The following is a 56,110-nucleotide window of genomic DNA, read 5'->3' on the forward strand; positions in this document are numbered from 1 at the left end:
CATGGCGCGCAGATCTTTGAAGTCCAGCAGCAACAAGCCTTGATCGTCGGCGATGCGGAAGATGATCTGCAGTACGCCGGATTGCACGTCGTTGAGATTGAGCAGACGTGCCAGCAGCAGCGGGCCGAGATCGGACACTGTCGCACGCACCGGATGCCCCTGCTGGCCAAAAATATCCCACACCATCACCGGATTTTTCTGCGCCTGCCAGTCGGTAACGCCGATCTTCGTCAGACGCGCCAGCAGTTTTTCAGAGCCTTCGCCTGCAGCGGAAATACCGGTGAGATCGCCTTTAACATCCGCCATAAACACCGGCACGCCGATGTCGGAGAAGGATTCCGCCAGCTTTTGCAGCGTCACGGTTTTGCCGGTGCCGGTGGCACCAGTGATCAAGCCGTGGCGGTTCGCCATGTTGGAGAGGAGATGCAATTGAACGTCGGGCGTTTGGGCAATCAGCAACGGAGTGGTCATGATTATTTCGCTCTCAGGCAATAGGTTATGCCAGAAAGGATAGCAAGCGGCGCGCGAGGAGGGAGGAGGATTGTGCCGAAAAAAGTCGGGGAGGTGCGCGCTGTCCCTCATCCCAACCTTCTCCCGCCAGCGGGAGAAGGAGCCGATCCAGCCGATTTGTGGCTAACGTTATCTGCTTAGCTATAAACTGCAGCAGACTGTTCCCCCAAACTGCAGCAGACCGTTCCCTCTCCCGCTTGCGGGAGAGGGCTAGGGTGAGGGCCCACGCGCACCGCATCTAACAACTACTTCTGCACCGTATCAAAAAACAGCAAACTCACGCCAATCCCTTGCTGCACATGATTAACGTTATTGCGCACCGCGACCTGCTGCGCGCCCTGCAGCGTTACCACAAACGGGGAATTCTGCTGCACGGTTTTTTGCAAATCGGTATATAACGCACGACGTTTAGCCGCATCGCTTTCACCGGCTGCCGCACGGGTTTTGGCACTGAGTTCCGGAATATCCCAGCCAACGCGCCACGCCAGGGTTTTGGATCCGCCCGGCACGTTATAGGCGAAGGCGCTGGCATTGGTGTTGGGATCGACATAGTCCGCGCCCCAATAGATAAAGATCGACTGGAAATCGCGGCCGCGCATTTTGCTCCACAGTTCTGACTCCGCCACCGGCTGCAGCTCAATCTGCACATCCGCCTTGGCAAAGCTGGCCTGCAGCGCCTGCGCCACATCAATGTAAGGCGGCTGATTGATCACCGTCAGCGCAAACTTCGTGCCTGGCTTGATGCCGCCTTTGGCTAAAATCTCTTTGGCTTTCGCCACATCGTAATGGAAAGGCTGATCCTCCAGCGCGCCATCAAAGCCTTGTGGCAGGAAGCTTTGATGAATGCGGTACTGGCCTTTCAGCAGATCTTGCGAAATAGAGTGGTAATCCACCAGCCAGCGCGCGGCTTGCCACAGCGCCGGATTGCCCAGCGCCGGTTGCGCTTTATCTTTGGTGTTGAAACCAAGGTAATAGACCAGGCTGGATGGGAACGCCTCAATGCGCAGATTTTTGTCGCTCTTCAGCGCATCAATCTGATCCGGTCCGAGCTGATAGGCGACATCGACATCACCTTGCTGAATCAGCAGGCGACGCGCACCGGCATCCGCCACACCCTTTAACAAAATACGCTTCAGCTTCGGCTGAGGATTAGCTTGTTTGTTGGCGCTCAGCACCAGCGCCTGCTGCGGCACATATTGCTGAAGGGTAAACGCGCCGCTACCGGCCGAATGGGTATGCAGCCAGCCGTTGCCGGCATCATTATTCACCACATGCTGCAGTACGGTTTTACTGTCAACCACGGAGGCCACTGGCGCCGTCAGCAGGCGCAGCGCCAGGTTCTGACCAATCTGCGCTGGCCACTGAATCTCCAGCTGATGGTCATTCAGCACGTTAAACTGACTGGCGATGTTTTCAGGGGTCCAACCAAATTCGGCGAGAATGAAAGAGGGCGCTTTATTCAGCTGCACCGCGCGCGTCAGTGAGAAGATCACATCCTGCGCCGTCACCGGATTGCCGCTGGAGAAGTGGGCGTCAGGTTTAATGTTAAACACTAAGCTGTGCGGCGTGCTGCCCTGCTGCCAACCGGTTGCCAGCAGCGGTGCCAGCTTCTGCGGCGAATTGCGATCCGCTTCTACCAGCGTTTGGTAAATATTGCGCTGCACGCTATTGCTTACGGTTTCGAAGCTTTCAGCGGGATCGAAGCTAATAATGCCGTCGAGCGGTACGGCAACGACAAGGGTATCTTTCGGCGTGGCGGCATGCAGTGCAAAACTGCTGCCCCATAAAGCGACGAGCAAAATCAGTGAGCGCATTATTGTTTTCCTGGAGAAGAGATAATCAGACTCTATCTCTGCCGCCGCTCAGGCAAAATGCCGGTTTGTTCTGAGCTGTGCCGGAAAATAACAATTGATTACGTTCAGGTATTATTGCGTTTATTTTGTGCGCTATCTGTCATTTCCGGGAAATAGATCGTTCATCTGCTGGTCAATTAAGTAAATGAAATGTTATAAATGAGAATAATTCTCTGGTATGGAAGTATGATTTTTTTTCATTGATTCATTTTGGCGATTATTTCTCTGCGCGATAATACCTGGTCAATTGCCCATCAAATAACCTCAATATCCCAACAATTGTACGGTTAAAACCTCCTTTTCTGCCTCGAAAGCCTTTTACCAAGCCTTAACCTAAATTCAACATGATGATTGAATTTCATCAAAACATATCCTTAATTGAATTTTTACATTCTGAAATACCTATATCCCTAATATTGCCAGGTTATTTACCGATTTATAAAGCTATTAACAAAAATAATTATCTTTCTTAGCAAGTGAGAGTCGTCGCGCCATGCTTCTAAATAAACCGACCACCAGACGTAAGTTTTTACTTGGGTCGCTATTGGCTTTGCCATTAAGTGACCTGGTATTTAAGGGATTAACTGCGGCGCAAGCTGCGGAAATGGCAGCACCCGAGCTCGCCGACTATAAACCGATCTTTTTCAGTGCCGATGAGTGGCAATTTATTCTGGCTGCAGCCGATCGTCTGATCCCCGCTGGCGGCAAAGGTAAAGCGCCAGGTGCACTGGAAACCAACGTGCCGATCTTTATCGATCAGCAGCTGCACAGCCCGGAGTTCGGCGCCGAGATCTACATGCAAGGTCCGTTTGACGTGCACGCGCCTGCCACCATGGGATACCAAATTCCGTTTACGCCACAGCAGATGTACCAAACCGGTATCAAGCTGGTAAATCAGTGGACGCAAAGCAACTTCCAGAAGCCATTCCATGCGCTATCACTGGAAGAGAAAGATGCGGTGCTGACTAAAGTGAACAAAAACGACGGTATCGACTTCGCCGCTCTGGGCGAAGAGAACCTGAAGGCCTCACAGTTCTTCAGCCAGCTGCTTTCAGATACCAAACACGGCTACCTCGCTGACCCGATGTACGGCGGCAACAAAGGCATGAAAGCCTGGATTGCCATCGGCTTCCCGGGCGCACGCGCCAGCTTTACCGAATGGGTGAAGCAGCACAACGTGCCGTACCCGCTGGGACCGGTCAGCCTCTTGGGTGAAAGCGCGTAAGCACACCCCGTTTTTGGTATGTGAGACAGGATTAACATGGCACAGATTACAAAGAAAGAAGTCGACGTCGTCGTATGCGGCCTCGGCTGGGCCGGCTCGCTGATGAGCATTGAGCTGGCGATGGCCGGACTGGAAGTGCGCGCCTTAGAGCGTGGCGGCGAGCGTGACTACCCGGATTTCGCCTATCCGAAACCGGCCGATGAGTACGCCTACAACGTGCGTAACAAAGTGTTCGCGACGCCAAAAGAAGTGGCGGTCACCGTGCGTTACAACAGCAGCCAGACGGCGTTACCCACCCGTAAGTGGGGCGCATTTGCGCCAGGCACCGGTGTGGGCGGCGCGGGCATGCACTGGACGGCGGTACTGATTCGTCCAACGCCGACTGACCTGAAGCTGAAAACCTACGTGGATGAGGCTTACAAGCCGGGCATCCTGCAGGAAGATATGCGCGTGATGGACTTCCCGTTCACCTGGGAAGAGATTGAGCCGTATTACTACAAGTTTGAGCTGATCTGCGGTCAATCCGGTAACACCGGCAACCTGCGCGGTCAGATTCTGGAAGGTGGCGATCCGTTTGAAGGTCCGCGTTCAGAACCTTATCCGCTGCCTGCGCTGGAAGACACGCTGAACAATGTGATGTTCAAGGAAGCGGCGACCAAACTCGGTTATCACCCGTTCCCGAACCCGTCAGCGTGCGTATCCCGCGCGTGGAAAAACCCGTACGGCAACCAGATCGCACCGTGCAACTACTGCGGTTACTGCTCTAAATATCCATGCCTGAACTACTCGAAAGCCTCACCGCAAACGGCGGTCATGGACTCACTGAAGCGGATGCCAAACTTCTCTTACGAAGTGCACGCCGAAGTGGTGAAAGTGGTGCTGCATGACGATCAGAAAACCGCCAAAGGCGTGATTTACTACGATGTGGATGGCAACGAAGTGTTCCAGCCAGCCAGGATCGTGGTGCTCTCCAGCTTCCAGCTCTACAACGTGCGTCTGATGCTGCTGTCCGGTATCGGCAAGCCGTATAACCCGATTACCGAAGAGGGTGTGGTGGGGCGTAACTACGCGTTCCTGTCGAACGGCGGCGCAACCCTGTTCTTCAAAGACAAAAACTTCAACTCTTACGCCACCGCTGGCGCAACCGGGCAGATGTTCAACGACATCTCACCAGGCAACTTCGACGGTCCGGGTCTGGGCTTCCTGGGCGGCGCTAAGATCCACAGTTCGCAGGCCACCGGTACGCCAATGGCTGCTGCACTGCCGAAAGGCACGCCGAGCTGGGGTCTGGGCTACAAGGAAGGTCTGGAGGAGTGGTACAACCACTCCATGAAGATCAGCATCACCACCACCTGTCAGTCGTATCGCGATATCTATCTCGATCTCGATCCGCATTACACCGACCATCGCGGTCAGCCGCTGCTGCGTATGACCTTTAACTGGAAAGAGAACGAACTCAAGCTGCAGCAGCACTTGAAAGGGATCGTCGGTAATATCGCCAAAGAACTTAACCCAGACAGCATGAGCATGAGCTTCCTGCCGATGGGCGCGGACTTTGACCTGACCAAGTACGTTTCGACCCACAACGTCGGCGGCGCGGTAATGGGCGATAACCCGAAAACGTCTGCACTGAACAAGTACCTGCAGAGCTGGGATGTTCATAACGTGTTTGTGCCGGGCGGCAACGCCTTCCCGCAAAACTTCCAGGCGAACCCGACCGATACCATCGGCGCGATCACCTTGATGGCGGCACAAGCCATCAAAGAACATTATCTGAAAAATCCCGGCCCACTGGTACAGGCATAAGCGCATGAAATTAAAATCATTGTTAATCGCCAACGCCGTGCTGCTGGGCAGCTTTGTCCTGCAGGCTCACGCGGAAGATGAAGCTCAATTGATCAAGCAGGGTGAATACCTGTCGCGCCTCGGCGACTGTATGGCGTGCCATACCGTGTCGGGCAAAGGCGATTACGCGGGTGGTTTGGCGATTGAGTCGAATCTCGGCACCATTTACTCCACCAACATCACGCCGGACAAAGAGCACGGCATCGGCAACTATAGCGAGCAGCAGTTCTCTGACGCGGTGCGTAAAGGCGTGTTGCCGAACGGTTCACGACTCTATCCAGCGATGCCGTATCCGGATTACGCCAAAATCTCTGATGCCGATATGCACGCGCTTTACGTCTACTTTATGAAGGGCGTCAAGCCGAGCAGCGAGCAGCCGCCGGAAACCGATCTCAGCTTCCCGTTCAGCCAGCGTTGGGGTATGCGCTTCTGGAACTGGGCATTCACCTCAGATAAACCGTTCCAGCCGATTGGTGGCGCATCGGAAGAGGTGAATCGCGGTGCTTACATCGTCGAAAGCCTTGGCCACTGCGGCAGCTGCCACACGCCGCGCGGTCTTGGCATGAACGAGAAAGCGCTGGATAGCGGCGACGATCAGTTCCTCGCCGGTGGCAGCCTGAGCAACTGGGATGTGCCGTCGCTGCGCGGTCTGCCGCGCTGGAGCGAGCAGGAGATCGTCGATTACCTGCAAACCGGACGTAACGACAAGGCCGCGGTAGGCGGTGAGATGAAGTCGGTGATTGAGCACTCCAGCTCGCACATGACGGATGCTGACCTGAAAGCCATTGCTGCCTATCTGAAGTTCCTTGGCGGTAATCCGCCGCTGCAGGCGTACAACGTGCAGAAGCAGCAGGCGACCGAAGCGAAGCTAACGGCGGCGAAAGGTTTGTCGGAAGGTGAGCGTCTGTATATCGACAACTGCGGCGCCTGCCACTTTGTCACCGGTAAAGGCGCGCCGGGGATCTTCCCGGAGCTGGATCAGGCGACGATCGTCAATGCTAAAGATCCAAGCGGTTTGATCCACACCATTTTGGCCGGTGCGCAGCAGCCATCGACCGAGAAGGCGCCATCAACCCTGGCGATGCCGGATTTTGCTAAGCGTCTGGATGATGATCAAGTGGCTAAACTGGCAACCTTCATTCGTCAGGGCTGGAGCAACAATGCGCCGGCAGTGACCAAAGATCAGGTAGCGGAAGTTCGTAAAACGTTAAAAGGCGAGTGAATCGTAGGGGGCAGTAATACACCTTAGTCGCGCGATAAATCGCACCGCCTTAAGGCGGTGCGATTTTGTTTATCGGTGCAGAAAATTGTCCTGCACGTAGGATGTGCGATGTATTAATCCTGAGCTTGAAGGCTTATTTTTCCTTGCGTGAACATCATGAACCAGCAGGGAGAACCCCGAACCAAAAAGTACGGTTTCTTTTATTATCAGACTGAACGTTATTGAATCTATCGGATAGCTGCTAATGCTTAGCATAATAATTGAGCTCATCATTACTGCGACGGCGCCCACTATTCCGGCGTAGGGGAAAATAAAACCTGAGAGTAATGTAATACCAATGAAAGCATTAACGACTGCGAGTAAATAACTACTACCGTTCTCGCCAAGATAATCAGGAAGGAAAGAGAGCCAGCTGTCATAGGTCAGCGTATTGACCAGCATCATTTCTGGTGAAAACCATTTTAAGTTGCCAGAAATAATGAAAGCTATTATTAATGTTATACGAATTAAAGTAGAGCTTTGGGGTTTTTTGTTTGATAAATAAGTTCTAATATTCATAATATCACCTATTTAGTTTGCTTTTAGGGAAGGGTTTATTTGCCTGTTTTTATCATATTTACTGAATGTTATTACTTAAAGGATGCGGAACTTATAAATTGACCGAAACTTTCACACCATATCTGCACGGCTGAGTATTCATCAATATTTACGCCATTAGGCAGGGTTTTTATGAAGTTACCAAAGCTTTTTAGATCTCCGATATATAAAGAGTCTTCTTTTATCTTTATGAATTCGTCTTTGCTGTCAGCTTTCTTTTTGGTTAAATAGATTTTATAGTCTGGGCCTGGGGCAACGGTGCCTTCAAAGGCAATTTCGCGATCATTGACAAAGAGATTGCCTTCCGCCCAGTGCAGGGCATTACTCCCCTTCTGATTCTTATTAAACTCTCCCTGGTAGCGAAAATTATCTTTTACGGATTTTAACTCATCAATTGTTGACCCTTTTTCAGCAGTGAGAACAGGTAATATATAAATACCAGCAGCAAACCCTATACCAGCAAGTGCGAGATGAGATGCAAATAAAACCACTTTCATTGATCTTTTCATGAAATTCACCTTAACAAAGATTGTAATATTTAAGAAAAAGTGAAATGCCTGTTTAATCAGGCATTTCATAATATGCTCATGAGGATTGTTTTACTGTATCGACATAAATCGTCGCGTGGGCGTATCCAAGTTTGTCGCTATTGAGATACGTAATTTTGAAGTGGCTCGCTCCTGCACTTTCTGCCTTAACAGAAATCTTGCGTGTTAACTCATCTATGGTGCCGTTAGAGGCGCTCACACTGCCCACTTTTTTAAAGTTGCTGGTAACACTATGGTTAATTTCAGTGGCTGCATTTAGTCCAAACGACAGGGTACTCAGGCCTAACAGGGAAGCAATAAGCATGTTTTTCATGGTAACTCTCCATATGTGTTTTTTAGTGTTCGATAAAATATATAACCTGGCTAATGCAAGTGCGCAAACTATTTTTTTATTGATTGCTAAAAAACTGGTATGTTACTCACATAAAAATTTTGGAAGGAGGCAAGTAGATGACTGAGAGAAAGAAAACGGGCAGGCCTAAACTGTTCTCTGAGCAGAAGCTGGCAGAGTTGATGTTCCAGGTATTTTCACGTAAAGGCTATGCTTCAACGGGCATCGCCGATCTCACTCAGGCAACCGGCCTGAAGCCAGCATCTCTTTATCTCGCTTTTGGCAATAAAGAGGGGATGTATGCGGCGGCACTGGCGCACTATAAAGAGACGTGGTTATGCGAGCTTGAAAGCGTGCTGAATAATCCAGATTCTACTTTTGAAGTGCGTATTCGACGTTTCCTGAGTGCAGCATTTACCGTCTTCAGCCATGGCGATAAACATCCGGGCTGCATAATGACATTCTCAGCACTGGCTTTTAACAATGATGATGGCGAATTGGCGAGGCATTTGCGTGACCAGCGAATGGCATTTCGTCAGTGGCTGGAAAGTGAAGCGGAGCAAGCTCGCGAGAGAGGCGAATTACCGGGCATTTTCACGCCTGCAGAGTTCGCTTGCTTCATTATTACCTTTGAGCAAGGACTCGCGCTGAGCGCACTGGATAAACCCGATCCTGGATGTGTTCAGGCGATGATTGATAAGCTAGTAACACTACTTTTTAGTCGATCTTAATGACCTGCGTGCGGTACTCATTCTGGTGGAATAGAGCATCAGTTACTGGTTAGACGATCTGTAACTGATGCCAGATTACCGAAGGGCACAACAGTGTGTTAGATGCTGCATTACTGGAAGTTGTGGATCACTTCCAATATGCCGTTGATGATGAACTGCACGCCCATACACACCAGCAAAAAGCCCATCAAGCGCGAAATCGCTTCGATCCCGCCTTTCCCCACCAGCTTCATAATGGCGCCAGAACAGCGCAGCGAAATCCATAGGATCACCGACACGGAGAGAAATATCAGCGTCGGCGCGACCATGACGACCCAATCAGGAAAATCGACCCCGGATTTTACCGTGGAAGCCGAACTGATGATCATCGCGATGGTGCCTGGGCCAGCGGTGCTTGGCATCGCCAGCGGCACAAAGGCGATATTTACGGTTTCGCGATTATTGTCGTTGGCGTCCAGCTCATCCTGCTTATGTTTGGCCTCAACTGAATGCCCAACCGGTTTTGCCGGAAACAGCATGCGAAAGCCAATAAACGCCACAATCAATCCGCCGGCCATGCGCAGGCCGGGAATGGAAATACCAAAGGTGTGCAACACCGCGCTGCCGGCGTACCACGCCACCATCATGATCAGGAAAACGTAGATCGAAGCCTGCATCGCCTGGCGATTACGCTCCTGGAAGTTCATATCACCGGCAAGGCCGAGAAACAGCGCCACGGTGGTCAGCGGATTGGCCAGCGGCAAAATCACCACCAATCCCAGCCCGATGGCTTTAAAAAGCTCCAGCATGGAGACATTCCCATTTGAAAAAGTGATTCAACACTTGCACGTTCTGTAGCGGCGCAATTTATTGCGCGATTGACCGCATCAGATAAGGCCAACATCGCGCAATAAATTGCGCCGCTACGGTATATGCGTCGATTTATCAGTGCTTCGGCGTATCCAGCGCTTCAATCAGCTCGGGGAAGAAATCCTGCAGCAGTTCAGGCGTCATCAATTCGGGATAGCTGATTAAATGCTCGCGAATGCGCTCATTCACATCCGGCAGCAGGCGCTGCGCAGCATCTTGTACCGAGATCTTCTTCTGTTTCATCAGGCGCAGCACGTCGTCAGGCAGATTATCTTCATCTTCGACCTCATCAACCCCTTCGAGATCGTCGAGTTCATCCAAAAGATCCATCAACGCTTCAATTTGCGGCGTACGGGACTGATATTCGGAAGGCTGCTCGTTCTCAAGATAGCGCAGCAGCGCGCGCACCGGCGAACCATCCGGCTCGGCGGGCGGTTCATTGGCGAACCAGGTCAGAAGATCGTGTTGCGTCACCTGATGGACATGAAAACCGTTATCCACCAGCTCGTCGGCGAGAATATCAGCGGTATCGTGCTCAATCAGGCAAATGTGGGTGCGATTAGGCGTGAACTGCTCCAGCCACTGGTAAATCTCTTCAATTACGCTGTCGTCGTAAATAAAGCTCTGGCTGAGATGGCTGTCATCCTGCTGGTGGACGCAGATATCAATCTGGTCGGGATCGAAGTAAATCGCAATGTTGATGCCTTTCATGTGCGCTGTCCTGTGTGGTGCAAAAACTCACTATAGCCTCAGGCAGCGCAGATGAACATGGTGCCGCCAGCAGCGTGGGCAACTGGCGGTAAAAATTAACGTAAATCAGCGCGATCCAGCCCATAAGCGCTATCGAGTGCGCCCGGCGTCATGCGTGAAAGTACCATCAGGCGGTTCCAGGTATTGATCACCGCGATGCAGAAGGTCAGTTCGCTGGTTTCCACTTCAGAGAAGTGCGCGCGCACTTCACTGTACAGCGCATCATCAATGCCGTTATCGCTCAGGCGCGTCAGCGCTTCAGTCAGCGCCAGCGCCGCTTTCTCTTTGGCGGTAAACAACGGCGATTCGCGCCAGATAGCGACATGGTGCAGACGCAGTTCGCGCTCGCCGTGCAGTTTAGCCTCTTTCACATGCATATCGACGCAGAAAGCGCACTGATTGAGCTGAGAAGCGCGCAGGTCGACCAGATGCTTAATGGTGGTATCAAGTGACGATTTTCCCAGCGCTGCAGTCGCATCGCCCACGGTTTTCACCAGCGCAGGAATATTTTTAAAATGATTAACGCGTGACGTCATGATGGTGTCCTCTCTATTCAGAATAAATTTTCAATGCATTGAAGTGCATGGGGTAACGCGGTGGTGCGAGTGACGGGATCGTGCGTGCCGTCAACGCGGATAAATTCCACATCAGTGATGCCAATGTATTCGAGCGCCACGCGGATATACGGCGTGAACTGGTCATCGGCGACAAAAGGGCCGTGGGCAAACACGCTGCCGCTGGCAACCACGCAATACACCTTCTTGCCCTGCACCAAACCGACTTTGCAGCCATCGGCGCTAAAGGCGAAGGTGCGCCCGGCGCGGGTAATATGGTCGAACCAGGCTTTCAGTACCGACGGTAATCCGAGGTTCCACATCGGCGATGAGATAACCAGCGTGTCGCAGGCAAACAGCTGATCCACTAAATCTTCCGATGTCTGAATGGCGGCGCGCTGTGCGTCATCGCGTTGCTCCGGCTTGGTAAAAAAGGCGCCAATGGTGAAGGCATCAAGATGCGGCAACGGATGTTGTGCCAGATCCAGCTCCGTCTCGATAAGATCGGCCTGCTGCGCACGTAATTTTTCGACCAAACGCGCCGACGCAATGCGCGACGCCGAACCCGCTAAATCCGGGCTGACTTTAATGTGCAGCAGTTTCATTAATTTCTTCCTTTAGCGTGATGGCGATGCATTGCGTGGTTGATGCGGTCATCTTAAACTTCTATGTCTGAGGTGAAAGGGTCAAAAATAAACAAAATAGGTAGGACAAGGCGTGGGATATAAAGAGATTTATCTGCGCTATCGCCAGCAGATTCAGGCAGGGCGCCTGAAACCCGGCGACCGCGTGCCGGCGATTCGCACGCTGGCGAATGAACTGCAGGTGGCGAGAAAAACGGTAGAGGCCGCTTATGAAATTCTTATTGGCGAAGGCTATTTCGTCAGTCAGGGCGCGAAGGGGACACGCGTCAATCCGGAGCTGACGCTGGCCACGGCGCCAGAGAAAATGTCGCTGTCCGTGCCGCTTGCTAACCAGCACTCAGCGCGCGAAAGCAGTGGAGAACTCCGGCTGGGGATTCCCGCGCTGGATGAGTTTCCCCATAAGAAGTGGCTGCTGATCTCCGGCAAGGCTGCGCGCACGCTGCGGCCGGATGAGATGATTTTACCGCCGGTGATGGGTTACCAGCCGCTGCGCGAGGCGATCGCCAGCTATCTAAGCATTTCGCGCGGGCTCAACTGCCAGCCGGAGCAGGTCTTTATCACCAGCGGCTATCGCGCCAATCTGCGGCTGATCCTGGCGGTGCTGGCACAACCGAGCGATAAGGTGCTGTTTGAAGACCCGGGCTACTTCTTCGGACAAAAACTGCTGAAGCGCATCGCGCCGAATCTGCATTATGTGCCGGTGGATCGACAGGGCGTGGATGTTGATTATCTGCTGCGTTATCACCCTGACGCACGTTTCGCCGTGGTTACGCCAACCCATCACAGCCCGCTGGCAGTGACGTTATCGCTGCCGCGCAAACATCAGCTGCTGGAGTGGGCGCAACAGAACGACAGCTGGATTATCGAAGATGATTACGACGGCGAGTTTCACTACACGCGCAAAGTGATTCCTGCATTGAAAAGCCTGGATGTGCACGATCGGGTGATCTACACCGGCACTTTCAGCAAAACCATGATGCCGGCGATGCGTGTGGGCTACTTAGTGATGCCAAAAGAGACCATCGCGCGCTTCAGCGAGCTGGGTGAGATTCTTGAAACCGGCATGTCGCTGCTGCCGCAAAAGATTCTGGCGCAGTTCCTAAGCGAAGGTCACTTCTATCGCCACATCAAGAAGATGCGCATTCTTTACCAGCAGCGGCGTCGCATGATGCTGGAAGCACTACAAACCTGTTTCCCAACGCTGTTCGATTTCGAGCTGACCGATGGTGGTATGCATATTGTCGCCTTTCTGCGTCGCGGCACGCAGGATAGCGCGCTGGCGGAGATATGGCAGCGACATCAGCTGCGCGTGCTCCCGCTTTCCGGCTGGTATATGCAGACGCAGAAACGCTACGGGCTGGTGATTGGTTACACCAATATCCGTTCGATAGAACAGGCGCGGGAACTGTTGCAGAGGACGGTGCAGGAGACGCGGGAGTTATTGCAGTAAAGAAAAGGCGCGAGGGACAGCTCGCGCCTTGATATCGGCGCGTCCTTACATGCCGATATATTTTTTACCCTGCTTCAGTACCACGTCGCAGGCTTTGGTTTTTAGCTTCTCACCCATCGGCGAGCTGCTCAGGCTTTGCAGATTCAGCTGCTGGCCGTTGCCGGTATTCAGCAAGCCTTGCAAACCCTGCTGATAATCGGTTTTCTGCTCCTGCGCGGCTGGGCTGCTTAAGCCGAGCTTACTCAACACCTGATCCTTCACCGACGTCACGTTGTTATCCACCACGTTATGCTGCACGCAATAGGACATCACGCCCGCGGCGTTGGTCATGCTGTTGGCGCTTACGGCTTTATCGCCGCCGTTCAGCAGGCCGGTCAGCGATGAGAGTGACAATCCGCTATTCTGCGCGTTGTTGGTGTTCGTGTTGCTGGTGCTGTTATTTTGCTGCGACAGTTGTGATGCTGCGCTGCTCAGCTGATCCTGCCAGCTTGCCGCCGATGCGCTCCCCGCCACCATAGCTGCCGCGATGCCCCATCCCCAAATCATGCGTTGTAATTTCATCTCAACCTCGTTGTCTTTTATGTTCTGACTGCGTCAGTTGTGGTTAAGAGAGGTTTGGTTTAGGAAAGTTCCAGATAAGTAGGTGCATAAGGGCAAAATGGGACCGTTCTGGGTTTTGCTCTGCAGGCTGCGGCGGCTGGGATTGGCGCGATAACAAGCGGTTAGCGCTGAAATGCTGTTTTTTTCAACGCTTAGCGCACATCCCCAACGATTCCAGTTGCGCACTCTGCTCGTAACGGTATAATCCCCAACGTTTTCCGCATCCTCTTCAGTGCCGAAGTGGCGAAATCGGTAGACGCAGTTGATTCAAAATCAACCGTAGAGATACATGTCGGTTCGAGTCCGACCTTCGGCACCATCGATTGATGCAAAATTAAGTCGCTTACGAGCGGCTTTTTTTTTGCCTGAATGGCCTCGTTTTACTCTTCGTTTCTACTGAGTTTTTAGCTCTAACAGATGGATGTTCGAAGTAAAATCTTGTCTTATTGGTAATTAATAGGCGCCTCCTGGCTGACGTTACGACAATACCTATCGAATCTAATATCGATATTAACGTGCTTAACTTCATTACATTTCCCCCTAAAATTTCTTTCTAATAGAAGATAATAACTCTATCTTTCCCATGCAATTCACAGAGTTTTTTAAGCAATCTACTAATTAAAAATGACGGTGTTTCTTGCCTTTATAAGCTATTTTTAAACTGTAGGTGTTAACCTCCAGACTCCAATAAGGCATGAAAAAAAAACCGGGTGAAAGACCACGAAATAACTATGTGTTATTTAATTTTTTGTGTATGTTTGTTGAAAGGATAAATAACAAAGGACGATGTAGAATGCCCATTCCAGCAAATCTCTGGCTCAAAGATGATGGCGGTGCTGATATTCGTGGCTCCGTTGATGTACAACATCGGGAAGGCAGTATCGAAGTAACAGGATTTTCCCATAACGTAAGACTTCCAACTGATCCACAAACAGGTAAGCCTACTGGTACAAGAAAGCATGCGCCTATTATCATTCAAAAAGAATTTGATGCTTCTTCACCGTATCTCTATAAGGCTGTAGCAACAGGACAAAACTTAACGTCGGCTGAATTTAGGTGTATCACATTAATGATGCCGGTCAGGAAGTCGAATATTTCAATATTTTCATTGAAGGTGTAAAAATAATTGGTGTGTCACCAATAATGCACGATACGAAGGATCCTCAAAAAGAGAAGCATAATCATTTGGAATGTGTTGAATTTGCATACGAAAAAATAACATGGAAATATTGTGACGGAAATATTATGTTTTCCGATAGTTGGAATGAGAGATCATAAGCTATGCGCTATCCTGCTCTTGCTGCATCACAGCATCCGCCATTTGATATTCTCTCTTTTAGCCCGCCGGGAGTATCAATTGTCAACAATATGATGTTGGCTCGTCTACATAAAGGTCCATCAGCCATGACCTATGCATGGTTTTATAATCAAGTTAAAGGGCATGGTCCGTGGGATTATAAAAACCAAAGCGGTAAACAGTTTGCCAATTTTGGAAATTTTAATTATGGAGCAGTTGGGCATGCGGCTGGTATTAGTGAAGCTATTTTGCTCAGAGCTGCAGGATGGGCACAAAGTCGCGCAGGGACAAGTAATATAGAATTTGGAAGTTGGTATGGTTCCAGCCCATTTGGCGACGATCCCGAAGATCAATATTGGATTAGGGCAGGAGTTGAATATGCTAAACGCTCAGGCTTTTAAGAAACGTCATGCTTTATGGATCTTTTTACTCCTTGCGATTGCCTATGCCATTTACATGTTGTCGAAAATTTCCCCACTTGAACAATCAATAATCCATGAAGAGAAAATTAATAACCAGGTAAATATTTTTATTACTGAAGCAAGTGCGGGCGCTACGACAAATTTCTCATATAATTTTTACTTGTATGATTCTAGTAAATCTGCGGAAAACTTTAAGAGTGCACTAAAGGATAATTATTCTCCGTTCCTCATTACTTCTGATGCTAATGCGTTAAGCAAGGTTGAAAGAGGAGTTATTTATTTGGATGTAAAAGGAAAAGTTTTTGTATTTAACAACACTCCTGCGTATAAATACAATAATTCTATCTATACCGTCCCCGTAGTTATAACTGCAAGGCCTTATTGATATTATTGTCAATGATAGTGATGATTCGTCTGGTAACACGGGATGATGCTCACGATTTCTGCAACTAATGCAAAATAAGTCGCTAATAGGTGGTTTTTATTTTTCAATTTTTATAATCGATCATTTTCAAATGTACTGAAGCACCAAAATGCTTGTCGACGTTAACCTGCCGAGAGAGATGCGCTTGCAGCCTTAAGATCCCCTTAAGAACTCCCCGTATAATGGCGCCATAACTTCCAACTACGAGTTCACCATGAAAAACACCCTGATTTCACTTCCGATTCTTTTCTCCGCATTGACCTTTACTTCTGTTCAGGCGGCAAATCCAGCCACCGGCTGTGAAGCTAAAAAGCAGGATATCCAGCAAGAGCTGGCGATGGTGCGTGAACACGGCAATGCAGCCCGCATCGCGGGTCTGGAGAAGGCGTTACGTGAGAATGATGCGCACTGCACCGACAGCAGTTTATTAAAAGCGCGCCAGGATAAAGTTGCGGAGAAACAGTTGAAAGTGCAAGAACGCGAGCAGGATTTACGTGAAGCGCAAGCCAAAGGTCGCAGCGATAAAATCGATAAACAGCAGCGTAAGCTGAACGACGCGCGTGAAGAGCTTAAAGAGGCTCAGGAAGCACTGACGCAATAAATTATGCTCCTCGCAGCGATTCAATTGGCGCAGGCGGGATGCGGATTGTAGCAATAAATATAGGCTCATCCCGGAGCCTGTCTGCTTTCACCGTTTCACATGCACGCCAACGCCACTCTCTTCCGCGGCAAATTCCATTTTTAACGTCAGCGCCGGTATTTCATAATCGCCACCGTTCTGCTGGCGATACGCAATCGGTGCGGTTTCCGCTAAGGTATCCAGCCGTGTGGCCAGAACATCACACCAGCCAGCAAAGCGCTCTGCTGCCGATTTCTGCACGCGATAAAATACCACCGGTGGCAGCACGCTAAAGCCGGGGTAAAACAGCAAGCCGTGCTGAATGGGGAACAACAGCGCGTCCATCGGTCCATTAATGCCGCGCGGGCTGTAATGCGATTCCCATCCGCCGGTGGTGACCACCAGCATCGCCCGCTTGCCGCTGAGATTGCCTTCACCGTAACGATCGCCCCAATGTTGATCGTTGTGCTCGCCCACGCCGTAAGCAAAGCCGTTGGCGTAAACGCGATCAAACCAGCCTTTCATAATGGCGGGCATGGAGAACCACCACAGCGGGAACTGGAAGATCACCGTATCCGCCCAGCGCAGTTTTTCCTGCTCAGCGGCGATATCTGCAGCTTGCAGTTGGTGATCGTAGGCGAAGCGCGAATCCACCGTGGCATCATAATGGCTGCCCACCAGTGGGGCGCGCGTATCGGCGGCGTCGAGCGGCGCTTTCCATTGCAGGGCATAAAGATCCGAAACCTGCACCTGATGTCCGGCTTTTTGCAAATGCTGCACGGCAAAATCTTTGAGTGAACCCGTCAGCGAGCGCGGTTCTGGATGGGCATACACAATCAGTACGTTCATGAGCTTAATCCTGTGAGATGAAATCAGCTGCAGGTTAAGTCAGCGCTGGATATAGTAGAAATCAATTGCTGATATCTCAGGTATAGACAAAGTGAATATCAATTCGCTGGATTTGAATCTGCTGCACACGCTTAGCGTACTGTTAGCCGAACAGAACGTGACGCGCGCAGCGCAGCGTCTGCATCTCTCGCAACCCTCCGTTAGCGCCCAGCTGGCGCGGCTGCGGTTAGTGTTTGACGACCCGCTGTTATTGCCCGGCCCACGTGGCATGTTGCCCACCGCACGTGCAGAGGCGTTACGCGAGCCGTTGCGACTGGCGCTGGAAGCAGTGGAGCGGGCGGTTGCAACGCCCGATATTTTCAAGCCAGCCGATGCCGATGTGACCTGGCGCATCGCCGCCACCGATTACACGTCGTCCGCGCTGATGTTGCCGGCGCTGAAGCTGATCCGCACGGCTGCACCGCAAAGTCGTATGGCATTGTTGGCGCTCAATCCGCCGCAGGTGGCGCAGCAGCTGGAGAAGGGCGAGTTGGATCTGGTGTTTCACACCGGTGATAATGCGCCGTCCACGCTGCATCAACGCAAACTTTTTAGCGAACGCTACGTGCTGGCGGGTCGACGCGATCATCCGCATTTGCAGCAGCCGCCGACGCTGGATCAGTTCTGCCGGCTGGAGTTTGTCATGATCTCGCCGGACGGCGGTGGCTTCAGCGCCGCTACCGATCAGGCACTGGCGCAGCTGGGGCGCTCACGCCGCGTGGTACTTTCGGTGCCGCACTTCCTGTTGATGCAGGAAACGTTGGTGAACAGCGATTTAGTGGCGGTACTGCCGGAGCGACTGGTGCGGCATGCCACGCAACTCACCGTCGTTGATCCACCGCTCGCCATTGCCGGCTTCGATATTTTGCTGCTGTGGCATGAGCGCCTGCATCGCGATCCGGCCCAGCAATGGCTGCGCCAGCAGATCGTGGCGGCGTTATAAACCTGAACATCAACGCGAGGCAGAGTCGCGTTAACGCTGTAACGTCCTCCGGCATAAGCCTTTTTGGCACGATTTTTTCTGAATCTCAATGCGAATAGCGCCGCGCTTTTCCTGCCTGCATCATATTAATGCGACGAAATGGTCGCATTTTATCCTGCAGGAAGACAATCATGAAATCCAATGTATTTATAACCTTGCTGCCGCTTACGCTGGCGGTATTTATCTCCTTTCTCACCATGGGGATGCAGCTGCCAGTGCTGCCGCTGCATCTGCAGCAAAACCTCGGGATGGATACGCTGATGATTGGCGCTGTCATCGGGGCGCAGTTTATTGCCGCGCTACTCACGCGTGCCTGGGCCGGTAACTTTGCTGATATGCGCGGACCGAAACGCGCGGTGATTGCCGGGCTGGTGGTGATCGCCAGCTCTGGCTTTATCTATCTGCTTTCGCTGATGTTCATCCATCAGCCGCACACTTCGGTGGCGATTCTGCTGCTGGGGCGCGTGGTGCTGGCGCTGGGCGAGAGCCTGATTGCCACGGGGGCTCTCGGTTGGGGTTTGGGCTTGGTTGGGTCGGGCAATGCGGGAAAAGTGATGGCGTGGATTGGTATCGCGATATACGGCGCATGGGCGCTGGGGGCGCCGCTTGGCGTGGTGGTTTATAGCGGCTGGCAATTTAGTGGCATCGCTCTCGCCATCATCGTGATTCCGCTGCTGCCGCTGCTGTTTATCACGCGCACAGATGGCGTACAGCCAACGGCGACGGCGCGAACACCATTCTATAAGGTGATGAGCGCGGTGTGGCAACCAGGCCTTGGGTTGGCGCTCGCCAGCGTGGGATTTGGCATGATTACCGCCTTTATCGCCTTGCTGTTTGCTGCCAAATCCTGGGGCAACGCATCGCTAGCCTTCACCGCGTTTGGCGTCACCTTTATTGTCGCGCGTCTGTTTTTTGCCCATCTGCCGGACAAGCTGGGCGGGGCACGCGTGGCGCTGCTGTGTGTCATGATTGAAGCGTTCGGCCAGCTGCTGATTTGGGGCGCGGACAGCGCCAGCGTAGCCTACCTTGGCGCAGCGCTGACCGGCTTTGGCTATTCGCTGGCGTTTCCTGGCTTTGGCGTTGAAGCGGTACGTCGCGCACCACCACAAACCCGCAGCCTGGCGATGGGCGCGTATGTTGCGTTTCTCGATATCGCGCTGGGGATCACCAGTCCGGTTGCCGGGGCGCTGGCGGGCCATTTCGGTATTGCATCGGTTTACCTCGCCGGGGCGATAGCGGTGGCGTGCGCCGCGCTGGTGGCGATACGTTTACTGGCGCGTCAGCCAGATTCACAGCGTGTAATGGAATAAGCATCGCCGCAAAAAATTCACTTCTCCCGCGTCACAAAAATCATCACACTAGCCACCTTTACCATTACGGAGAGATGGCATGATTACCCGATTGCTGCTGGCGATGTCGCTGCTCGCCAGCTTGAGTGCGCCGCTGTTGGCCGATCAAGACGGCGTCTCCTTCAGCCACAAAGACTGGGAACTGGCCTGTGATAACACGCTGACCTGTCGCGCCGCCGGTTACAGCGCTGAAGAGGGCGCGGGCGGCTCGGTGCTGCTGGTGCGCGCCGGCGGACCCAACGCAGTAACGCACGGCCGCGTGGTGCTGGCCGATACCGGCGATGATGATTCAAAGCAGGTTGATGCGTTGACGCTGTGGATTGACGATCGTGCGTTAGGCAACGTGACGAAAGCCGACAACGACGAGTGGACGCTGACGGATGCGCAAACGCAGGCGTTGATCAATGCCATTAAAGGCAGCGAAAAAGTGGAGTTTCGCGGTGGGGAACAACCGTTCGATCTCTCCAGCAATGGCGCCTTTGCCACGCTGCTGAAGATGGATGATGCGCAAGGTCGTCTTAGCACGCCGGGCGCGCTGGTGCGCAAAGGCAACAAGCCGGAAACCAGCGTGCCGGCGGCGCTGGCAATGCCGGTGATTCAGCAGGTGAAAGTGGCGAAGGCCGATGCGCGTCCATTAACGGCTGACGAGCTGGCGCTGCTGAAGCCGAAGCTGATTGCGTCTCTCACCGATGACGACAGCTGCGACAATCTGGCGCCGTCTGACGATCAACCGGAAGAGGGCGCAGAGCCGTTGACGCTGACGCCCGTGGATGATGCGCATGTGCTGATCGCCGCGCTGTGCTGGCGCGGGGCTTACAACGAAGGCTACGGTTTTTGGCTGATCGACAAAGCGTTGCAGGGCAAACCGCAGCTGGTGACGGATTCCGGTACAGATTACAGCGCAGGCGTAATCACGGAAGCGCAGAAAGGGCGTGGTATCGGCGACTGCTGGAGCACGGCGGCGTGGGTATGGGATGGCAAAGATTTTGTGCAAAGCAGTGATGCCACCACCGGCATGTGTCGCGCGATTCGCGCGGGCGGCGCATGGCAGCTGCCAACGTGGGTGACCGAGGTTAAACCGGCTGTGATTCCGTAAGGTGCGCATTTATGCGCACCAGGTCGCCATGAATGGCGACCCTACGACGGGATTATGTAGGGTAACCATTCATGCGTGTCGGGGATTATTTACCGCAGCACTGCTTGTACTTTTTACCGCTGCCGCATGGGCAAGGATCGTTGCGACCGGTTTTCTCGCCGGCAAAGTGCGGCAACTGCGGTTCCGGGTCAGGCTGCGCCATGCGCTGTTCCTGCCAGTATTCATGTAGCTCCAGCGCGGCGGGGCGAATCGCGTCGATGCTGGCTTCAAACTCTTCTGGCGTGAAGGCTTCGCGCTTCGCTAGCTGCTCGTCGCTGCCGTGCAGGGTGATCGCCTCCATCATCGGCTGCAGTGACTCCGGCAGCAGCGACCAATCCGCATCCAGCGCGACGCCGCGCAGATAGCCGTAGCACCAATCTTCCACCACGGTGAATTCCTGGCCTTCCATCTCTTGCGTGCCAAACAGCGGATCGAACTGCTCCGGGAATTCGGCCAGGCGCTCGGCAATATCGTTCAGATGCTGAAACGTCAGCGTCATAAAGCGATCCATTTCGCGCTCGTTAGACCATTTAGGAATGTGCTTTTTACCGCCCCACATCGCCACCAGCCACTCGCTCGGCTCAATGTCGTTCGGGCCGGAGAGCAGCGCGGTCAGCATGCCATCCAGTTCGGCGGTATCCACCACTGCGTGTTCGTTGCCGTATTTCTCCAGCATATCTTCAAGCCAGTTCAGCTCTTTTTCGGTTAACGGGCCCTGGTTCATACGGCGTCTCCTGCGGTTGCTCATGGTTGGGCAATGCCCAAATAGTATTGGCGGCGATTATAGCGGGAAGCAGGTGTGATTTACCGCTTTTTGCATATCGATTGCTGAACCTTTCCTAAAAATCATTCGCCATAACATATTGCCCAACAGTATTGGCTGCGGTTGCTGACAGATGGCAGCGTAAACAGAGAATTTTTCTGCCTAAAGGATGCAAATGTATGGCCACTACGTTGCCGGTACTGGATTTATCCCTGCTGGAACTGCCTGATGCCGAACAGGCGCAATATCTGGCCGAGCTGCGAGAAACCGCGCGCGACGTGGGCTTCTTTTATTTAATTAACCATGGCATCAATCCGCAACTGCTGCAGAACGTGCAGAGCATCACGCGGGCATTTTTTGCCTTGCCGGATGAAGAGAAGCAGCGCGTTTCGATGATTCACTCACCGCACTTTCGCGGCTACAACCGCGCGGGCGTGGAATATACCCGTGAGCAGCGCGATCAGCGCGAGCAGTTTGATATCGGCGCGGAGCGCGCGGCGTTGACGTTGCAGCCGGACGATGCGGCGTGGAAGCAGCTGCAGGGCCCAAATTTATGGCCGCAGGCGCTGCCACAGCTGCGCCCGGTGATCCATGCGTGGCAGCAGGCGATGACCGACGTTGCACTGCGTTTACTGCGCGCCTTCGCCAAATCGCTGTCGCTGCCGCCGAACGCCTTCGATGCGCTCTACGGCACGCATCCCAACGAACATGTGAAGCTGATTCGCTATCCAGGTCAGGATGCGGATGCCAGCCAGCAAGGCGTTGGCGCACATAAAGATTCCGGTTTTCTAACCTTTCTGTTGCAGGACGAGCAGAGAGGTTTGCAGGTGGAAGTGACGCCGGATAATTGGGTAGATGCGCTGCCAAAACCGGGTGCTTTTGTGGTGAACATCGGCGAATTGCTGGAAATTGCCACCAATGGTTATCTGCGTGCCACCGTACATCGCGTGGTATCGCCTCCTGCGCTCCAGCAGCGGATTTCGATCGCGTTCTTCCTCGGCGCGCAGCTGGACGCCGAAGTCCCGCTCTATCAGCTGCCGCCTCAGCTGGCCGCGGAAGCACGCGGACCAACCAGCGATCCCAGCAATCCGCTACTGCGGGAGGTGGGCTGGAACTATCTCAAGGGGCGTTTGCGATCGCATCGCGACGTAGCGCAGCGTTATTACGCTGACACGCTCAATAGCGTTAAATCATAAGAAACTAAGGGAAGCAGATGAATAAAAAGGTGATAGCAACGTTGGCGATGGTTTCGATGTTCAGCACTTACGCATCGGCGGCGGCACTGCGCGTGGCGGCGGATGCCGTACCGCACAGCGAAATCCTCAACCACATTAAACAGACCGATAAAAAGCTCGATCTTAAGGTGATTGAACTCAATGGCAACCTTAACGCCAACGAACCGCTGGCACGCGGAGACGTGGATGCCAATTACTTCCAGCATGTGCCTTATCTGCGCGATCAGGAAAAAGCGTTGGGCGAGAAATTTTCTGTCGTCGCTACCGTGCATATTGAGCCGCTGGGCATTTACTCGCACAAAGTGAAATCACTGAAAGATCTGCCTGATGGCGCGCAGGTGGCGGTGCCAAATAACGTCACCAATCTGAGCCGCGCCCTTTATCTGTTGCAGGCCAATGGCTTACTGAAGTTGAAGAGCAGCAGCGCTGAGACGCTGGTGACATCGGCAGACATTACCGACAACCCGCATCATCTAAAAATTATTGAAGTGGAAGCGCCGCAGCTGCCGCGCGCGCTGGACGATGCACAGTTAGCCATCATCAACGGTAACTACGCACTGCAGGCAGGATTAGTGCCTTCAAAGGATGCGCTGGCGCTGGAACAAGCGCAGGATAATCCGTACGCCAACGTGCTGGTCACCACGCCGAAACTGGCGCACGATCCGCGTATTATTGAATTAGCCAAAGATCTCGAGTCAAAGCAAACCGCTGAATTTATTAACCAGCATTACAAAGGTTCGGTTATTCCTGTTAATCATTAATCCCCTGGCGCCTCCTGTTTTTGCCAGGTGGCGCTGACTTTCTTCTGTGCTATATTTCGCCACCAACACCCGCCGCGCCTTTTTAAAACCATAAAAATTCTCTAAATCCATTGCCATGATTACCTTTGCCAGGAAAAAACGGGTGCTGTGCCATCGTTTAGCGCGATGCGTCATTCTGCTGTGCATCAGCCTGCTGCTCAATGCCTGCGGCACGCTGTCGCAAACCTCCGCGCCGGTGAGCGATAAAGTTTACCTTTCTCATGACACGTTCAATGAAAACGTCGATGACATTGTGCGTCACTACATGCAGCAGAAGCAGGTTTCCGGCATCAGCATCGCGATCATCCACCAGCGTAGTCAGCCCACATTTTATAGCTTTGGCGTCACCGATGCGGTGCACCGTTATCCCATCACGCCCGATACCTTGTTCGCGCTGGGTTCACTGAGTAAAGGCATCACCGCCGAGGTGATTATTGAGCTGGTGGATCGGGGCGAGCTGCACTGGAACGACACGCTGGCGACGCTGCTACCGCCGAACGTGCCGCTGAGCGCCGATGCCAAACGCATTACGCTGCTACAACTGGTAACGCACACCTCGGGGTTACCGCGCCAGGATATGGATTTGCCGATGTTCATAAAATTCATGGGCTATTTGCGCAGCGGCGAGAACTTTTACAGCAACCTGGACAGCGATGCGGTGTTGGAGTATCTCGCCGATTTTAGCGCGCCTGCGCATCCCACCGCCCGCTACTCCAATCTTGGCTATGCGCTGTTGGGCTACATTCTCAAGCATCGCTTTCATCAGGACATCGAAACGCTGGCGCAACGCAACATGTTTCAGCCGCTGGGCATGACCAGCAGCAGCTTTGAGCCGCAACGCCTGCGCGGTTATCCGTGGCGTGCGATTGGCCATGCGGGCGATCAGCCAAAATTGATCCCACGTGGCCAAATAACGCCAGACTGGGCGTTCAATAACAATATGGTGGCGGCCGCCAGCCTGTATAGCAACGCGCGCGATTTGATTCGCTATCTGGATGCGCACCTGCACGACGGCGCGGGCAGCTCGCTCAACGCGGCGTTTGCGCAGGTCAATCACGGCTACGAGCAGCACGGCAATCAGTCGCAAAATATCGCCTGGGTGACGGATCGTTATGGCGATCAGCAAATTACCTATCAGGTCGGTTATATTGGCGGTTACTCAAGCTTTATTGGTTTCGATAAGCAGAACGGCAATGCGATTGTGGTGCTGCAGAACGCGTTTAACTGGAGTAATTATCTCGGCATTGCTCTATTGATGGATCTGGCGCAGAAAAAACACCACAGTAATTAACATGGTTGCTTGCAATTTTACTGCGCCAAAAATGGCGATAGCTGAGGTATGCTGAGCAGCGAAATTTGACGCGCTAAGCGCGCCGGGGGAACCTTCTGCGTGCCGCACTTGTCAGTAAATTGGACAGTTAATAATTAACCAGAGTGGAAATCACCAATGCGCAGGACACACGTCACCCTTCTTTCTGCAGGAATTTTTCTGGGCGCTTTAAGCCTTACGCCAGCTGCGCTGGCTGAAGGCGAGCAAACGGATGCCGTACCCACCCCGCCGCAGGTGCAGCAGACCGCACCCGACGCACAAACGCAGGCGCCAGCCGCCGATGCGCCCGCCAGCAATGAACCGGCTGAATCCAGTGGCGATGTCGCACCGATTCGTCCTCCGCAAAGCGGCGATGCCACGGCACCCAATAATTACGATCTGACCACCATTATCATCGACTACAAAGAGTACAAAGTCGGCGATGTGGTGCCAGAAGAGTATCGTAAAAAGCAGTACACCATTGTCCAGTGGCAGCCGCGCCATCTGCCCGCGCCGCAGCCTGGCACGCATTGGGCTTATATCAATGCCAACTACATCCTGATCACCGATGACAGCGGTAAGATCGTGATGGGCAAATCGGGCGAAATCTTCTTCCGCGGTTAACCTCCGCGCAGCAGACGCGCTAGCTGCGCGACGCCCGCCGTAATCTGGCTGGTGCTGGTGTTGCCATAACCCAGCACCAGCCCTTGCTGCTTGTTCTCTCCAAGATAAAATCCCGACAGCGCGCCCGGCGCGTAGCCACTGTGGATCAGCCGATCCACCAGCGCCATATCGTTTTGATCATCTGGCAGTGATAACACCAGATGCATGCCACATTCACCGCCCTGTATCGCTACCTTAGCACCAAAGGTTTGCTGCAAAGCCTGACGCAACGTTGCCTGACGTTGGCGATAGAGCCGACGCATTTTGCTCAGATGGCGGCTGAAGTCACCGCTGCGTAAAAACAGCGCCAGCGCCTGCTGCTCCGGGCGATTGCCGCCGCGCAGCAGTTCATGCAGGGCAGGACGCAGCGGCGCTAGCAGCTGCGGTGGCAACACCATAAAACCGAGGCGCAGTGCTGGAAACAGCGTTTTACTGAACGAACCGACGTAGATCACTGGCGTAGGTTGCATCATGCCCTGCATGGCGGCGATGGGTTCTCCGCTGTAACGAAAGTCGCTGTCGTAATCATCTTCGATAATCCACGTTTGATGTTCACGTGCCGCCGCTAATAGCGCCAGACGACGCGGTGCGCTCATGATCGCGCCGGTGGGATATTGATGGGTTGGCGTGGTGTAAATCAGGCGTGGCCGACGCTGCAGCCAATCCTGTGGATTGGCTGCCAGGCCCTGGCTATCGACGTTTACCGGCTCAATCTGCATATCACCGAGGCGCATGGCCGCCTTTGCGCCGCGATAGCCAGGTTCTTCAATCCAACCGATGTCGCCAGGGCTGCTAAGCAGCGCGACGCACAGCGTAAGCGCCTGCTGCGCACCTTCGGTAATCACGATTTGCTCTGGCGTACAGCGCACGCCGCGCGCCAGAGCTAAATGCTGGGCCAGCGCTTCCCGCAGCGTACGTTCGCCGAGCGGATCGCCATAGCCCAGCAGCTGCTGCGGCTGATGCAGCATCACGCGGTTCAATGCGCGTCGCCATTGTGCCAGCGGGAAATGCGCCAGCGAAGGAACACCGGGTCGCAGCGCCATCTCCTGGCTGAAGGTGCGATGGCTGGAGCGCAGCTCGGCGATGCGCGGCGACAAGGTAACCTCGCTACTGGCGTACGGCTCTTTATCCGCGGCCTGCAGCGCCATGTTACCGATGCGACTGCCCTGGCGATCGCTGATGATGAAACCTTCGGCCTGTAGCTGTGACCACACGGCCATCACCGTATTTCGTGAAACGTTAAGATCCAGCGCCAGCTGTCGCGTGGCGGGCAAGCGCGTACCGGCCGCCAGTTTTCCCGTCAGAATCGCCTGTTTGATGCGCTGAAAAAGCTGTTGCTGCAGTGTCTGCGCGCCATGGGTTTCCAGCGGTGCCAGTAATAATCGGTGTAGCTCAACATCACTCATAAGCGCATTTCCGTGGATCCATCAAATGGCATCATTGTGGCGCTTTTTAACACTCCAGCAAAGTGGCACTCTGCTGCACAGGCCCCTAACTTTTTAAGGAATCGAGGAATGTCGCAACACACCAACGTTTATGGACAACCGGTAGGATTTCCGCTGCCCGATTGGCAACCCCGCGCCTGGCCAGAGTATGAGACTTTTTCGGGTGACTATTGCCGGCTAGAGCCGCTCAGTGCCGATCGTCATGGCCGCGAACTGTTTGCCGCCTATGCGCAAGCTGCGGATGGGCGAGATTGGACCTATATGTTCGCCGAGCCCTTTGCAGATGAGGCGGCTTATGTGGCTTATGCGCGTCAGCTGGAAAACGGCCGCGATCCGCTGCATTTCGCGGTAATCGATCCGGCCAGCAATCGCGCGGTTGGCAGCCTGGCGTTGATGCGCATTGATGCCACGCACGGATCGATTGAAGTCGGCCACGTCGCCTTTTCGCCCCTGCTGAAGCAAACCCGTATGGCCACTGAAGCGCATTATTTGCTGATGCGTTATGCCTTTGAAAACTTGGGCTATCGCCGTTATGAGTGGAAGTGCGACAGTTGCAATCAACCCTCACGTAACGCGGCGCAGCGGTTGGGATTTCAGTTCGAAGGTACCTTCCGTCAGGCGATTGTTTATAAAGGCCGCAGCCGTGATACCTGTTGGTTCTCCATCATCGACAGCGAGTGGCCGCAGGTGAAACAGGGCTTCGAACGCTGGCTGGCGGCGGAGAACTTTACGGAGCAGGGAACGCAGCGTGAAAGGCTGGAGGCACTGCGCGTGTAGAGAAAGTAACGCGATTCGCTAATAAAAAAGGCCTGCACGCAGGCAGGCCTTGAAGTCCAGCAGAATCAGCTTAACGTTGCGGCTGCGGAATAATTTTTATATCCACCATACCGATGCCCAGTTTGCGCGGATCCTGGCCGATGATGTTGCCGTCATTCGACTCCTGCGGTTCCGGCGGTGCAATAATCAAGTTGCGGCTACCGGTGGGATTGGTGAAATGCAGCGTGGTGGTGGAGAAATCCTCCCCCAGATTCAACGGTTGCTCCTGATCTCCCACGCGCACCGGGATTGGCCGATGCGCATTGGGGCCGAAGCCACGCGCGGTGATCACCACATCAAAGCGCTCAGGCAGCGGATCGTTGTATTCAATATTCACTTCAGGTGCCAGATTAGCGTTCGACCAACGTCCCCAGTTTTCCAGCCGTGATATGCCTTTGAAGCTCTTAACACTGCTCGGCGCGCCGGGCACCGTTAACAGGAAGCTGTCTGCGTTGTAGCGAATAGCATTGTCTTCAATGCGAATCTGCTGTTCGTTCAGCTGGAACGTCGCTGTGCTCACCTCCGCTTTCGGGAAGGTGACTTTACTTTTCCACAGCGGCTTATCAATTCGGGTTACGCTCGGTTTGCCGCCCATTTGCCCCATCGAAATACACAGATCGTTCGATAGTGCCAAATCTGGCTGCCACAGGCGGGCCATCTTGAAGCAGCGATCGACCCAGACGAATTTGTCAGCGGCAGCGAATTTGGAGAGCTGATAGCGCAGTGGCTCAGCGTATTCACCTTCCGGCAGCGGTTCGACATGTTTATCAGAGACGCGGAACAGAATCGGCAGCTTGAAGGTCGCGCCCGAGAAGCTGAAAGTATTCTTCTGCTGATCGACCGTGAAGCTCTCCATCTTACTGGGGAAATTCCACAGTTGGATGATATCCGCTTTCCACGCCGTGACGCGCTTCGCCATATCCTCAAACTGGGTAGACAGCGAGACCGAAGAGAGACCGCTGCGCCCCAGGCCGATGGCGTTATCACCGCCGAGAATATCCAGCACCGTCGCACCGTTATCCAGCGTGCTGCGTTTGCTATCGAGCACTTCCGCCTGTGGCTGATCGCCACGAATGACCATAAACAGGTCATGGCGCGGCTGTTTGATCAAATATTGATGCGCCGTGTTGTTCATCGCCAAGTGATCGGACGTCACCACGATGATGGTATTTTTAAACCACGGCGAGGCCTTAATGCGCTCAATCAGCCGCGCGACATGCTCTTGTGAACAGGCCACGGCACTAAATGACTGGTTCGGTTTTCCGTCATAGCTGTAGCTTTTGCGTTGGCAGCTGCGCGAGATAAAACCATCCGGATGATGGGTATCTACCGTTAGCGTGAACAATGCAAAGCGCTTCTGCTCACGGGACAGCTCCTCGTATTTCTCAAATACCTCATCCATCACCGTGTCATCGTAGTAGCCCCAGTTATTGCGATAGGCGGGATCGGCGACGCGGCTTTTGAGCTCCTCAGAGCCGTACATATTGGCGGCATCAAAGCCGTGCGACAGCAGAAAAGTATCTTTACCGGCGAAACGCAAATCCGCGCCCTGTATAAACCAGTTTTCGTAGCCGGAGTTTTTCAGGATATCGCCGAGACAAATATTCTGCGGATAAAAGCTGGAGAGCGAAGCCGAGGCGTTACCATCAAAAGGGGCAAACAGCGGAATGCCGCACTGCGAAGCCACCATGCCGGCAATGGTGTAGTCGGTGCCGGGTAACTGTTCGGTTTGGCTGAAATCGATGCTCTGGTCTTTTTCACGGCTGAGTTCGGGCGCCAGGCCGGGAAAGGCCTGCTGATCGAAGTAGGTCCGTTCGAGGCTTTCGCCATAGATATAGACCAGATTGAGCTTCGGCTCCGCTATCACCTTGTTTGGCGTTTTGTAATAGGTTTCGAAATCTGAATCAGCGAGACGCGTGTGGGAGGCGATCAGCTCTTTCACCTGACGAAACGCCGGCGTGGTTTGTACCGAACCGGCAGCACAGGCAATAGCCAGTAAACTCCAGCCGAGATGATGCTGGGTCTTGCGGCGACGCAGCAGCCATGTAAGCAGGCAAAATAGCGAGAACAGGCCAATGATTAACCCGATGGCCGGCACCACATATTTGCTCACGCCCGCGCCCGTCAGGCTATTGGTTAGGGTGTAGAGCACCGCATCATTGATTCCATCGCCCGTGAAATAGTTGCTGGCGAACAGCGTGACGTTAAGCACGATGAACAGAGTAAGCAGCAGCAAGATCAGACTAAACCAGAATTTATTTCGCCCGGCTTTAAAGGAGTAGACCGCAATCGCAGCCAAAAAGAGTACAACCGAAACCATTTCGGACAACGTCAGATCCTCATCTTGAATGAATACGCATTCCCTGCGTCAACGACCCTCTTTGGGGGATTTTTGCGTCAATCTATATCGGGTGTCACAAGGCTGCAACACATCCAACCAGATTTGTGCGATGCATTCCGATTCGTTTATGGCGGGTTTAGGCTGGCTGTGGTTTGGCCTGGTAGCAACGCAACGGCTGCTACCAGTGAGGGCAGAGAAGGGAAATTAGAGTTTGCCAGTGAGGTATTGCGCTTCGCCATCGGCAAAGCTCCAGTCACCTTTACTGTTGGTGATAAAACTAATCATCAAATCTGTGCCCTGTACGCCACAATTTTCCTGCAGCTCGCGCGCTAACTCTGCCATAAACAGACACTTCTGTTCTTCACTTCTCGGGCTGGTATAAACGCGTACCATCACCAGATTATCGCTGCGCTCAAAACCCAAACCGGTGTCCTGAAAGACCATCTGGTAGCCTTTGTTTTCATGAACAATCTGATAGCGATCGCGTGCGGGCACTTTGAACGCCGTTAACACCGCGCGATGCGCGGCATCCAGTAAAGTCCGTAATTCTGCTTCAGAACGGCCCTGAATAACGTCAAATGTCAGTAATGGCATCAATAAACCCTCGTTTTTGCTCACATGAAAAGAGTAGGATGTGGCTCTATGCTGCCGCTTGCTGCCGGAAAGAAAAAGCGTGCTGGTTGAAATGATTATTTATTATTTTGAACAATGAAGATGAAAGAAATTAAAACCGATAGCCTTTGGGTCCATTTGCACTGGTTAACCGTGCTGGCTGAGCTCGGCAGTTTTACGCGTGCAGCGGAGCGCTTAGACGTCAGCAAAGCGGCGATGAGCCAAAAGATTAAAGAACTGGAAAAGATGGCCGGGGTGGCGTTGGTGCAGCGCACCACGCGCAGCGTGCGTCTCACTTCCGCCGGTGAAAAGCTGGTGGATGAGCTGCGCGATCCCTTTGCGCGCATCGCGCAGAGCTTTTTCAGCGTGCGCGATGAAGCGGGACCGGTACGTGGCATGGTGCGCGTAACGGCTCCGGTAGCCTTTGCGCGTCAGCAGCTGGTGCCGATTATTGGTGATTTCTTGCGGGATTATCCGCAGGTGCGCCTGCAGCTGGATGTGACCGATCGTTTGGTCTCGCTGGGCAGTGAAGGATTTGATCTGGCGATTCGCCACAGCGATAACCTGCCGGAAACGCACGTGGCGCTGCCGCTGTGTGAAACCCACGCGCTGCTGGTGGCTTCCCCCGCCTATCTGGCACAAAACGGGGTGCCAGATAGGCCGCAGGCGCTGCAGCAGCATAACTGCCTGTATTATCCGCGGGGTTTAGAGTCGCCGCAGTGGCGCTTTCGCTTGGCCAGCAACGTCAGTGAAACTGTGCAGGTAAAGATTCAGGGCAACTTTGCCACTAACAATAGCGAGTCGATTCGTGACGCAGCATTGCAGGGAGTAGGTATCGCGATGCTACCTGATTTCAGCGCCAGCGCGGCACTCGCCAGCGGTACGCTGCAGCAGGTGCTGCCGCAGTGGCAGACGATCGATGCCTTCGCCGATCGTTTATGGGTGGTACGCCCGTATGCTGCACAGGTGCCACGGGCGGTGACCACCTTTATCCACTGGTTACGCGCGCGCTTTGTTGATGGGTGACGCCAGCGTGATGGGCGTATGCGGTTGCATCATTTGGCCCAACAGGCTGCTGCGGTTGTAGTGACCGAGGCGCAGGTTGAAGTCGAGATGCAACTGTTCATTGCCGCTGAGCTTAATCACCGGCGGTGGCGTATGCGGGCGCTGGTGAAACAGCACCGCGTGGGCAAACGCCTCACTTTTCCAGCCGCTCAGGCGCTGATAGTAATAGGCGTTCGCCTCGCATTTACGCAGATAGAGATTGACCCGGCGATATTCACGCATGGCGATTTGCTGCGCCAGCGAACCCAGTTGCTGTTCCGGCTGGGCAATCTTCTGCGTCAGCAGCGAATAATCATCGCGTTTGGTCAATTCATTGAAATAATTTTGTTCGCCGAGATGTTTAATCGGCGCGTAATGTTTTTGCCATTCACGAATAAACGGATTATTGGCTGTCGCCGCCAGGAACCAGCTCTCAATCACCGGCGCGAGATAATTAACGGTGGCATTTTCGTGATAATAACCAATCACATCCATACCACGTTCCTGATGTGCGCGATGCACCCAGGAGAGATCTTCAAATAATAACGTGCTGCAATCAATAGCAATGCCGCCATAACGTAATAGCAACTCCAGGCGAATGACTTCGCTGCGCTGCTGTGCGCTTAATTGTGAAGAGGTAAAGATAAAGTCAGGTAAAACTTCTTTTACCGTTAAGCGGTTTAATAAATGAATTTCATGATCGGGATTATCCTGACGAATCTTTTTAATATTTAGCGCCATCGATTTGGGTAAATATTCATTATCCCAATACATCCACACTTTTTTTGGAATCTCTGGCAGATCTTTTTCGCCAGAAAGCAACACGATATTGTCCTCTTCGCTGGGATCGTATTCCGGCGCACAGAGCGCATTATGCTGTTTTTTCTGCAGGAAAGTCTGGCTGGTAAAGGCGAGTCTTTTCCAGTTATGCCAGAGGTTTAAGGCTGGCTGAAGGCGTTTTTTATTCATGATGCACCTGATTATTGTGATTATGGTGGCAAGGCTTCCCTGTTACTGGCGCTGAGCGCTCTTGATTATCCCTTTCTTTGTGCTGTGTAAAAAAATACTCTCCAGAGCTTAATAAAACATTCTGTGCTGTGCGGCTACCACTTTTTACTTCTTTCAGATAAAGCGGAAAATCAAGGATCCGTTAAGTTTTAAATTAACGCTGAATAACATACTGGATTGTTGTTTATTCACTTTTTTCAGCTTAAGACTATTCCTAATAAAATAAGGTTGGCGTGGCGCAGGCTGCGGATTGAATTAAAAAGTGGGCGTGAGATCACTGGTTAACCTCACTGCATTTTCCGCTGGTCTGCGGTGAGAATCCCACCGTCAGTGAGGGTTAGCTACGCTTAAAGGAGGTGATTAACCAAAGGAGACACTATGCAGCGACACAACCGTGGCCTACTGGCGGTCGATAAGCAGGGCAATCGCGTGCTGTTTCTCAATCCCGAAACCTTTGCCGTTGAGCAAGAGTTAAATGCTTTTCCCCCGCGGCCGCATGAGTTACTGATGCTGCCACAGCTGGAGAAAGCGTATGTACCGATCTACGGCGATGGCATTCACGGCGACAATCCGCATCCGGGTCACAAAGTGGCGATCATCGATCTGCGTTTGCGTCAGATCAGTGGCTTTATTGATTTGTCGCCGTTAAAAGCGCCGCACAGCGGCCAACTGGGACGTGACGGCAAAGTCTATCTCTGCTGTGAAAACAGCGCGGTGGTCGCGGTGATTGATCCGGTCAGCGATCGACTGGAAAAAACCATTCAGCTGCCGTCGCACAATGCGCACCGGCTGACGCTATCGCCTAGCGGCCGCAAACTGTTTACCGAGAACGAAGAGGATGCCAGCATTACCGTGGTGGATCTGTGCGAGGCAGAAGGGCGCATTATCGATAACATTCTGATGCCAGGAGCGATCTCAGGGATTGCTGCCTCACCGAAACATCCCTATCTGGTGGCGAGTGCCGCGGATGCGCCGCTGCTGTATGTCGTCGATCGGCAAAGTCATCGCATCCGTCAGCGCCTGACGTTACCTGGGCATCAACAACCGTGTCAGGTGGTGCGCTTTAGCGCCAATGGCGAACGACTGGTGGCGATTGGCGACCAGGAGCCGGTGGTGACGCTGTTTGACGATTTACTCAATCCGTTAGGCGATATTCGTGTTGGCAATAAACCGATGGATGGCTGCTTCAGTGAAGACAATCGCAGTTTGCTGATTGCCAACGAGGGCGACGGTTCGCTCAGCCTGATTGATCTGCAGCAAATGAAGGTGATTGCCACGCCGCAGGCCGGCACCGGTTGTGAAGTGTTGAGCTACTTCCAGCTTAACCCTTCGGGTTAAATAAAGGGGCGATGATAAATCGCACTGCTCCAGTGGCGGCTGCTGGCATGTTTTTCTGCTTGCCAGCCGCGCTTACGCAACTCGCGTGCAATCAGTTTGTTCATGATGCCGTGTCCCACCAGCAACACTGTGCCTTGCTGCGACAGCGAGACCAGTTTATCCGCGGCCAGTCGAGCGCGTTCGCGCGCATGTTGCACCGACTCCACATGCCCGGCATAGCCGCAAAGCCACAGCAGACGCAACAGGGACAGCCAGACGGTTAGCGGCAGGTGAAGGCGCTCAAACGGCAGCGTAGGCATCGCGACTTCGCTAAATACCTCATCCACCGCGTGCGGCTGCAAACCAAGACGCGTTAGCGACGATCGCGCGCGCGGCAGCGGGCTGGTGGCAATCACGCTGGCCTGGCGCGCAATCGTCTGACTGCGCGGCGGCGGCGAGTCGCAAATATCAGCCTGATCGTATCCTTCACACCAGTCGGCCAGCGCCCGCGCCGTAAAGCGCCCGCTAACCGGATGATCGGGTTTACCGTGTCGCATGAGAATAATGGTCATAGGGCCCCTGATTGACGTTGCTCCAGTGTAATGCAGATGGTGCGCTTATCGTGACCCGGCGGTGGGTTTTAAGAGTAATGCCTGACTGTCATCAAAGCTTAACTCAAGTGTGCGAAAAACAGCGCGATGAAGAATCAGGCTCCTGCGCTAAATGGTAAGCAATAATCGTCAATCATGCGGCAACTGACATTTTTTTGTTCACGCGCATTAGATGTAATGTCATGAATTAATGCCTTTTTTGTCTTTTACCCCTGAGTTATAGTGAAGATTAATTAATAAATATCACTATTATCGCTTGATTTATCTACGCGCGTAGATAGACTATCTCCATAGTGATAACTCACGGTGCCAGAGACGAAGTTGGCCTTGAGATGACCCAGTTACATTTGCCTCACTAATGCGATCGATGAAAATGACATCGACGGAAACAGGCGAAGAAGCGAATTCCAACACCAGGGAATTCATTACTGATTTTTCATCCAGGTTTGCCTACTGAACGTCGCCACCGGGGAGTTCCGCTTGTTGCAAGGGAACTGACCCACGGAAGGGCGTTTGCTGTTTTTACCTCTCTCAGGGAAATGGTCATGACGGTACATCACTCCGTTTCGCAACAAAGCGCACTCAACGCCTCCTCTGCTGCCGATGCGCGGCTTGAAACCACTGCTGGCCGCAAAGACTTCTGGCGCGCCACCTTCTCCTGCTGGCTCGGCACCGCGATGGAATATGCGGATTTTGCCCTTTATGGCCTCGCTGCGGGCATCATCTTTGGTGACGTCTTCTTCCCCGAAGCCACGCCAACCATCGCCTTACTCTCAAGTTTTGCTACCTGGTCCGTTGGCTTCATTGCCCGCCCGATTGGCGCGTTGCTGTTTGGTTGGATCGGCGATCGTAAAGGCCGCAAAACGGTGATGATCGCCACCATCATTCTGATGGGCGCTTCTACCACATTAATTGGCCTGATTCCCTCCTACGCCAGCATTGGCGTGTGGGCACCGGCGTGTCTGGTGCTGCTGCGCTTTACGCAGGGGCTCGGCGCCGGCGCAGAGCTGTCTGGCGGTACCGTGATGCTAGGCGAATATGCGCCGGTTGAACGTCGCGGTCTGGTGTCATCGGTGATTGCGCTGGGTTCGAACAGCGGCACGCTCATCGCCTCGCTGGTGTGGCTGGCGGTAATCCAGATGGACAAAGAGAGTTTGCTGGCGTGGGGCTGGCGCATTCCGTTCCTCAGCAGCGTGCTGATTGCGGTGGTGGCATTGTGGATCCGCCGCCATCTGCGTGAAACGCCGGTGTTTGAACGCCAGCAGGCAGAGTTACAGGCTGAGCGCAGCGCGACGTTGGCACAGGCGCAGGAAGAGGTGGACACCCGCAGCTTCTGGCAGCGCAGCCGCGCCTTCTGGACCATGGTGGGATTACGTATTGGCGAGAACGGCCCCTCTTATCTGGCGCAGGGCTTTATTGTCGGTTACGTGGCGAAAGTGCTGATGCTCGACAAATCGGTCCCCACCACGGCGGTATTTATCGCCTCGCTGCTGGGCTTCCTGATCATTCCTTTTGCGGGTTGGCTGTCGGATCGTTTTGGCCGCCGTATTACCTATCGCTGCTTCTGCCTGTTACTGATGTTCTACGCCTGGCCGGCCTTTAGCCTGATGGATAGCCGCGATCCTACCATTGTTATCGCGGTGATTGTGGTGGGTATGGCGCTGGCATCGCTGGGTATTTTTGGCGTGCAGGCGGCGTGGGGCGTCGAGATGTTTGGCGTTAAACGTCGTTACACCAAGATGGCCGTCGCCAAAGAGCTAGGGTCTATCCTTTCTGGAGGCACCGCACCGTTAGTGGCGGCGGCGCTGTTGTCGTTCACCGGACACTGGTGGCCGATTGCGGTGTACTTCACTGCGATGGCCAGCATCGGTTTCCTTACCACCTTTGTGGCTCCGGAAACGCGCGGACGCGATCTCAATCTGCCGGAAGATGCAATTTGACCAGCAGGATCGCGTAAAACATCACCTCATTGGCCGGCGCTCCCGGCCAATGGCATTTACGCAGGGGCAAAGGAATGGCGAAATCTCCAACCGGAAATGTGACGCGCACCGATGTGGCAAAAGTTGCCGGGACCTCGGTGGCGGTGGTCAGTTACGTGATCAATAACGGTCCACGCCCGGTGGCAGAAGCCACGCGGCAGCGCGTGCTGGAGGCGATTAAACAGACCGGCTATCGCCCGAATGCGGTGGCGCGTGCGCTGGCTTCCGGCAGCACCAAAACCTTTGGTTTAGTGGTGCCGAACATTGGTAACCCCTTTGTTGCCTCAATGGCGCACATGCTGTTGCAGGAGTCGATGAATCACGGCCACGTCATGCTATTGGGCGATGCAGGTGACGATCGCAAGCGCGAGCTGGAGATCATTCAGGGCCTGCTAAATCGTCAGGTTGATGGCCTGTTTTATAACAGCGTTGATCGCCATCCCTATATCGATGTGATTCAGGCCAGCGGTACGCCACTGGTGATGCTGGATCGTATTGAACCGCGTCCCGGCGTCAACATGCTGCGCGTTAATGAACGCGAAGCGGCGTGTCAGGTCACCGCGCATCTGCTCAGTCACGGTTACCAGAAGGTTGGCATGATCAGCGGCCCGCTGGACATGCTAAACGCGCAAGATCGCATTCAGGGCTGGCGCGATGCGCTGGCGCAGCAGGGCTTGCCGGCGGATGAGGCGATGATTTTCCCCGCCAGCTACACGCGGCAGGGCGGTTATGACGCCGCACAGCGCATGGTGGCGAGCGGTCGCGTGCCACGTGCGCTGTTTACCAGTAATGAAGGCCAGGCGATTGGCTGTATTCGTGCGCTGTCAGAGCATGGACTGCGCGTGCCGCAGGATGTCGCGCTGGTGTGTTTTAACGGTACCGATCAGTCGGCGTTTCATGTGCCGACGTTGACCACCGTCCGTCAGCCGCTGCGCGATATGGCGCGTAGTGCGATTGCCATGCTCAAAAACTGGGATGGCGACGCCAGGCTGGCGGAATTCCCTCACCAGTTAGAAATTGGTGAGTCCTGTGGCTGTCAGCTCTCTCAAGCAGAATAAAACTATAACATTATGAAAAGACTAATTATTGATTGTGATCCGGGAAACGGCATTGCGGGCGCTAATACCGATGATGGTCTGGCGCTGGCGTTAGCATTGGCCTCACCTTCGCTGTCGCTTGAGCTGGTCACTACCGTGACGGGCAACACGCCGAGTGCGGTTGGGGCGCAGGTAGCAAAAGATCTGCTGCAGCGCCTGGGGCTTAACATTCCGGTGGTGCAGGGCGCCTTGCAGGCATTGCGTGAAGATCCAGCCCCCTGGCGTGCGCGTCTTGACCATGTTGCCGATGAAAAGCTCGGGGAACTGTGGCACGGCGTTCGCCAGCCGCAGCGCATTCCAGCCGATGGACATGATGCGGCTGGGGTGATGGGACAGCTGATTTGTGACAATCCCGGCGAATTTACCCTGGTGGCGATTGGCCCGCTAACCAACGTGGCGCTGGCGCTCCAGCGTTACCCGCAAATGGCGGAATCGGTGGCGGAGATTGTTATTATGGGCGGCGTGTTCGCGCTCGATGATTACATCAAAGACACCAATTTTGGCCTCGATCCGGAAGCGGCGCATCAGGTGCTGCATAGCGGTGCCACCATCACGCTGGTGCCGATGGATGCCACGACGCAAACGTTGCTGACCCAGCAGGACCTCACCCGCATCACCGCTAATCCGCACCCGTTGCCGCAGTTTGTGCGTGAGACATTGCGTCCGTGGATCGACTATTCGATTCGTACCCGTCACCTGCCGGGATGCTGGATTCACGATGCGCTGGTGGTGGCCTGGTTGCTCAATCAGCGCGTGGCCGACGGCGTTGATTATTACGTGGATATTGAGCTGCGCCCTGGCGCAACGCGCGGGAAAAGCTGGCGTTATCGCGCGCCGCTGCGTCTGGATATTGGCGTGCCACAGCAAACCGGCGCGCTGGTGCATGTGATGCAAACCGTCAATAATTCGCTGCTGCTGGAGATGATTGAAAAGGCGTTTAATCAATTGCAACGTTGAAACGTTTTCCAGGTGCGCATAAATGCGCACCCTACGCTGTTCCAGGGACGCCCTTTATGGCTGTTCCCTTCTACAACATGACACGCTTTTTTACACCGCGAATCACTCGCTGACAATTCCCGCCGCAACCCGCCTTTCTGACATGCTATATACAAATGGTTAACATATTAGTAACCCGTGAAATTATTCGCGCGGTAACTTTTACAATAAATCCGGCCAACGATCCGGAAGCTAATCAGACAGGATACCAACATGTTCAACTGGACTGCGACCCAGCGCAACGTGGCTTTTGCCAGTTTCGCGAGCTGGACGCTGGATGCGTTCGACTTCTTTATTCTGGTGTTTGTACTTAGCGATCTCGCCCAGTATTTTCACACCAGCGTCTCCGATGTTTCACTGGCCATCATGCTTACCCTCGCGGTTCGCCCGATCGGTGCGTTACTGTTTGGTCGTCTGGCCGAAAAGTATGGTCGCCGACCCATTCTGATGCTCAATATCGTGATGTTCTCGCTGTTTGAGCTGCTGTCTGCGTGGTCTCCGAGCTTCGCGGCTTTCCTCGGTTTCCGCGTGATTTACGGCATAGCGATGGGTGGGATTTGGGGCGTGGCGTCGTCGCTGGCGCTGGAAACTATTCCCGATCGTTCGCGCGGCCTGATGTCAGGCATTTTCCAGGCGGGTTATCCGTGCGGTTATCTGCTGGCGTCGGTGATTTTCGGTCTGTTCTTCGAAACGGTTGGCTGGCGCGGGATGTTCCTGATTGGCGCATTACCGATTCTGCTGCTGCCGTTCATCTATTTCAAAGTGCCGGAATCGCCAGTATGGCTGGCGGCGCGCGAGCGCAAAGAGAGCACCGCGTTACTGCCGATTATCCGTCAGCACTGGAAACTCTGCATTTACATGGTGCTGCTGATGGCCTGCTTTAACTTCTTTAGTCACGGCACCCAGGATCTCTATCCTACCTTCCTAAAGGTGCAGCATCAGTTTGATCCGCACACCGTCAGCATTATCGCCATTAGCTACAATATTGCGGCGATGCTGGGTGGGATCACCTTTGGTGCGCTGTCGGAACGTATTGGTCGCAAGAAAGCCATTATTCTGGCTTCATTCCTTGCGCTACCGGTGCTGCCGCTGTGGGCTTTCTCGAGCGGTTCGTGGATGATCGGCATCGGCGCGTTTCTGATGCAGTTTATGGTGCAGGGCGCGTGGGGTGTGGTGCCGACCTATCTCACCGAACTGGTGCCTGCCAACGCGCGTGCGGTGCTGCCGGGCTTTGTTTATCAGCTGGGGAATTTGCTCGCCTCTGTCAATGCGACGTTGCAGTCACGCATTGCCGAGGCGCACGGCGGTAACTATGGTCTGGGGATGGCGATTGTCGCCGGGACGGTAGCGGTGCTGATTTGCGTGTTTGTGGCGTTCGGTCGGGAGACGCGCGGCATCGAAATATCCGGTGCTGCCGCGCGCGAATCGCATTAGAGCGCCTCGCAGACGTCGATCCATTTTGCCGCAGTGAGCTCTGCCATGCGCTGCGGCGCAATGCGTACCGCGCTGTGAATCGAACCCGCTGCCGGCAGCACTTCGTCGAAGCTGCGCAGCGACACATCGCAATAAACGGTCAGCGGATTTTCCAGCCCAAACGGGCAGACGCCGCCGACCGGATGCCCGGTCCAGTTCACCACTTCATCCACGCTTAACATGCGCGCCTTCGCGCCGAGAGCGGCTTTTAGCTTGCGGTTATCAAGACGCGCATCGCCGCGCGTCACGATCAGCACGATAGAATCCTTTACTTTCAGCGATAAGGTTTTGGCGATTTGCCCAGGCGTAACGCCATGAACGCGTGCGGCCAGCTCAACGGTGGCGGTGCTTTCCGGCATCTCAATGATATCGATATCCGGTGCATGTTCGGCTAAGAATTGCCGTACCGACTCCAGGCTCATTTTTTTCTCCGATAAAAACAGAGCATAAAAACTGCCACAAGGCTGGAAAACTGTAAACGGGAGAAAAGGAGAATCTGTAACAGAATGCGCGATCGCTACACCGCTTTTAACGTGCAGTTACCACAGCGTTCAACGTCTGGAATGCGGTAGCGCTGGCAGCAGCTACGCCGCTCCATTTCACCATTGCGTGGGATCATGGTGCGATACAGCGGGTTATCGCTGCCATCCAGCAGGGATTTGGTGAAAAACAGCGTCTGCTCCAGCTGTAACACCGTGTGTTCAGGCAGTTGGTTTTTCAGCTCACCGAGGAACCAGTAAAACGAAAAGCCCATGTTGTTCCAGATGAGTTTGGCGTTGATGTCGCCATGCTGCGTGATGCCGTTGACCGCCGGGATCAAGCATTGCTGAATTAAACGATCGATGCGCTGCTGCGCACTGAGGTAGCGTGCGTCTTCATCTTCCTGCACATCCAACCAGAAGGCGCAGGGATGACCGTTCTCATGGAACTCAACGTGAATCAGATGCGGTGCGCAGTTCAGCGCGCGCGGCTCCTGCAGCAGTGCCAGCATCAGCGGCGGCAGCAATAGACCAAAATACCATTGTGCCCACAGCGACTGCAGCGGCTTGGCTTCCTGCGGCATATCAGGGTGATCGCGATAGAGATAGTCGCTGTAGCGTTGCGTCAGGCGACGATAATTGATGGGATTTGACCACTCAGCAAGCGTTAGCGTTCCGGCGGGTGCCGGTTGGCCAAGCTTAAGGTTGTCGAGCATATAGCTACGTTGCTCGCGCATCAGATCTTCCAGCGCACTCGCTAAACTGCGATCGCTCTGCATAAAGATCAGTGGATGCTCGCTGAAGCGATGATCCTGACGCGTGATGATGGCCATGCCGGTCCTGAGTGATAACGGGAATCGAGAGACAAATGATAATCGTTCCCGGTTTGTTGCACAACTTTTCTGCACCGGCCAGATACAACGTTATTTCAGCTCGGAGCTTGCTTGCGAGCGCGCAGGCAAATCTTCCCACGCCAGAATGGTGTTACGTCCTTGATTCTTCGCCACATACAGCGCGCGATCGGCGTTGGCAACCGCCTGGTCAAAATCGTCGGCAAAGATCGGCGCAATCCCGGCGCTGATGGTGACGTGCGTCGAGACTTTCTCATTGAAGCGGTGGGGAATTTCCAAATCCACCACGTACTGACGAATCCGCTCCGCCAGCTTCATCGCAATTGAGGCGTTGACGTTGGTCATCAGCACCAGAAACTCTTCGCCTCCGTAACGTGTCACGACATCGCGCGAGCGCACGGCATCGCGAATCGCCACAGAGACACGTGCCAGCGCCTGATCGCCCATCGCATGGCCGTAATTGTCGTTGTAAGCCTTGAAGTGGTCGATATCCAGCAGCAGCACAAAGTGGCTGCCCGCGTGGTTTTCCATAATGGTATCGAGGCGATTTTTTAGCCCACGGCGGTTATACAAACCGGTAAGCGGATCGAGCATGCTCAAATCGCTGAAACTCTCTTTCTCCTCGTACAGCTGGCTCACCAGACGACGGGTAAAGGTATCAAAGCGGCGACGCATTAAATGGTGCAGTGAAAAACCGATTAACGGCAGCATAATCGTGAATAAGATCATCATTAAATGCTGACCATCATCCAATAACAGTACGGTTAAAACCGGTGGCGTGATGTGTAAACAAAATGCGATCAAATAATCACTTAAGGCAATGGCGCTGATAAAGAACACGCTTAACAAGCTGATAATGAGAAAGCTGCCATCAAAATAGAAAACCAGATGATATCTGTGGTTAATATGCCATGCCCACAGCGCCCCTAATATAAAAGCGACAGGATTTAATAGCGGTAATTTTTGTTTTGGCGCCATTAAGCAAATAATCAGCAGCGTGCTGCTGAAGCCCGCAACCAGCGCCACCGGCAGCGATCGCACCGGGCTATCACTGCCTAAAATCGGCAGCAGGCAAAAAAGCGAAACGGCGACATTGAGAAACAAAAATAGCATCAGCGACAGCCGATATTTACTGTGTTTCAACTCATCATAAGATTGTAATTTCATTATTATTCTCGTGACAGCCCTGATATATCAAAGCGCTACCCGGAAGAGATAATATCCGAATAGAGAGCACGTTATTGTTGTGTTGGCGATATTGTTATCGGCGGCAATTTAGCATTTTCCAGTAATTCTGTCATCCGGGATGGCTTGTGATAAAAAATTCGCTGCAAGATGAGAAATATTATCATATGATAATACGAATATTTATCATTTGAGGGTTGCGCGATGATCATGGCGATGATGGCCGCCTGCGGCTTATGGGGTGTGAGCTGGATAATGGGTAAACGTCTGGACAGCGGGTGGGGCGTGTTATTACCTTGCGCAGCGATGCCGGTTTTCGCGTTATGGGAACCGAGTTTCAGCCAATGGCGCGTGGTGATGATCGTAGCGCTGCTGCTGACCGTGGTGATGCTGTTTCACCATCGCCTGCGTCACTATTTGTTGCTGCCTTCATGCCTGGCGCTGGCAGGCGGATTGGCGGCGGTATCGGTCAATTTCCACGTTATCTGATAAATCGCAGAAACGACAACATCACGCTAAGAGCGTGAAGTTCGTTGAAAAAATCTTTTTGGGAATTTACTGCCGGGAAGGAGTGACAACTGTTGGTGCGAAGGGAGGGACTTGAACCCTCACGTCCGTAAGAACACTAACACCTGAAGCTAGCGCGTCTACCAATTCCGCCACCATCGCATCTTAGTTGTCTGTTTATATCATCGCATTGGTGCGAAGGGAGGGACTTGAACCCTCACGTCCGTAAGAACACTAACACCTGAAGCTAGCGCGTCTACCAATTCCGCCACCATCGCTCAGTGCGTACGATATAAACTGTGTGATTATTAGTTTGGTGCGAAGGGAGGGACTTGAACCCTCACGTCCGTAAGAACACTAACACCTGAAGCTAGCGCGTCTACCAATTCCGCCACCATCGCAAACTAACAACACTCTAAAGTATTGCTAACCACGGAGGCGCATTTTAGAGATTTTACTCATTGCGTCAACACATATTTCGCGACGGCAAAACGATCGCTGTAAAAAGCAACGTTTCTGCCGTCGCGCTGGTATTATCGCGGATTAACGCGTTTTGGCACCGCGACCATACACGGCACGGTACACTTTGAAGCGGCCGGTTTGCGCCAGCACTTCGTGGTTGCCGAAGGTTTCATCCAGAATCTGCGGATAGGGCAGGAAGGCGTTGGCCACGATACGCAGTTCGCCACCGCTGTTAAGATGCTTAAGCGCACCGCGAATCAGCGTGTTGGCCGCTTCCAGGCTGGTTTGCAGACCATCGTGGAACGGCGGGTTGGAGATGATCATGTCAAAACGGCCGGTCACGTCAGAGAACACGTTGCTGGCAAACACTTCACCTTCGAGTTCGTTCGCCGCCAGCGTCGCTTTACTGGCTTCAATGGCGGCGGCATGGACATCACACAGCCACAAACGCACGCGCGGCGACACTTTGGCCATCACGGTCGCCAGCACGCCGCTGCCACAGCCGATATCCAACACTTTGCCACGGAAGTGCGGCGTCAGCGTGGAGAGCAGCAGATCGCTGCCGATGTCCAGACCATCGCGGCTGAACACGCCTGGTAAAGTGTGGATGGTGAGATCGTCGAGCTGATAAGTATTACCGTAGCCGCTGGCGTCAAAGCCTGGCTGCTTGTCGAGACGACCGTGATACAGGCCACAACGGCGCGCGCTGTCGACTTTCTCCAGCGTCGCCCACGCCTCCAGCATGCCTTCGGCGCTGCGCACGCCGCTGCGGTTTTCACCCACCACGAAGATATCGCAGCCAACCGGCAGCAGTGACAGCAGGTTCTGCAGCTGGAACTGCGCTTCGGGTTTGTTTTTCGACCAGTAATAGACCAGCGTATCGCAGCCTTCAACATCTGCAGCCGTGGCAACCATGCTGTAAACCGCACGTTCACCGAGGCGATGGCTAAGGTTCTGCCAGTGATGATATTGCTGGGTATGCACGCGGCTTGACGCGGTTTCTAGCTGGGCGGGCAGGTCATCCTGCAGGTCGCCAGCGAACAACACGTTGCGGGCGGTAAATTCATCACTGTGGCGCAGAATCACTTCGCTGGCCGGGGTAAAAGCAGACATGGAGCACTCCTGTTAAATCAGAGCGGCGATTATATACACGTCATACTTCAAGTTACAGGTGCGTTAGCTGCTCTCGCTTACCCGAATCACTTACCTGAAGTAAGCTCATCGGGCCTCACTCGTTTGCCGCCTTCCTGAAACTCGAATTATTTTGTGTATGGTGCTTTGTTGGCGCATGTTCGATGGGTTTGCTAGCATAGCGTCGCATTCTGGCAGCATAACGGGTAATAGCATGAGCACAAGGCGCGACTGGCTTCTACAGCAAATGGGGATTACGCAGTATCAGCTGCGGCGTCCGCGCGTGCTGCAAGGGGAAATTGCCGTCACGCTTTTACCCGACACGCGTTTAGTCTTGGTGGCCGAACAGGCGCCAACGCTGCAAGAACCGCTGATTCGCGACGTGCTGCGCGCGCTGAATATCCAACCTGCGCAGGTGATGGCGTTGACGCCAGAGCAGCTACAAATGCTGCCGGAGCAGGTTGACTGCGCCGGCTGGCTGCTGGGCGTCGAGAGCGAACATCCCTTTAACGGCATAACTTTCACCACCGCCGTTTTCAATGAACTGATCAGCAGCGGCGCGGCAAAACGCGCCCTGTGGCAACAGATGTGTAACCATGACAGCCATCTCTTTAGTCACCCCTGAAGACCAGCCGCAGCTGCTGGCGATTGAGCGCCGCGCGCATGCCTTTCCGTGGAGCGAACAGACGTTTGCCAGCAATCAAGGCGAACGTTTTGTGAATTACCGTATTGAGTCCGACGGTAAGCTGGCCGGATTCGCCATCACCCAAGTGGTGCTGGATGAAGCATCGCTGTTCAACATTGCGGTAGATCCTGACTTCCAGCGTCGCGGCTATGCACGCCAGCTGTTGCAGCATCTGATTGCTGAGCTCGAGCAGCGCGACGTAATGACGCTGTGGCTGGAAGTGCGCGCCTCAAATACGGCGGCGATTGCCCTGTATGAGCAGTTGGATTTCCACGAAGTCAGCGTACGCCCTAACTATTATCCCACTGCCAGCGGACGAGAAGATGCCATCATTATGGCGCTAACGCTTTAAGGAGCACCATGCTAAACGATTGGGACTGCATCCTGTTTGATGCAGACGACACGCTTTTCCATTTTGATGCTTATGCCGGTTTACAGCGTATGTTCGCGCAATATGACGTGCAGTTCAGCGCGCAGGATTACAGCGATTATCAGGCGATCAACAAACCGCTGTGGGTGGATTATCAGAACGGCACCATTTCGGCGCTGCAGCTGCAAACGCGTCGCTTCACCTTGTGGGGCGAAAAACTTAGCGTGGCACCGGAAGTGCTCAACAGCGATTTTCTCAGTGCGATGGCCGATATCTGCCTGCCGCTGGAGGGCGCTGCACATTTGCTGGCGACGCTGAAGGGCAAAGTGAAGATTGCCATCATCACCAACGGGTTCACCGCGCTGCAGCAGGCGCGCCTGGAACGCACGGGATTCCGCGATGTTTTCGATGCGCTGGTGATTTCTGAGCAAGTCGGCGTGCCGAAACCGGACGTGGCGATTTTTGATCATACCCTGGCCTTGCTCGGTAACCCGGATCGCAGCCGCGTACTGATGGTCGGCGATACGCCGGAATCGGACATTCTCGGCGGCATGAATGCTGGCCTGAAGACCTGCTGGATCGATCACGGCACGCGTCCGTTACCAGAACAGATCACGCCAACCTGGCAGGTAAAAACGCTTGCTGAGCTGGAAGCGTTAATTATTGAAGGTTAAAATATCTATTCATCGTTAACCTCATGATGATGCTAAGAAGCCCGCTGTGCGGGCTTTTTTTATGTTATTATCTATGCATAAATCTATTCACGAATCTATTCATTCGGCAAGGTGACGGCCATGGCTGATATACAAAGTTTGCTGTTGGAAGGGCCGCTTAGCGCAGCGGATCTGCTGGCTCGATTGCCTATCAGCCAGGCTACACTTTCACGCCAGCTGCGGCAGCAGCCGCAGATTGTGAAATGGGGTAAAGCGCGTGCGACACGTTATGCGTTGCTGCGGCCTATCCGTGGTGAAAACCGTTTCCCGCTGTACCGCATTTCTGCTGAAGGCCAGTCAACGTCCGCAGGCACTCTGTTACCAACCTGGCCGCAGGGCAGTTGTCTGCATCTGGACCAGCACGGTCAAGGCCACTTTTACGATGGCTTACCGTGGTTCCTGCAGGAGATGCGTCCGCAAGGCTTTCTGGGCCGACAATGGGGCCGGGAATTTGCGTCACAGCTCGGGCTGACTGACGATATTCGTCTCTGGAGTGACGAGCAGTGCCTGATGGCGCTGGCGAACGGCGGGATTGATATGCCGGGTGCTTTTATTGTTGGTGACATAACATATCAGCGTTGGCTGCAACAGCCCGCACCGCAAGCCATCAGCGAAGCGCAAAAAAGCGTGCGCTATCCGCAGATGGCTCAACAGGCGCTGAGTGGTGATGAACCGGGATCCTCTGCCGGTGGTGAACAACCCAAATTCCTTGGCTATGCCGCAACGGCGAATGGCGAGCGCCATTGTCTGGTGAAATTCACAGTGGCACGACAAAGCGAAAATGCTGAACGCTGGCGTGATTTATTACGTGCTGAGCATCTCGCATTGCAACATATGCAAGCAGCCGGGTTACCTGCCGCACATAGTCAACTGATTGACACTGAAGGACAATTATTTCTTGAGGTGCAGCGTTTTGATCGCGTCACTCAGCGCGGTCGTCGCTGCATGAGTTCACTCGAAGCGATAAGCGCTGAATTTATCGGTCAGCAGCAATTTTGGCCCGGCGCATTGCGTGAGTTGCAGCATCAGCAGCGTATTGATACTGCAGCAGTAGAGCGTGGGACATTGCAATGGGCATTTGGGCGCTTAATTGCCAATAGTGATATGCACGCGGGCAATCTGTCATTTTTTACTGATGATGAACGTTTCAGCCTGACACCCGCTTACGACATGTTGCCAATGGCACTGGCACCCAATTCTCAGGGGCATATGCGCGATGAGGTCAAATTGATGCCGGACCTCACGCTGCCCGCAGAGGTATGGCGCGCAGCCAGCGTGATGGCAAAAACCTACTGGCAGGCGATTGAAGATGATGCTGCGTTCAGCGAGAACTTCCGCAGCATCGCCGGGCAGGCATTACAGCAACTGGAGGCGATGCAGGTGACGTTGCACAAAATGGCTTAACGCCCTTTTTCTGTCTCTGATGCCGCCGCTTCTTCTTCCTCTTTCTCTTTATCCTCTTTCACCGTGCGGCTCGCCGTCAGCAGGAACGGCGATTGCTGCCAGCGGGTGCGGCGGTCGCGCAACAGGGTTCGCGTCAGGATAATGCCGATGGCCAGCGCCAGTAACATCATCAGACGCAGGATGTTAGTGGTGTTATCCACCTGGCGTGATTCCGTCACCAGTACGTGAGTATCCAGCGTCACACGCAGAAAACCTTGCGGGCCATCTTTGCCTTCCAGCGGCTGCACAATTTGATGGTTAAAGTAGCTGCCAGCACGTTTGCCATCCAGCGACAGGCGATCGCGTACGTTAATGCTCTCACCGCTGTGCGCCACCAGGCTGCCATCATCGGCGTAAACCGAGGCATCAAGAATGCGGCTGTTGTCGGTCATTTGGTTGAGGATCGCGGCAATCTGCGTGCGGTTATCGTCGCTGTTATCCATCAGCGGTTTGAGGCTAAACGCCACCTGTTTGGTCAGGGTGCGCGCCAGCTCTTCCACTTGTTCAGAGCGGGCCATTTGATGGCCGAGGCTAAACCAGGATGCGCCTTGCATCAGCACCACTAACAGAGCCAGCGAGATAAGAACAATCACCGTGCGATGCAGGCGAAATTTCAGTGCGGTTTTGACCATCAGAAACCCGTGTGATGTAACAGCAGAAAGGCTGGCAATTATGTTGCCAGAACCCGCGCAGACAAGGTAGCCTCTTGCGTGGTTTTGTTGTCCCTACAGGAGCTGTAATGCCAAATCGTCTTACCTGGTGCGATCTGCCCGCCGATGTCTCACTTTGGCCGGGTTTACCCCTTTCCCTCAGCGGTGATGAAGTCATGCCGCTGGATTACCGTGCTGGTCGGACTGGCTGGCTGCTGTATGGGCGCGGACTCGATAAACAAAAACTGACCGATTATCAGCACAAGCTCGGTGCGGCGATGGTGATCGTCAGCGCCTGGAATGTCGATGAGTATCAGGTGGTACGGTTAGCCGGTTCGCTGACGCCGCGTGCTAGTAAACTGGCGCATGAAGCCGGTTTCGATGTGGCACCGCTCGGCAAAATTCCGCATCTGAAAACGCCAGGTTTACTGGTGATGGACATGGATTCTACCGCCATCCAGATTGAGTGCATTGATGAGATCGCCAAACTGGCGGGCTGCGGCGAGCAGGTGGCGGAAGTCACCGAACGCGCGATGCGCGGCGAGCTGGATTTCAAAGCCAGCCTGCGCGAGCGCGTGGGCACCTTAGCGGGCGCCGATGCCAATATTCTGATGCAGGTGCGCGATGCGCTGCCGCTGATGCCAGGCTTAACCACGCTGGTGCAGAAACTGCAGGCGCTGGGCTGGCAGGTAGCGATCGCCTCGGGTGGCTTCACCTTCTACGCCGACTATTTGCGCCAGACGCTGCATCTGGCAGCAGCAGTCGCTAATGAGCTGGAAATTCGCGACGGCAAGCTGACCGGCCAGGTGCTGGGACAGATTGTCGATGCCCAATTTAAAGCCGATACCCTGAATGATTTGGCCCAACGCTTTGACATCGCCCCGGAACAAACCGTGGCGATTGGCGATGGTGCTAACGATCTGCCGATGATTAAAACCGCGGCGCTGGGTATCGCCTATCATGCTAAACCTAAAGTGAATGAGCAGACGGAAATCATCATCCGCCATGCTGACCTGATGGGGGTGTTCTGCATCCTGACCGGCAGCCTGATTCACGAAGAGCGTTAACTGAGGATTTGATTTGGCCAAAGCGGCAAAACGCGCCTTCGTTTGTAACGAATGCGGCGCTGATTATCCACGCTGGCAGGGACAATGTAGCGCCTGCCACGCATGGAACACCATCACCGAGGTGCGCATTGCCGCCTCGCCTGCGGCAGCGCGTAACGAGCGTCTGAGCGGTTATGCCGGCGGCAACGCGGGCGTTAGCCGCGTGCAGAAGCTGTCGGAGATCAGTCTTGAAGCGCTGCCACGTTTCTCTACCAGTTTCAAAGAGTTCGACCGCGTACTGGGCGGCGGCGTAGTGCCGGGCAGCGCCATCTTGATTGGCGGTAATCCGGGTGCCGGTAAATCGACGCTGCTGCTGCAGGTGATGTGCAAGCTGGCGGAAGGGATGAAAACCCTGTACGTCACTGGCGAAGAGTCGCTGCAACAGGTGGCGATGCGCGCCCATCGTCTGGGATTGCCGACCGAAAATCTGAATATGTTGTCGGAAACCAGCATTGAGCAGATCTGCCTGATCGCCGAGCAGGAGCAGCCGAAACTGATGGTGATCGACTCAATCCAGGTGATGCACATGGCGGAGATCCAGTCGTCGCCGGGCAGCGTGGCGCAGGTGCGTGAAACCGCCGCGTACCTAACGCGCTTCGCCAAGACGCGCGGCGTGGCAATCATTATGGTCGGCCATGTCACCAAAGATGGCTCGCTGGCCGGTCCGAAAGTACTGGAACACTGTATCGACTGTTCGGTGATGCTGGATGGTGATGCCGATTCGCGTTTCCGCACCTTGCGCAGCCACAAAAACCGCTTCGGTGCGGTGAATGAGCTCGGCGTGTTCGCCATGACCGAGCAGGGCATGCGCGAAGTGAGCAATCCGTCGGCTATCTTCCTGTCACGCGGTGATGAGATCACCTCGGGCAGTTCGGTGATGGTGTTGTGGGAAGGAACGCGTCCGCTGCTGGTGGAGATTCAGGCGCTGGTCGATCACTCAATGATGGGTAATCCGCGCCGCGTTGCGGTAGGTCTGGAGCAGAATCGCCTGGCAATCTTACTCGCGGTGCTGCATCGCCACGGTGGTTTGCAGATGGCGGATCAGGACGTGTTCGTCAACGTGGTTGGCGGGGTGAAAGTCACCGAAACCAGCGTCGATTTGGCGCTGCTGATGGCGATGGTCTCGAGCTTCCGCGATCGTCCGCTGCCGCAGGATCTGGTTATCTTTGGCGAAGTGGGCCTCGCGGGCGAAATTCGTCCGGTGCCGAGTGGTCAGGAGCGTATTTCCGAAGCGGCGAAGCACGGCTTTAAGCGCGCTATCGTCCCGGCCGGCAATGCACCGAAGAAGCCGGTAGAAGGGATGAAGGTGTATAGCGCGAAGAAGCTGGCGGATGCGCTGGCGATTCTGGATGAGCTGTAATTTTCCCCGGTCGGCATAAATGCCGACCCTACGTTCGTAGGGTGCGCATTTATGCGCACCGTCTTAAAGGCCGCACCGCCCTTTATTCCACGCAGGAGGCACTAAATGTCATCGTTTGACTACCTGAAAACAGCCATTCGCCAGCAAGGCCACACGCTGCAGCAGGTTGCCGACGCCAGCGGAATGACCAAAGGCTACTTAAGCCAGCTGCTCAACGCCAAAATTAAAAGCCCCAGTGCGCAGAAGCTGGAAGCATTGCACCGTTTTCTGGGCCTGGAATTTCCGCGCCGTGACAAAACCGTTGGCGTGGTGTTCGGTAAATTTTATCCGCTGCACACCGGTCACATCTATTTGATCCAACGCGCCTGCAGCCAGGTGGATGAACTGCACATCATCATGGGTCACGACGATCCGCGCGATCGTGAACTGTTTGAAAACAGCGCCATGTCGCAGCAGCCGACCATCAGCGATCGTTTACGCTGGCTGCTGCAAACCTTCAAATATCAGAAAAACATCCGTATTCACTCATTCAACGAAGAGGGCATCGAACCTTATCCGCACGGCTGGGATGTGTGGAGCGGCGGCGTTAAAACGTTTCTGGCTGAGCAGGGCATTGAGCCGAATTGTGTTTACACCAGTGAAGAGCCTGATGCCGCGATGTATGAGCAGCACCTCGGCATTCCGGCGGTGGTTGTCGATCCCAACCGATCGTTTATGAACATCAGCGGCGGCCAGATTCGTCAGGATCCGTTCCGCTACTGGGAATATATTCCTACCGAAGTGAAGCCGTTCTTCGTGCGCACCGTAGCGGTGTTGGGCGGTGAATCGAGCGGTAAATCAACGCTGGTGAATAAGCTGGCCAACATCTTCAATACCACCAGCGCGTGGGAATATGGCCGCGACTATGTCTTCTCGCACCTCGGCGGCGATGAGATGGCGCTGCAATATTCCGACTACGACAAAATCGCGCTGGGACAGGCGCAGTACATCGATTTCGCGGTGAAATACGCCAGCAAAGTCGCCTTTATCGATACCGATTTCATTACCACGCAGGCATTTTGCCTTAAGTATGAAGGGCGCGAGCATCCGTTTGTGCAGGCGTTAATTGATGAGTACCGTTTCGATCTGGTGATTCTGCTGGAGAACAACGTGCCGTGGGTGGCGGATGGTTTACGCAGCCTCGGCAGCTCAATGGATCGCCGTGAATTCCAGACCATGCTGGTCACCATGCTACGCGAAAATAATATCGAGTTTGTCCACGTTAAAGAGGATGACTACGATGCGCGATTCCTGCGCTGTGTGGAGTTGGTGAAGCAGATGTTAGGTAGCTAATTCAGCAATAAAAAAGGCGCCAGTCGGCGCCTTTTTCACGTTATAACAATTACTTGGTCATACGCTTGTACTTGATACGCTTTGGCTCCAGCGCGTCGGCGCCGAGGGTGCGTTTCTTGTACTCTTCGTACTCGGTAAAGTTACCTTCGAAGAACTCCACCTTGCCTTCATCCTGGTAATCGATGATGTGCGTGGCGATACGGTCAAGGAACCAACGGTCATGCGAGATCACCATGGCACAGCCTGGGAATTCCAGCAGGGCGTTTTCCAGCGCGCGCAGGGTTTCGATGTCGAGGTCGTTGGTCGGTTCATCGAGCAGCAGCAGGTTGCCGCCCACTTGCAGCAGTTTCGCGAGGTGCAGACGACCGCGTTCACCGCCTGACAGCTCACCCACGCGTTTGCCCTGATCGGTGCCTTTGAAGTTGAAGCGACCAACGTAAGCACGGCTTGGCATCTCGGTGTTGCCCACGCGCATGATGTCCTGGCCGCCAGAAACTTCTTCAAACACGGTTTTGGAATTGTCCATCGCGTCACGGAACTGATCCACTGACGCCAGCTTGACGGTTTCGCCCAGCTCGATGGTGCCGGAATCCGGTTGCTCCTGACCTGACATCATGCGGAACAGGGTCGATTTACCCGCGCCGTTCGGACCGATAATGCCGACAATCGCGCCTTTCGGTACCGAGAAAGTCAGATCGTCGATCAGTACGCGATCGCCATACGATTTCTTCAGATTGGTCACTTCCAGCACTTTGTCGCCAAGGCGCGCACCCGGTGGAATGAAGAGTTCGTTGGTTTCGTTACGCTTCTGGTAATCGGTGTTGTTCAGCTCTTCAAAGCGTGCCAGACGGGCTTTGCCCTTAGACTGACGGCCCTTCGCGCCTTGACGCACCCACTCCAGCTCTTTCTCAATCGATTTGCGACGAGCGGCTTCAGAAGAGGCTTCCTGCGCCAGACGCTGATCTTTTTGCTCCAGCCAGGAAGAGTAGTTACCTTCCCACGGAATACCTTCGCCGCGGTCCAGTTCCAGAATCCAGCCAGCGACGTTATCGAGGAAGTAACGGTCGTGCGTGATCGCCACAACGGTACCTTCGAAGTCGTGCAGGAAGCGCTCAAGCCACGCCACGGATTCCGCATCCAGGTGGTTAGTCGGTTCGTCGAGCAGCAGCATGTCTGGCTTTTCCAGCAGCAGACGGCACAGCGCGACGCGGCGGCGTTCACCACCCGAGAGAGTCGCAATTTTGGCATCCCAATCCGGCAGACGCATCGCATCTGCCGCACGGTTCAGCTGCGTATCGAGGTTATGACCGTCGTGCGCCTGGATCACTTCTTCCAGACGACCCTGTTCGGCGGCTAGCTTGTCGAAATCGGCATCCGGATCGGCATACAGCGCATAAACCTCGTCAAGGCGCTTCAGCGCACCCACCACTTCGGAAACCGCTTCTTCCACGGATTCACGCACGGTGTGTTCCGGGTTGAGCTGCGGTTCCTGCGGCAGATAGCCAACATTGATGCCCGGCTGTGGGCGTGCTTCCCCTTCGATATCGGTATCGATACCGGCCATGATGCGCAGCAGCGTCGATTTACCCGAACCGTTCAGGCCGAGGACGCCGATTTTTGCTCCAGGGAAGAAGCTAAGTGAAATATTCTTCAGGATGTGACGCTTCGGCGGAACGACTTTGCCGACGCGATGCATGCTATAGACGAATTGAGCCACGTTGTATTGAGCCTTTTGGTCTGTGAGTGGTGGACTACTGATGCAGAAGTTTAGCCGTTTTCCCCCTTTATTCATACCCGTCATACTTCGAGCTGCAGTGGCGTTGGCTACGTGTGTCCACCCCAGTCACATACTTATATTCATACCCGTCATACTTCGAGCTGCAGCGGCGTTGGCTGCGTGTGTCCACCCCAGTCACATACTTATGTATGCTCCTGGGGATGAACCTACTTGCCGCCTTGCTGCAGCTCGAATTATTTAGGGTATGGATCGTGAGCCGATTATTGAAAATACAGGAACTATGATCTTATGGCAGGCGCAGTGGGATGTTATGTTGCGCCAGCCAGTTCTTCAGCGCCGGTTCCGGTGCGCTGTCGCTCACCAGCAAATCAAAACCGCGCAGGTCGCCAATCCGTGCCGGCAGCACTTTGCCGAACTTGCTGCTGTCTGCCACCAGCACGCGCTGACGGGCGCGCAGCATCGCATGGTGCTTCATCGCCAGTTCATTGATGTTATAGCAGGTGGCACCCTGCTCCTGATCGATACCCGCCGCCGAAATAAAGGCCAGCGTCGGGCAGAGATCGTCGAGGATCGAATGCGCGCCAATCGGCGTGAACAGCGCGTTATCGGCATGGAATTCGCCACCGCTGAGGATCACGTTGCAGGCCGGTTTCTCCTTCAGCGCCAGGAAGGTGTTCATCGCGCAACAAATCGCGGTGAACGGCAAGGTATCGGGGATCGCATCGACGATGTAGGGCAGCGTGGTGCCGCAATCAAAAAACACCGTGTCATTTTCACCGATCAGATCCGCTGCAGCCTGCGCCAGGCGCTGTTTACGTGCGGCGTTCTGTCCGTGCTGATCGGAGATGAAATAGTGTCCGGCATGGCTTTTAGGATCGCTAACGATATAGCCGCCAAGCAGCACCACCGTTGAGGCCGGTTCGGTAAGATCGCGGCGGATGGTCATTTCCGACACGCCCAGCAACTGTGCCGCATCTTTCAGGTGCAGTTTATCGGTGCGTTTTAGCGCCTGAGCTAATTTGTGAATACGTTCGTCGCGCCGGGTTTCCATGATCATCTCTGCGTAATTAATCCTGAAGTCGAAGTTGCCTGGTCAAAAATCACGATAAATCTCACAGATTTTAATGATTTGCGACGTATTCAGCAGGCCGGTTTTCAATCTTACCTGTAATGAGATCGGCCCGCAAACGCCACGCCATCCCGCCATTTTGTTTCAATCCCGCCGCTGCGCTCAGCGCCAGACGGCGTGCTCAATGATGTTGCAATGTTAGAATAATAACATTCTTTATCATGAATAAGTGGCGTGAGGACGGCTTTTTATCAGCGCTTATAGGTGTGAAATTTATCACATAATTAACTTTATTAACCTGATATTGTGATTTTTATAACATTGTAAAATTAAAAATTCACCAGGAGAGCACAATGGACATCGCGGTTATTGGGTCGAACATGGTCGACCTCATTACCTATACCAATCAGTTGCCTAAAGCGGGCGAAACGCTGGAAGCGCCTGACTTCGCCATCGGCTGTGGCGGCAAAGGTGCTAATCAGGCAGTGGCCGCAGCGAAGTTGGGCGGCAGCGTGATGATGGTCAGCAAAGTGGGCGACGACCTGTTTGCACCCAACACCGTGGCCAACCTGCAACAGCAAGGCGTCGATACGCGTTTTGTCACCACCGCGCCCGGCACCTCGAGCGGCGTGGCGCCGATTTTCGTTGACGATCAATCACAGAACCGCATTTTGATCATTAAAGGCGCCAATCAG

The 56,110-nt window shown here is 54.0% G+C and carries 55 protein-coding genes, 4 tRNA genes and 1 pseudogene (2 of these 60 cut by a window edge); 33 read left to right on the forward strand and 27 right to left on the reverse strand.

The window, feature by feature from the left end; all coding sequences use genetic code 11:
- Both PMI17_RS05005 and PMI17_RS05010 read right to left on the reverse strand, forming a co-directional pair.
- A protein-coding gene (locus tag PMI17_RS05005; RefSeq protein ID WP_036620277.1) for a helicase HerA-like C-terminal domain-containing protein crosses the window boundary here: on the reverse strand, positions 1-471 show its beginning. 1,032 nt of this gene lie to the left of the window's left edge; only the first 471 of its 1,503 coding nucleotides appear in the window; its start codon is at positions 469-471; the stop codon falls past the left edge of the window.
- Between the two features lie 284 nt (positions 472-755).
- The gene (locus PMI17_RS05010; RefSeq protein ID WP_007886761.1) at positions 756-2,324 is read right to left on the reverse strand and encodes an ABC transporter substrate-binding protein; all 1,569 of its coding nucleotides are present in this window, start codon (positions 2,322-2,324) and stop codon (positions 756-758) included.
- A gap of 532 nt (positions 2,325-2,856) precedes the next feature.
- Between PMI17_RS05010 and PMI17_RS05015 the strand changes: the two genes are divergently transcribed.
- The 3 genes from PMI17_RS05015 to PMI17_RS05025 are packed head-to-tail and all read left to right on the forward strand — an operon-like array spanning position 2,857 to position 6,655.
- Positions 2,857-3,588, forward strand: a complete 732-nt coding sequence (locus PMI17_RS05015; protein WP_007886763.1) for a gluconate 2-dehydrogenase subunit 3 family protein — start codon at positions 2,857-2,859, stop codon at positions 3,586-3,588.
- A gap of 36 nt (positions 3,589-3,624) precedes the next feature.
- Entirely contained in the window at positions 3,625-5,394 is a 1,770-nt protein-coding gene (locus PMI17_RS05020; RefSeq protein WP_007886764.1) for a GMC family oxidoreductase, read from the forward strand.
- A gap of 4 nt (positions 5,395-5,398) precedes the next feature.
- On the forward strand, positions 5,399-6,655 hold the full coding sequence (locus PMI17_RS05025; RefSeq protein WP_007886765.1) for a cytochrome c: 1,257 nt from the start codon (positions 5,399-5,401) through the stop codon (positions 6,653-6,655).
- A 69-nt stretch (positions 6,656-6,724) separates the two neighbouring features.
- On the opposite strand, the gene PMI17_RS05030 is transcribed toward PMI17_RS05025, so the two are convergent.
- The 3 genes from PMI17_RS05030 to PMI17_RS05040 form a co-directional block, all read right to left on the reverse strand.
- Positions 6,725-7,213 (reverse strand): DUF417 family protein, encoded by a 489-nt coding sequence (locus PMI17_RS05030; RefSeq protein ID WP_007886766.1) that lies wholly within the window; start codon positions 7,211-7,213, stop codon positions 6,725-6,727.
- Positions 7,214-7,284: 71 nt separating this feature from the next.
- The gene (locus tag PMI17_RS05035) at positions 7,285-7,761 is read right to left on the reverse strand and encodes a DM13 domain-containing protein (RefSeq protein WP_036620306.1); all 477 of its coding nucleotides are present in this window, start codon (positions 7,759-7,761) and stop codon (positions 7,285-7,287) included.
- A 76-nt stretch (positions 7,762-7,837) separates the two neighbouring features.
- Entirely contained in the window at positions 7,838-8,113 is a 276-nt protein-coding gene (locus PMI17_RS05040; RefSeq protein ID WP_007886768.1) for a YdgH/BhsA/McbA-like domain containing protein, read from the reverse strand.
- A 137-nt stretch (positions 8,114-8,250) separates the two neighbouring features.
- On the opposite strand from PMI17_RS05040, the gene PMI17_RS05045 reads away from it, so the two are divergent.
- Positions 8,251-8,862, forward strand: a complete 612-nt coding sequence (locus PMI17_RS05045) for a TetR/AcrR family transcriptional regulator (protein ID WP_007886769.1) — start codon at positions 8,251-8,253, stop codon at positions 8,860-8,862.
- A gap of 110 nt (positions 8,863-8,972) precedes the next feature.
- Here the strand turns inward: PMI17_RS05045 and PMI17_RS05050 are convergent, their stop codons facing one another.
- From PMI17_RS05050 to PMI17_RS05065, 4 genes are all read right to left on the reverse strand, one after another.
- Positions 8,973-9,650, reverse strand: a complete 678-nt coding sequence (locus PMI17_RS05050; protein WP_007886772.1) for a MarC family NAAT transporter — start codon at positions 9,648-9,650, stop codon at positions 8,973-8,975.
- Between the two features lie 136 nt (positions 9,651-9,786).
- A complete protein-coding gene (locus PMI17_RS05055) occupies positions 9,787-10,422 on the reverse strand; it encodes a hypothetical protein (RefSeq protein WP_007886773.1) in 636 nt (211 codons plus the stop codon).
- A 95-nt stretch (positions 10,423-10,517) separates the two neighbouring features.
- Positions 10,518-10,997, reverse strand: a complete 480-nt coding sequence (locus PMI17_RS05060) for a carboxymuconolactone decarboxylase family protein (RefSeq protein WP_007886774.1) — start codon at positions 10,995-10,997, stop codon at positions 10,518-10,520.
- A 17-nt stretch (positions 10,998-11,014) separates the two neighbouring features.
- A complete protein-coding gene (locus tag PMI17_RS05065) occupies positions 11,015-11,620 on the reverse strand; it encodes an FMN-dependent NADH-azoreductase (protein WP_007886775.1) in 606 nt (201 codons plus the stop codon).
- A 112-nt stretch (positions 11,621-11,732) separates the two neighbouring features.
- On the opposite strand from PMI17_RS05065, the gene PMI17_RS05070 reads away from it, so the two are divergent.
- Positions 11,733-13,109: a PLP-dependent aminotransferase family protein gene (locus PMI17_RS05070; protein ID WP_007886781.1), complete on the forward strand. Its 1,377-nt coding sequence runs from the start codon at positions 11,733-11,735 to the stop codon at positions 13,107-13,109.
- A gap of 45 nt (positions 13,110-13,154) precedes the next feature.
- Here the strand turns inward: PMI17_RS05070 and PMI17_RS05075 are convergent, their stop codons facing one another.
- Positions 13,155-13,670, reverse strand: a complete 516-nt coding sequence (locus tag PMI17_RS05075) for a DUF2501 domain-containing protein (protein ID WP_007886783.1) — start codon at positions 13,668-13,670, stop codon at positions 13,155-13,157.
- A gap of 273 nt (positions 13,671-13,943) precedes the next feature.
- Between PMI17_RS05075 and PMI17_RS05080 the strand changes: the two genes are divergently transcribed.
- The 5 genes and pseudogenes from PMI17_RS05080 to PMI17_RS05095 all read left to right on the forward strand — a co-directional run bounded on the left by PMI17_RS05080 (position 13,944) and on the right by PMI17_RS05095 (position 16,453).
- Positions 13,944-14,028 (forward strand) — tRNA-Leu (locus PMI17_RS05080).
- 474 nt (positions 14,029-14,502) lie between these two features.
- Positions 14,503-14,987: pseudogene (locus tag PMI17_RS24680) on the forward strand (Hcp family type VI secretion system effector).
- A gap of 3 nt (positions 14,988-14,990) precedes the next feature.
- Complete coding sequence (locus tag PMI17_RS24685) at positions 14,991-15,407, forward strand: polymorphic toxin type 44 domain-containing protein (protein ID WP_081496524.1); 417 nt, start codon at positions 14,991-14,993, stop codon at positions 15,405-15,407.
- On the forward strand, positions 15,385-15,813 hold the full coding sequence (locus PMI17_RS05090) for a hypothetical protein (RefSeq protein WP_007886786.1): 429 nt from the start codon (positions 15,385-15,387) through the stop codon (positions 15,811-15,813). Before PMI17_RS24685 ends, PMI17_RS05090 begins: the two co-directional genes overlap by 23 nt.
- Positions 15,814-16,066: 253 nt before the next feature.
- Complete coding sequence (locus PMI17_RS05095; protein ID WP_007886788.1) at positions 16,067-16,453, forward strand: DUF1090 domain-containing protein; 387 nt, start codon at positions 16,067-16,069, stop codon at positions 16,451-16,453.
- An 87-nt stretch (positions 16,454-16,540) separates the two neighbouring features.
- Here PMI17_RS05095 and PMI17_RS05100 read toward each other — a convergent pair whose 3' ends face one another.
- Entirely contained in the window at positions 16,541-17,320 is a 780-nt protein-coding gene (locus tag PMI17_RS05100) for an NAD(P)H-dependent oxidoreductase (RefSeq protein ID WP_007886790.1), read from the reverse strand.
- 91 nt (positions 17,321-17,411) lie between these two features.
- Between PMI17_RS05100 and PMI17_RS05105 the strand changes: the two genes are divergently transcribed.
- The 3 genes from PMI17_RS05105 to PMI17_RS05115 all read left to right on the forward strand — a co-directional run bounded on the left by PMI17_RS05105 (position 17,412) and on the right by PMI17_RS05115 (position 20,786).
- Complete coding sequence (locus tag PMI17_RS05105) at positions 17,412-18,302, forward strand: LysR family transcriptional regulator (RefSeq protein WP_007886792.1); 891 nt, start codon at positions 17,412-17,414, stop codon at positions 18,300-18,302.
- 170 nt (positions 18,303-18,472) lie between these two features.
- Entirely contained in the window at positions 18,473-19,651 is a 1,179-nt protein-coding gene (locus PMI17_RS05110; protein WP_007886794.1) for an arabinose transporter, read from the forward strand.
- Positions 19,652-19,730: 79 nt separating this feature from the next.
- Entirely contained in the window at positions 19,731-20,786 is a 1,056-nt protein-coding gene (locus PMI17_RS05115) for a DUF1176 domain-containing protein (protein WP_007886796.1), read from the forward strand.
- A gap of 85 nt (positions 20,787-20,871) precedes the next feature.
- On the opposite strand, the gene PMI17_RS05120 is transcribed toward PMI17_RS05115, so the two are convergent.
- Positions 20,872-21,549, reverse strand: coding sequence for a YecA family protein (locus PMI17_RS05120; RefSeq protein WP_007886798.1), 678 nt, complete (start codon positions 21,547-21,549; stop codon positions 20,872-20,874).
- 218 nt (positions 21,550-21,767) lie between these two features.
- Between PMI17_RS05120 and PMI17_RS05125 the strand changes: the two genes are divergently transcribed.
- From PMI17_RS05125 to PMI17_RS05140, 4 genes are all read left to right on the forward strand, one after another.
- Positions 21,768-22,784 carry an isopenicillin N synthase family oxygenase gene (locus tag PMI17_RS05125; protein WP_007886800.1) on the forward strand — a complete coding sequence of 339 codons (1,017 nt, stop codon included), beginning with the start codon at positions 21,768-21,770 and terminating at the stop codon, positions 22,782-22,784.
- A 17-nt stretch (positions 22,785-22,801) separates the two neighbouring features.
- Positions 22,802-23,584, forward strand: a complete 783-nt coding sequence (locus PMI17_RS05130; protein ID WP_007886802.1) for a MetQ/NlpA family ABC transporter substrate-binding protein — start codon at positions 22,802-22,804, stop codon at positions 23,582-23,584.
- A gap of 142 nt (positions 23,585-23,726) precedes the next feature.
- Positions 23,727-24,914 (forward strand): serine hydrolase, encoded by a 1,188-nt coding sequence (locus tag PMI17_RS05135; RefSeq protein WP_007886806.1) that lies wholly within the window; start codon positions 23,727-23,729, stop codon positions 24,912-24,914.
- Positions 24,915-25,070: 156 nt separating this feature from the next.
- Positions 25,071-25,556, forward strand: a complete 486-nt coding sequence (locus PMI17_RS05140; RefSeq protein WP_007886807.1) for an RcnB family protein — start codon at positions 25,071-25,073, stop codon at positions 25,554-25,556.
- On the opposite strand, the gene PMI17_RS05145 is transcribed toward PMI17_RS05140, so the two are convergent.
- Positions 25,553-27,001 carry a PLP-dependent aminotransferase family protein gene (locus PMI17_RS05145; RefSeq protein ID WP_007886808.1) on the reverse strand — a complete coding sequence of 483 codons (1,449 nt, stop codon included), beginning with the start codon at positions 26,999-27,001 and terminating at the stop codon, positions 25,553-25,555. The genes PMI17_RS05140 and PMI17_RS05145 overlap by 4 nt on opposite strands.
- A gap of 108 nt (positions 27,002-27,109) precedes the next feature.
- Here PMI17_RS05145 and PMI17_RS05150 point away from each other — a divergent pair, with 108 nt between their 5' ends.
- Positions 27,110-27,817 carry a GNAT family N-acetyltransferase gene (locus PMI17_RS05150; protein ID WP_007886809.1) on the forward strand — a complete coding sequence of 236 codons (708 nt, stop codon included), beginning with the start codon at positions 27,110-27,112 and terminating at the stop codon, positions 27,815-27,817.
- Positions 27,818-27,887: 70 nt separating this feature from the next.
- Here the strand turns inward: PMI17_RS05150 and opgB are convergent, their stop codons facing one another.
- A complete protein-coding gene (gene opgB / locus PMI17_RS05155; protein ID WP_007886810.1) occupies positions 27,888-30,185 on the reverse strand; it encodes a phosphatidylglycerol--membrane-oligosaccharide glycerophosphotransferase in 2,298 nt (765 codons plus the stop codon).
- A 216-nt stretch (positions 30,186-30,401) separates the two neighbouring features.
- Positions 30,402-30,791 carry a tautomerase family protein gene (locus PMI17_RS05160; protein ID WP_007886812.1) on the reverse strand — a complete coding sequence of 130 codons (390 nt, stop codon included), beginning with the start codon at positions 30,789-30,791 and terminating at the stop codon, positions 30,402-30,404.
- 120 nt (positions 30,792-30,911) lie between these two features.
- On the opposite strand from PMI17_RS05160, the gene PMI17_RS05165 reads away from it, so the two are divergent.
- Positions 30,912-31,835: a LysR family transcriptional regulator gene (locus PMI17_RS05165; protein WP_007886814.1), complete on the forward strand. Its 924-nt coding sequence runs from the start codon at positions 30,912-30,914 to the stop codon at positions 31,833-31,835.
- Here the strand turns inward: PMI17_RS05165 and PMI17_RS05170 are convergent.
- A complete protein-coding gene (locus tag PMI17_RS05170; protein WP_007886816.1) occupies positions 31,809-32,822 on the reverse strand; it encodes a glycosyltransferase family 32 protein in 1,014 nt (337 codons plus the stop codon). The genes PMI17_RS05165 and PMI17_RS05170 overlap by 27 nt on opposite strands.
- 417 nt (positions 32,823-33,239) lie before the next feature.
- On the opposite strand from PMI17_RS05170, the gene PMI17_RS05175 reads away from it, so the two are divergent.
- A complete protein-coding gene (locus PMI17_RS05175) occupies positions 33,240-34,199 on the forward strand; it encodes a YncE family protein (protein WP_007886818.1) in 960 nt (319 codons plus the stop codon).
- Here PMI17_RS05175 and PMI17_RS05180 read toward each other — a convergent pair.
- Entirely contained in the window at positions 34,196-34,750 is a 555-nt protein-coding gene (locus PMI17_RS05180) for a histidine phosphatase family protein (protein WP_007886821.1), read from the reverse strand. The two genes, PMI17_RS05175 and PMI17_RS05180, sit on opposite strands and share 4 nt — an antisense overlap.
- 584 nt (positions 34,751-35,334) lie before the next feature.
- Here PMI17_RS05180 and PMI17_RS05185 point away from each other — a divergent pair.
- The 4 genes from PMI17_RS05185 to PMI17_RS05200 all read left to right on the forward strand — a co-directional run bounded on the left by PMI17_RS05185 (position 35,335) and on the right by PMI17_RS05200 (position 40,295).
- On the forward strand, positions 35,335-36,729 hold the full coding sequence (locus PMI17_RS05185) for an MFS transporter (protein WP_007886822.1): 1,395 nt from the start codon (positions 35,335-35,337) through the stop codon (positions 36,727-36,729).
- A gap of 74 nt (positions 36,730-36,803) precedes the next feature.
- Positions 36,804-37,826: a LacI family DNA-binding transcriptional regulator gene (locus PMI17_RS05190; RefSeq protein ID WP_007886824.1), complete on the forward strand. Its 1,023-nt coding sequence runs from the start codon at positions 36,804-36,806 to the stop codon at positions 37,824-37,826.
- A 12-nt stretch (positions 37,827-37,838) separates the two neighbouring features.
- The gene (locus PMI17_RS05195) at positions 37,839-38,822 is read left to right on the forward strand and encodes a nucleoside hydrolase (RefSeq protein WP_007886825.1); all 984 of its coding nucleotides are present in this window, start codon (positions 37,839-37,841) and stop codon (positions 38,820-38,822) included.
- Positions 38,823-39,074: 252 nt separating this feature from the next.
- A complete protein-coding gene (locus tag PMI17_RS05200; RefSeq protein WP_007886826.1) occupies positions 39,075-40,295 on the forward strand; it encodes an MFS transporter in 1,221 nt (406 codons plus the stop codon).
- On the opposite strand, the gene PMI17_RS05205 is transcribed toward PMI17_RS05200, so the two are convergent.
- The 3 genes from PMI17_RS05205 to PMI17_RS05215 form a co-directional block, all read right to left on the reverse strand.
- Entirely contained in the window at positions 40,292-40,756 is a 465-nt protein-coding gene (locus PMI17_RS05205; RefSeq protein WP_007886828.1) for a YbaK/EbsC family protein, read from the reverse strand. The genes PMI17_RS05200 and PMI17_RS05205 overlap by 4 nt on opposite strands.
- Positions 40,757-40,851: 95 nt before the next feature.
- Positions 40,852-41,646, reverse strand: a complete 795-nt coding sequence (gene fhuF / locus PMI17_RS05210; RefSeq protein ID WP_007886835.1) for a siderophore-iron reductase FhuF — start codon at positions 41,644-41,646, stop codon at positions 40,852-40,854.
- Positions 41,647-41,736: 90 nt separating this feature from the next.
- A complete protein-coding gene (locus PMI17_RS05215; protein WP_007886838.1) occupies positions 41,737-42,831 on the reverse strand; it encodes a diguanylate cyclase in 1,095 nt (364 codons plus the stop codon).
- A gap of 222 nt (positions 42,832-43,053) precedes the next feature.
- On the opposite strand from PMI17_RS05215, the gene PMI17_RS05220 reads away from it, so the two are divergent.
- A complete protein-coding gene (locus tag PMI17_RS05220) occupies positions 43,054-43,338 on the forward strand; it encodes a DUF1435 domain-containing protein (protein ID WP_007886848.1) in 285 nt (94 codons plus the stop codon).
- Positions 43,339-43,431: 93 nt separating this feature from the next.
- Here PMI17_RS05220 and PMI17_RS05225 read toward each other — a convergent pair.
- From PMI17_RS05225 to rsmC, 4 genes are all read right to left on the reverse strand, one after another.
- Positions 43,432-43,518: transfer RNA gene (locus PMI17_RS05225), tRNA-Leu, on the reverse strand.
- 29 nt (positions 43,519-43,547) lie between these two features.
- Positions 43,548-43,634: transfer RNA gene (locus PMI17_RS05230), tRNA-Leu, on the reverse strand.
- Positions 43,635-43,670: 36 nt separating this feature from the next.
- A tRNA-Leu gene (locus tag PMI17_RS05235) sits at positions 43,671-43,757 on the reverse strand.
- Positions 43,758-43,899: 142 nt separating this feature from the next.
- On the reverse strand, positions 43,900-44,931 hold the full coding sequence (gene rsmC / locus PMI17_RS05240) for a 16S rRNA (guanine(1207)-N(2))-methyltransferase RsmC (RefSeq protein ID WP_007886850.1): 1,032 nt from the start codon (positions 44,929-44,931) through the stop codon (positions 43,900-43,902).
- Positions 44,932-45,163: 232 nt separating this feature from the next.
- Here rsmC and PMI17_RS05245 point away from each other — a divergent pair, with 232 nt between their 5' ends.
- The 4 genes from PMI17_RS05245 to yjjJ all read left to right on the forward strand — a co-directional run bounded on the left by PMI17_RS05245 (position 45,164) and on the right by yjjJ (position 48,121).
- Positions 45,164-45,574, forward strand: a complete 411-nt coding sequence (locus PMI17_RS05245) for a DNA polymerase III subunit psi (protein WP_036620286.1) — start codon at positions 45,164-45,166, stop codon at positions 45,572-45,574.
- Complete coding sequence (rimI, locus tag PMI17_RS05250) at positions 45,546-45,986, forward strand: ribosomal protein S18-alanine N-acetyltransferase (protein ID WP_007886855.1); 441 nt, start codon at positions 45,546-45,548, stop codon at positions 45,984-45,986. Before PMI17_RS05245 ends, rimI begins: the two co-directional genes overlap by 29 nt.
- An 8-nt stretch (positions 45,987-45,994) precedes the next feature.
- Positions 45,995-46,678, forward strand: coding sequence for a pyrimidine 5'-nucleotidase (gene yjjG / locus PMI17_RS05255; protein ID WP_007886857.1), 684 nt, complete (start codon positions 45,995-45,997; stop codon positions 46,676-46,678).
- A gap of 120 nt (positions 46,679-46,798) precedes the next feature.
- Complete coding sequence (gene yjjJ / locus PMI17_RS05260; protein ID WP_007886859.1) at positions 46,799-48,121, forward strand: type II toxin-antitoxin system HipA family toxin YjjJ; 1,323 nt, start codon at positions 46,799-46,801, stop codon at positions 48,119-48,121.
- Here the strand turns inward: yjjJ and PMI17_RS05265 are convergent.
- Positions 48,118-48,792, reverse strand: coding sequence for a YtjB family periplasmic protein (locus tag PMI17_RS05265; protein ID WP_007886865.1), 675 nt, complete (start codon positions 48,790-48,792; stop codon positions 48,118-48,120). The two genes, yjjJ and PMI17_RS05265, sit on opposite strands and share 4 nt — an antisense overlap.
- A 107-nt stretch (positions 48,793-48,899) precedes the next feature.
- Between PMI17_RS05265 and serB the strand changes: the two genes are divergently transcribed.
- From serB to nadR, 3 genes are all read left to right on the forward strand, one after another.
- The gene (gene serB, locus PMI17_RS05270; RefSeq protein WP_007886866.1) at positions 48,900-49,877 is read left to right on the forward strand and encodes a phosphoserine phosphatase; all 978 of its coding nucleotides are present in this window, start codon (positions 48,900-48,902) and stop codon (positions 49,875-49,877) included.
- Between the two features lie 13 nt (positions 49,878-49,890).
- Complete coding sequence (gene radA, locus PMI17_RS05275; protein ID WP_007886867.1) at positions 49,891-51,276, forward strand: DNA repair protein RadA; 1,386 nt, start codon at positions 49,891-49,893, stop codon at positions 51,274-51,276.
- 105 nt (positions 51,277-51,381) lie between these two features.
- On the forward strand, positions 51,382-52,608 hold the full coding sequence (nadR, locus tag PMI17_RS05280; RefSeq protein WP_007886868.1) for a multifunctional transcriptional regulator/nicotinamide-nucleotide adenylyltransferase/ribosylnicotinamide kinase NadR: 1,227 nt from the start codon (positions 51,382-51,384) through the stop codon (positions 52,606-52,608).
- A gap of 49 nt (positions 52,609-52,657) precedes the next feature.
- Here nadR and ettA read toward each other — a convergent pair whose 3' ends face one another.
- Both ettA and deoR read right to left on the reverse strand, forming a co-directional pair.
- Entirely contained in the window at positions 52,658-54,325 is a 1,668-nt protein-coding gene (ettA, locus tag PMI17_RS05285) for an energy-dependent translational throttle protein EttA (RefSeq protein WP_008101764.1), read from the reverse strand.
- Between the two features lie 307 nt (positions 54,326-54,632).
- The gene (gene deoR / locus PMI17_RS05290; protein WP_007886872.1) at positions 54,633-55,397 is read right to left on the reverse strand and encodes a DNA-binding transcriptional repressor DeoR; all 765 of its coding nucleotides are present in this window, start codon (positions 55,395-55,397) and stop codon (positions 54,633-54,635) included.
- 371 nt (positions 55,398-55,768) lie between these two features.
- Here deoR and rbsK point away from each other — a divergent pair, with 371 nt between their 5' ends.
- On the forward strand, positions 55,769-56,110 hold the beginning of the coding sequence (rbsK, locus tag PMI17_RS05295) for a ribokinase (protein WP_007886873.1). Its footprint extends 576 nt past the window's final position; 342 of the gene's 918 nt are visible here — the first part of the coding sequence; the start codon lies at positions 55,769-55,771; its stop codon lies off the right edge, out of view.

Source organism: Pantoea sp. GM01, from assembly GCF_000282675.1.
Taxonomy (GTDB): domain Bacteria; phylum Pseudomonadota; class Gammaproteobacteria; order Enterobacterales; family Enterobacteriaceae; genus Pantoea; species Pantoea nemavictus.

Excerpts from the sequence above, each read along its gene's own strand:
- PMI17_RS05010 (WP_007886761.1), bottom strand. The coding sequence starts at position 2,324 with ATGCGCTCACTGATTTTGCTCGTCGCTTTATGGGGCAGCAGTTTTGCA.
- PMI17_RS05015 (WP_007886763.1), top strand. The coding sequence starts at position 2,857 with ATGCTTCTAAATAAACCGACCACCAGACGTAAGTTTTTACTTGGGTCG.
- PMI17_RS05020 (WP_007886764.1), top strand. The coding sequence starts at position 3,625 with ATGGCACAGATTACAAAGAAAGAAGTCGACGTCGTCGTATGCGGCCTC.
- PMI17_RS05025 (WP_007886765.1), top strand. The coding sequence starts at position 5,399 with ATGAAATTAAAATCATTGTTAATCGCCAACGCCGTGCTGCTGGGCAGC.
- PMI17_RS05030 (WP_007886766.1), bottom strand. The coding sequence starts at position 7,213 with ATGAATATTAGAACTTATTTATCAAACAAAAAACCCCAAAGCTCTACT.
- PMI17_RS05035 (WP_036620306.1), bottom strand. The coding sequence starts at position 7,761 with ATGAAAAGATCAATGAAAGTGGTTTTATTTGCATCTCATCTCGCACTT.
- PMI17_RS05040 (WP_007886768.1), bottom strand. The coding sequence starts at position 8,113 with ATGAAAAACATGCTTATTGCTTCCCTGTTAGGCCTGAGTACCCTGTCG.
- PMI17_RS05045 (WP_007886769.1), top strand. The coding sequence starts at position 8,251 with ATGACTGAGAGAAAGAAAACGGGCAGGCCTAAACTGTTCTCTGAGCAG.
- PMI17_RS05050 (WP_007886772.1), bottom strand. The coding sequence starts at position 9,650 with ATGCTGGAGCTTTTTAAAGCCATCGGGCTGGGATTGGTGGTGATTTTG.
- PMI17_RS05055 (WP_007886773.1), bottom strand. The coding sequence starts at position 10,422 with ATGAAAGGCATCAACATTGCGATTTACTTCGATCCCGACCAGATTGAT.
- PMI17_RS05060 (WP_007886774.1), bottom strand. The coding sequence starts at position 10,997 with ATGACGTCACGCGTTAATCATTTTAAAAATATTCCTGCGCTGGTGAAA.
- PMI17_RS05065 (WP_007886775.1), bottom strand. The coding sequence starts at position 11,620 with ATGAAACTGCTGCACATTAAAGTCAGCCCGGATTTAGCGGGTTCGGCG.
- PMI17_RS05075 (WP_007886783.1), bottom strand. The coding sequence starts at position 13,670 with ATGAAATTACAACGCATGATTTGGGGATGGGGCATCGCGGCAGCTATG.
- PMI17_RS24685 (WP_081496524.1), top strand. The coding sequence starts at position 14,991 with ATGCGCTATCCTGCTCTTGCTGCATCACAGCATCCGCCATTTGATATT.
- PMI17_RS05090 (WP_007886786.1), top strand. The coding sequence starts at position 15,385 with ATGCTAAACGCTCAGGCTTTTAAGAAACGTCATGCTTTATGGATCTTT.
- PMI17_RS05095 (WP_007886788.1), top strand. The coding sequence starts at position 16,067 with ATGAAAAACACCCTGATTTCACTTCCGATTCTTTTCTCCGCATTGACC.
- PMI17_RS05100 (WP_007886790.1), bottom strand. The coding sequence starts at position 17,320 with ATGAACGTACTGATTGTGTATGCCCATCCAGAACCGCGCTCGCTGACG.
- PMI17_RS05110 (WP_007886794.1), top strand. The coding sequence starts at position 18,473 with ATGAAATCCAATGTATTTATAACCTTGCTGCCGCTTACGCTGGCGGTA.
- PMI17_RS05115 (WP_007886796.1), top strand. The coding sequence starts at position 19,731 with ATGATTACCCGATTGCTGCTGGCGATGTCGCTGCTCGCCAGCTTGAGT.
- PMI17_RS05120 (WP_007886798.1), bottom strand. The coding sequence starts at position 21,549 with ATGAACCAGGGCCCGTTAACCGAAAAAGAGCTGAACTGGCTTGAAGAT.
- PMI17_RS05125 (WP_007886800.1), top strand. The coding sequence starts at position 21,768 with ATGGCCACTACGTTGCCGGTACTGGATTTATCCCTGCTGGAACTGCCT.
- PMI17_RS05130 (WP_007886802.1), top strand. The coding sequence starts at position 22,802 with ATGAATAAAAAGGTGATAGCAACGTTGGCGATGGTTTCGATGTTCAGC.
- PMI17_RS05140 (WP_007886807.1), top strand. The coding sequence starts at position 25,071 with ATGCGCAGGACACACGTCACCCTTCTTTCTGCAGGAATTTTTCTGGGC.
- PMI17_RS05145 (WP_007886808.1), bottom strand. The coding sequence starts at position 27,001 with ATGAGTGATGTTGAGCTACACCGATTATTACTGGCACCGCTGGAAACC.
- PMI17_RS05150 (WP_007886809.1), top strand. The coding sequence starts at position 27,110 with ATGTCGCAACACACCAACGTTTATGGACAACCGGTAGGATTTCCGCTG.
- PMI17_RS05160 (WP_007886812.1), bottom strand. The coding sequence starts at position 30,791 with ATGCCATTACTGACATTTGACGTTATTCAGGGCCGTTCTGAAGCAGAA.
- PMI17_RS05165 (WP_007886814.1), top strand. The coding sequence starts at position 30,912 with ATGAAAGAAATTAAAACCGATAGCCTTTGGGTCCATTTGCACTGGTTA.
- PMI17_RS05170 (WP_007886816.1), bottom strand. The coding sequence starts at position 32,822 with ATGAATAAAAAACGCCTTCAGCCAGCCTTAAACCTCTGGCATAACTGG.
- PMI17_RS05175 (WP_007886818.1), top strand. The coding sequence starts at position 33,240 with ATGCAGCGACACAACCGTGGCCTACTGGCGGTCGATAAGCAGGGCAAT.
- PMI17_RS05180 (WP_007886821.1), bottom strand. The coding sequence starts at position 34,750 with ATGACCATTATTCTCATGCGACACGGTAAACCCGATCATCCGGTTAGC.
- PMI17_RS05185 (WP_007886822.1), top strand. The coding sequence starts at position 35,335 with ATGACGGTACATCACTCCGTTTCGCAACAAAGCGCACTCAACGCCTCC.
- PMI17_RS05190 (WP_007886824.1), top strand. The coding sequence starts at position 36,804 with ATGGCGAAATCTCCAACCGGAAATGTGACGCGCACCGATGTGGCAAAA.
- PMI17_RS05195 (WP_007886825.1), top strand. The coding sequence starts at position 37,839 with ATGAAAAGACTAATTATTGATTGTGATCCGGGAAACGGCATTGCGGGC.
- PMI17_RS05200 (WP_007886826.1), top strand. The coding sequence starts at position 39,075 with ATGTTCAACTGGACTGCGACCCAGCGCAACGTGGCTTTTGCCAGTTTC.
- PMI17_RS05205 (WP_007886828.1), bottom strand. The coding sequence starts at position 40,756 with ATGAGCCTGGAGTCGGTACGGCAATTCTTAGCCGAACATGCACCGGAT.
- fhuF (WP_007886835.1), bottom strand. The coding sequence starts at position 41,646 with ATGGCCATCATCACGCGTCAGGATCATCGCTTCAGCGAGCATCCACTG.
- PMI17_RS05215 (WP_007886838.1), bottom strand. The coding sequence starts at position 42,831 with ATGAAATTACAATCTTATGATGAGTTGAAACACAGTAAATATCGGCTG.
- PMI17_RS05220 (WP_007886848.1), top strand. The coding sequence starts at position 43,054 with ATGATCATGGCGATGATGGCCGCCTGCGGCTTATGGGGTGTGAGCTGG.
- rsmC (WP_007886850.1), bottom strand. The coding sequence starts at position 44,931 with ATGTCTGCTTTTACCCCGGCCAGCGAAGTGATTCTGCGCCACAGTGAT.
- PMI17_RS05245 (WP_036620286.1), top strand. The coding sequence starts at position 45,164 with ATGAGCACAAGGCGCGACTGGCTTCTACAGCAAATGGGGATTACGCAG.
- rimI (WP_007886855.1), top strand. The coding sequence starts at position 45,546 with ATGACAGCCATCTCTTTAGTCACCCCTGAAGACCAGCCGCAGCTGCTG.
- yjjG (WP_007886857.1), top strand. The coding sequence starts at position 45,995 with ATGCTAAACGATTGGGACTGCATCCTGTTTGATGCAGACGACACGCTT.
- yjjJ (WP_007886859.1), top strand. The coding sequence starts at position 46,799 with ATGGCTGATATACAAAGTTTGCTGTTGGAAGGGCCGCTTAGCGCAGCG.
- PMI17_RS05265 (WP_007886865.1), bottom strand. The coding sequence starts at position 48,792 with ATGGTCAAAACCGCACTGAAATTTCGCCTGCATCGCACGGTGATTGTT.
- serB (WP_007886866.1), top strand. The coding sequence starts at position 48,900 with ATGCCAAATCGTCTTACCTGGTGCGATCTGCCCGCCGATGTCTCACTT.
- nadR (WP_007886868.1), top strand. The coding sequence starts at position 51,382 with ATGTCATCGTTTGACTACCTGAAAACAGCCATTCGCCAGCAAGGCCAC.
- deoR (WP_007886872.1), bottom strand. The coding sequence starts at position 55,397 with ATGGAAACCCGGCGCGACGAACGTATTCACAAATTAGCTCAGGCGCTA.